Origin of the sequence: Kitasatospora sp. NPDC101155 (assembly GCF_044768305.1) — a bacterium.
In the GTDB taxonomy this organism is placed as follows: domain Bacteria; phylum Actinomycetota; class Actinomycetes; order Streptomycetales; family Streptomycetaceae; genus Kitasatospora.
In genome coordinates, this window is sequence record NZ_JBIWPN010000057.1 from 1 (window position 1) to 41,371 (window position 41,371).

At 73.2% G+C, this 41,371-nt stretch carries 37 protein-coding genes; 14 read left to right on the forward strand and 23 right to left on the reverse strand.

What is annotated here, in order from left to right:
* Positions 1–403: 403 nt before the first annotated feature.
* The gene (locus tag ACIRYZ_RS40405; RefSeq protein ID WP_402953641.1) at positions 404–1,408 is read right to left on the reverse strand and encodes a stage II sporulation protein M; all 1,005 of its coding nucleotides are present in this window, start codon (positions 1,406–1,408) and stop codon (positions 404–406) included.
* 243 nt (positions 1,409–1,651) lie between these two features.
* Between ACIRYZ_RS40405 and ACIRYZ_RS40410 the strand changes: the two genes are divergently transcribed.
* Positions 1,652–2,629: an RDD family protein gene (locus ACIRYZ_RS40410; protein ID WP_402953642.1), complete on the forward strand. Its 978-nt coding sequence runs from the start codon at positions 1,652–1,654 to the stop codon at positions 2,627–2,629.
* Positions 2,630–2,642: 13 nt separating this feature from the next.
* On the opposite strand, the gene ACIRYZ_RS40415 is transcribed toward ACIRYZ_RS40410, so the two are convergent.
* Positions 2,643–3,272 carry a hypothetical protein gene (locus tag ACIRYZ_RS40415; RefSeq protein WP_402953643.1) on the reverse strand — a complete coding sequence of 210 codons (630 nt, stop codon included), beginning with the start codon at positions 3,270–3,272 and terminating at the stop codon, positions 2,643–2,645.
* Between the two features lie 109 nt (positions 3,273–3,381).
* Between ACIRYZ_RS40415 and ACIRYZ_RS40420 the strand changes: the two genes are divergently transcribed.
* Positions 3,382–3,894: a SigE family RNA polymerase sigma factor gene (locus tag ACIRYZ_RS40420; RefSeq protein ID WP_402953644.1), complete on the forward strand. Its 513-nt coding sequence runs from the start codon at positions 3,382–3,384 to the stop codon at positions 3,892–3,894.
* A complete protein-coding gene (locus tag ACIRYZ_RS40425) occupies positions 3,891–4,958 on the forward strand; it encodes a hypothetical protein (protein WP_402953645.1) in 1,068 nt (355 codons plus the stop codon). Before ACIRYZ_RS40420 ends, ACIRYZ_RS40425 begins: the two co-directional genes overlap by 4 nt.
* A 108-nt stretch (positions 4,959–5,066) precedes the next feature.
* Here ACIRYZ_RS40425 and ahcY read toward each other — a convergent pair whose 3' ends face one another.
* From ahcY to ACIRYZ_RS40455, 6 genes are all read right to left on the reverse strand, one after another.
* Entirely contained in the window at positions 5,067–6,515 is a 1,449-nt protein-coding gene (ahcY, locus tag ACIRYZ_RS40430) for an adenosylhomocysteinase (RefSeq protein WP_402953646.1), read from the reverse strand.
* A 336-nt stretch (positions 6,516–6,851) separates the two neighbouring features.
* Positions 6,852–7,829, reverse strand: a complete 978-nt coding sequence (locus ACIRYZ_RS40435; protein WP_402953647.1) for a cation diffusion facilitator family transporter — start codon at positions 7,827–7,829, stop codon at positions 6,852–6,854.
* Positions 7,830–7,853: 24 nt separating this feature from the next.
* Positions 7,854–9,098, reverse strand: coding sequence for an SIS domain-containing protein (locus tag ACIRYZ_RS40440; protein WP_402953648.1), 1,245 nt, complete (start codon positions 9,096–9,098; stop codon positions 7,854–7,856).
* A 56-nt stretch (positions 9,099–9,154) separates the two neighbouring features.
* Positions 9,155–9,337 (reverse strand): Trm112 family protein, encoded by a 183-nt coding sequence (locus tag ACIRYZ_RS40445; RefSeq protein WP_097237660.1) that lies wholly within the window; start codon positions 9,335–9,337, stop codon positions 9,155–9,157.
* Positions 9,338–9,448: 111 nt separating this feature from the next.
* A complete protein-coding gene (locus ACIRYZ_RS40450; protein ID WP_402953649.1) occupies positions 9,449–10,834 on the reverse strand; it encodes a phosphomannomutase/phosphoglucomutase in 1,386 nt (461 codons plus the stop codon).
* Between the two features lie 127 nt (positions 10,835–10,961).
* Positions 10,962–11,405, reverse strand: coding sequence for a DUF3499 domain-containing protein (locus ACIRYZ_RS40455; protein ID WP_393037238.1), 444 nt, complete (start codon positions 11,403–11,405; stop codon positions 10,962–10,964).
* 84 nt (positions 11,406–11,489) lie between these two features.
* Here ACIRYZ_RS40455 and ACIRYZ_RS40460 point away from each other — a divergent pair, with 84 nt between their 5' ends.
* Positions 11,490–11,942, forward strand: coding sequence for a metallopeptidase family protein (locus ACIRYZ_RS40460; protein WP_380613556.1), 453 nt, complete (start codon positions 11,490–11,492; stop codon positions 11,940–11,942).
* A 171-nt stretch (positions 11,943–12,113) separates the two neighbouring features.
* Here ACIRYZ_RS40460 and ACIRYZ_RS40465 read toward each other — a convergent pair whose 3' ends face one another.
* The 3 genes from ACIRYZ_RS40465 to ACIRYZ_RS40475 all read right to left on the reverse strand — a co-directional run bounded on the left by ACIRYZ_RS40465 (position 12,114) and on the right by ACIRYZ_RS40475 (position 18,239).
* Positions 12,114–13,865, reverse strand: coding sequence for a DUF5719 family protein (locus tag ACIRYZ_RS40465; protein ID WP_402953650.1), 1,752 nt, complete (start codon positions 13,863–13,865; stop codon positions 12,114–12,116).
* A 6-nt stretch (positions 13,866–13,871) separates the two neighbouring features.
* The gene (locus ACIRYZ_RS40470; protein ID WP_402953651.1) at positions 13,872–17,717 is read right to left on the reverse strand and encodes a glycosyltransferase family 2 protein; all 3,846 of its coding nucleotides are present in this window, start codon (positions 17,715–17,717) and stop codon (positions 13,872–13,874) included.
* 249 nt (positions 17,718–17,966) lie between these two features.
* Entirely contained in the window at positions 17,967–18,239 is a 273-nt protein-coding gene (locus ACIRYZ_RS40475) for a WhiB family transcriptional regulator (RefSeq protein ID WP_030062195.1), read from the reverse strand.
* Positions 18,240–18,909: 670 nt separating this feature from the next.
* Between ACIRYZ_RS40475 and ACIRYZ_RS40480 the strand changes: the two genes are divergently transcribed.
* The 3 genes from ACIRYZ_RS40480 to ACIRYZ_RS40490 are packed head-to-tail and all read left to right on the forward strand — an operon-like array spanning position 18,910 to position 21,783.
* Complete coding sequence (locus ACIRYZ_RS40480) at positions 18,910–19,488, forward strand: cysteine dioxygenase (RefSeq protein ID WP_402953670.1); 579 nt, start codon at positions 18,910–18,912, stop codon at positions 19,486–19,488.
* Between the two features lie 40 nt (positions 19,489–19,528).
* The gene (gene cofD / locus ACIRYZ_RS40485) at positions 19,529–20,488 is read left to right on the forward strand and encodes a 2-phospho-L-lactate transferase (protein ID WP_402953652.1); all 960 of its coding nucleotides are present in this window, start codon (positions 19,529–19,531) and stop codon (positions 20,486–20,488) included.
* The gene (locus tag ACIRYZ_RS40490) at positions 20,485–21,783 is read left to right on the forward strand and encodes a coenzyme F420-0:L-glutamate ligase (RefSeq protein WP_402953653.1); all 1,299 of its coding nucleotides are present in this window, start codon (positions 20,485–20,487) and stop codon (positions 21,781–21,783) included. The genes cofD and ACIRYZ_RS40490 overlap by 4 nt, the downstream gene beginning before the upstream one ends.
* A 278-nt stretch (positions 21,784–22,061) precedes the next feature.
* On the opposite strand, the gene ACIRYZ_RS40495 is transcribed toward ACIRYZ_RS40490, so the two are convergent.
* On the reverse strand, positions 22,062–22,982 hold the full coding sequence (locus ACIRYZ_RS40495) for a DNA-3-methyladenine glycosylase family protein (RefSeq protein WP_402953654.1): 921 nt from the start codon (positions 22,980–22,982) through the stop codon (positions 22,062–22,064).
* Positions 22,983–23,308: 326 nt separating this feature from the next.
* Here ACIRYZ_RS40495 and ACIRYZ_RS40500 point away from each other — a divergent pair, with 326 nt between their 5' ends.
* The 3 genes from ACIRYZ_RS40500 (at position 23,309) to ACIRYZ_RS40510 (ending at position 27,034) form a co-directional block, all read left to right on the forward strand.
* A complete protein-coding gene (locus ACIRYZ_RS40500; RefSeq protein WP_393037209.1) occupies positions 23,309–24,100 on the forward strand; it encodes a TIGR03089 family protein in 792 nt (263 codons plus the stop codon).
* Positions 24,101–24,238: 138 nt separating this feature from the next.
* Positions 24,239–25,357, forward strand: coding sequence for an LCP family protein (locus ACIRYZ_RS40505; protein ID WP_402953655.1), 1,119 nt, complete (start codon positions 24,239–24,241; stop codon positions 25,355–25,357).
* A 147-nt stretch (positions 25,358–25,504) separates the two neighbouring features.
* Positions 25,505–27,034, forward strand: a complete 1,530-nt coding sequence (locus ACIRYZ_RS40510) for an LCP family protein (RefSeq protein ID WP_402953656.1) — start codon at positions 25,505–25,507, stop codon at positions 27,032–27,034.
* A gap of 108 nt (positions 27,035–27,142) precedes the next feature.
* Here ACIRYZ_RS40510 and ACIRYZ_RS40515 read toward each other — a convergent pair whose 3' ends face one another.
* The 5 genes from ACIRYZ_RS40515 to ssuE form a co-directional block, all read right to left on the reverse strand.
* A complete protein-coding gene (locus ACIRYZ_RS40515) occupies positions 27,143–28,183 on the reverse strand; it encodes a glycosyltransferase family 2 protein (protein WP_402953657.1) in 1,041 nt (346 codons plus the stop codon).
* Positions 28,184–28,344: 161 nt separating this feature from the next.
* Entirely contained in the window at positions 28,345–30,318 is a 1,974-nt protein-coding gene (locus ACIRYZ_RS40520; protein ID WP_402953658.1) for a hypothetical protein, read from the reverse strand.
* Between the two features lie 157 nt (positions 30,319–30,475).
* The gene (locus ACIRYZ_RS40525; RefSeq protein WP_402953659.1) at positions 30,476–33,043 is read right to left on the reverse strand and encodes an ABC transporter permease; all 2,568 of its coding nucleotides are present in this window, start codon (positions 33,041–33,043) and stop codon (positions 30,476–30,478) included.
* A 19-nt stretch (positions 33,044–33,062) separates the two neighbouring features.
* Positions 33,063–33,848 (reverse strand): ABC transporter ATP-binding protein, encoded by a 786-nt coding sequence (locus tag ACIRYZ_RS40530; protein WP_402953660.1) that lies wholly within the window; start codon positions 33,846–33,848, stop codon positions 33,063–33,065.
* Positions 33,849–34,104: 256 nt separating this feature from the next.
* Positions 34,105–34,659: an NADPH-dependent FMN reductase gene (gene ssuE, locus ACIRYZ_RS40535; RefSeq protein WP_402953661.1), complete on the reverse strand. Its 555-nt coding sequence runs from the start codon at positions 34,657–34,659 to the stop codon at positions 34,105–34,107.
* A 368-nt stretch (positions 34,660–35,027) separates the two neighbouring features.
* Between ssuE and ACIRYZ_RS40540 the strand changes: the two genes are divergently transcribed.
* Both ACIRYZ_RS40540 and ACIRYZ_RS40545 read left to right on the forward strand, forming a co-directional pair.
* Positions 35,028–36,296, forward strand: coding sequence for an LCP family protein (locus ACIRYZ_RS40540; RefSeq protein ID WP_402953662.1), 1,269 nt, complete (start codon positions 35,028–35,030; stop codon positions 36,294–36,296).
* Positions 36,297–36,418: 122 nt separating this feature from the next.
* Positions 36,419–36,799, forward strand: a complete 381-nt coding sequence (locus tag ACIRYZ_RS40545; protein ID WP_402953663.1) for a hypothetical protein — start codon at positions 36,419–36,421, stop codon at positions 36,797–36,799.
* Between the two features lie 45 nt (positions 36,800–36,844).
* Here ACIRYZ_RS40545 and ACIRYZ_RS40550 read toward each other — a convergent pair whose 3' ends face one another.
* The 3 genes from ACIRYZ_RS40550 to ACIRYZ_RS40560 form a co-directional block, all read right to left on the reverse strand.
* On the reverse strand, positions 36,845–37,648 hold the full coding sequence (locus tag ACIRYZ_RS40550) for an arylamine N-acetyltransferase (protein ID WP_402953664.1): 804 nt from the start codon (positions 37,646–37,648) through the stop codon (positions 36,845–36,847).
* A 158-nt stretch (positions 37,649–37,806) separates the two neighbouring features.
* Entirely contained in the window at positions 37,807–38,301 is a 495-nt protein-coding gene (locus tag ACIRYZ_RS40555; protein WP_393037182.1) for a peptidylprolyl isomerase, read from the reverse strand.
* A gap of 169 nt (positions 38,302–38,470) precedes the next feature.
* Complete coding sequence (locus tag ACIRYZ_RS40560) at positions 38,471–38,920, reverse strand: MarR family winged helix-turn-helix transcriptional regulator (RefSeq protein ID WP_402953665.1); 450 nt, start codon at positions 38,918–38,920, stop codon at positions 38,471–38,473.
* A gap of 97 nt (positions 38,921–39,017) precedes the next feature.
* Here ACIRYZ_RS40560 and ACIRYZ_RS40565 point away from each other — a divergent pair, with 97 nt between their 5' ends.
* Both ACIRYZ_RS40565 and ACIRYZ_RS40570 read left to right on the forward strand, forming a co-directional pair.
* Positions 39,018–39,533, forward strand: coding sequence for a DUF4440 domain-containing protein (locus ACIRYZ_RS40565; RefSeq protein ID WP_402953666.1), 516 nt, complete (start codon positions 39,018–39,020; stop codon positions 39,531–39,533).
* Between the two features lie 43 nt (positions 39,534–39,576).
* Positions 39,577–39,705 (forward strand): hypothetical protein, encoded by a 129-nt coding sequence (locus ACIRYZ_RS40570; protein WP_402953667.1) that lies wholly within the window; start codon positions 39,577–39,579, stop codon positions 39,703–39,705.
* Between the two features lie 4 nt (positions 39,706–39,709).
* Here ACIRYZ_RS40570 and ACIRYZ_RS40575 read toward each other — a convergent pair whose 3' ends face one another.
* From ACIRYZ_RS40575 to ACIRYZ_RS40585, 3 genes are all read right to left on the reverse strand, one after another.
* Positions 39,710–40,177 carry a GNAT family N-acetyltransferase gene (locus ACIRYZ_RS40575; RefSeq protein WP_402953668.1) on the reverse strand — a complete coding sequence of 156 codons (468 nt, stop codon included), beginning with the start codon at positions 40,175–40,177 and terminating at the stop codon, positions 39,710–39,712.
* A gap of 54 nt (positions 40,178–40,231) precedes the next feature.
* Positions 40,232–41,089, reverse strand: coding sequence for an oxidoreductase (locus ACIRYZ_RS40580; RefSeq protein ID WP_402953669.1), 858 nt, complete (start codon positions 41,087–41,089; stop codon positions 40,232–40,234).
* 190 nt (positions 41,090–41,279) lie between these two features.
* Positions 41,280–41,371 (reverse strand): acyl-CoA dehydrogenase family protein (locus ACIRYZ_RS40585; RefSeq protein ID WP_144385854.1); only part of this gene is annotated, 92 nt, incomplete at its 5' end.

Below are 41,371 nucleotides of genomic sequence, written 5' to 3' on the forward strand. Positions count from 1 at the left end.
GCTGTTGAGTTCTCAAGGAACGGACGCTTCCTTCGGACCGCCTTCCAGCGGGCCCTCCGGGCGCTTCGTTCTTTCGTGTTTCCAGCTTATCAGATCTTCTCGGCCGTTCTTACCGGCTTCGTTTTCTCCGAATTCCCGCTGGCGGGATTTCCTTCAAACTTCGCTCCGAAGCCTATCAAAGCTTTCGGTGTGCTCAGTCCGCTGGATTTGCTTCGTCGGGGGCGCGCATTCCGTGAAACGCGCTCGCCTCGATTTCGGCGGTGTCGTAGACACTAACGCCCGGGCCCGACCGTTGTCCAGTCAGTCCCAACCGTTCAAACCTACTAGCCCACCCTCGCCACGTCAATGGTTTGGTCGGGATGCGAGAAGAGTAGCAGGTCAGCGGCCTGTTGATCACGCCGGCTCAGGCCGCGACGGGCTGCAGGTCCGCCCGATCGGCCGCATGCACGTCACCGGACTCTCCGCCCTCGGCAGCCTTTCGGCCCAACACCAGGGCGTACAGAAGGAAGGCCACCTCGGCCAGCACGCCGATGGAAATGCGCGCCCACGTGGGCAGACCGGACGGGGTCACGAAGGCTTCGAGGACGCCGGAGACCGCCAGTACGGTCGCCAGACCCATCGACATCCCGATGATCGAGCGGCCCTGTTCCGCCAGCGCCACGGTACGGGTGCGCGGGCCGGGGTCGATGACGGTCCAGCCGAGACGCAGGCCGAAGCCGCCGGCCACGAAGACCGCGGTCAGCTCCAGCAGGCCGTGCGGAATGAGCAGGCCGAGGAAGGTGTCGAGCCGGCCGGCGGAGGCCATCAGTCCGACCCCGATGCCGAGGTTGACCACGTTGCTCCACATCACCCACAGGACCGGAATGCCCAGCGCGATTCCGTACAGCAGGCACTGCACGGCGATCCAGGCGTTGTTCGTCCAGACCTGCGCCGCGAAGGAACTGGCCGGCCGGTCCGAGTAGTACGCCTCGTACTGGCCGCCGGGGCGGGTCAGCTCCCGCAGCTCGTCGGGGGCGATGAGGCTGTTGCGGACCTCCGGGTGGGTCGCCATCCACCAGGCGAGCAGTGCGGTGGCGATCATCGACACCACCGCCACCGGCACCCACCAGCGGCGGGCGCGGTACAGCGCGGCCGGGAAGCTCACCGTGTAGTAGCGGGCGACGTCCTGCCAACCGTTGGTCCGGGCGCCGGTCACCGCGCTGCGGGCCCGCGACACCAGACCGGTCAACCGGCTGACCACGGCCGGATCCGGCGCTGCGGCCTGGACCTTGGCCAAGTGGCCGGTGGCGCGCTGGTACAGCCCCACCAGCTCGTCGGCCTCCTCGCCGTTGAGCCGGCGCCGACGGGCGAGGGCGTCCAGCCGGGCCCACTCCCCCTGGTGGGTGGCGACGAAGACGTCCAGGTCCATTCGGCGGCTCCATGGTCTGCGGTGGGCGCGTGGCGCGCGTACGCGGTCGAGCAGGTACGTACGGACACGTGCGGCCCAGCATGCCAGGAGCCGTCGCCGCCACGGCCGTCGGGATCTCACTTCCCGTGCGCCCACCGGGCGCCGTATGTTGGCGGCTGCGGATCGGATTGTGGAGAGCGGGTCGTGGGGGCCGATCCATTCGAACTCCCCTCTTCCCCGCACGAGCGTGAACGGACAGGTGTCTTGAGCGACCTGGTGACGGGTGAGGCGGTCGTCCTCGACCTGCAGACGGCGAAGCTTCCGAGCAGGGCGTTGGCGATCGTGCTCGACCTGCTCGTCGAGTTCGCCGCCCTGTTCATCGTCTCGCTGGTACTGAGCGTCACCCTGATCGACCTCGACGGCGCCGCCGCGGCGGCCTCGTTGCTCGGCCTGATGGTGTTCTTCCTGGTCGGTCTGCCGGTGATGATCGAGACCCTCACCCACGGGCGCTCACTCGGCAAGGCCGCACTCGGCCTGCGGGTGGTACGCACCGACGGCGGCCCGGTCCGGTTCCGGCACTCGCTGGTGCGCGGGCTGGTCGGCTTCATCGAACTGATCGTGACCACCGGCGCCGCGGCAGTGATCACCTCGGCGGTGAACTCGGACGGCAAGCGGCTCGGCGACATCTTCGCCGGGACGGTGGTCGTCCGCGAGCGCACCCCGGGTGCGGGCGGGCCGACCAACCCGCTGCCCCAGGTACACCCGCAGCTGCTCCACGACATGGGCCGCGAGCTGGTCGCGATGGACCTGTCCGCGGTGCCCGAGCCGCTCTGGCTCGCGATCCGCCAACTGCTCGGCCGGATAGGACAGTTGGATCATTCCGTCGCACACCGGATGGCCGTCGGGCTGGCCGGGGACCTGTCCGCCCGGACCGGCCACCCGATACCGCCGGGGCTGCACCCGGCCGCCTACCTGGGCGCGGTGCTCACCGAGCGCCAGCGCCGGGAATGGCTGCGCGCCCAGCAGCAGTTCGCGGCGCAGATGGCCGCGCACATGGCCGCCCCGACGGCACCCGCAGCACCGGCGGCCCCATTCGACGGCCGGCCTCACCGCGTCCTCGGGACGCCCGCGCCCGCGCCGGCCGCCCCCGTCTCGGCCCCCGCCCCGGCAGCACCCGTGCCCCCCACAGCCCTGTCCCTCGACAAGCCCGCCCCCGACACCGGCTTCGCCCCGCCCGCCTGAGCCCGGTCGCCCCCTACTCCCCCACCGGCCAGGCGTTCGGCGGCGACGCCAGTTCCTCCAGCTCGATCCCCTCCGCCGCCAGCACCACGTCCCCCGCCAGGTGCACGACCTGCTGCTCCCCCGTCTCCAGGTCAGCCACCTGGTACCGCTCGACGAGCAGCGGCCCGGAGTCCGTCTCATGGGTGTCGACGCCCTCCAGCAGCCACCCCTGGTCGAAGGTCCGCGGCGCCAGCACCGGCTCGGTGAACGCCACCAGCCGCACCCGCGCGCTCGCCCCCTCCCGCAGCCGCAGCATCCGGGCGGTGGCGACCAGGAAGCCCGGCGAGCGCCCGGTGAAGCCGTGTGCCCGGTCGTGCCCCTCCACCGCCGACGCGCCGCCCGGGTCCGCCGCGTCGGTACGGACCCAGGCCACCCCGTCCACCGCACCGCCGCGCACCTGCCAGCCGCCGGCCCGCAGCTCCATCCGCAGCGGCCGGGCGCGCGAGTCCAGCGTGAGGTCGACGCTGCCGACCACCCGGCCGTCCGGCGCGTAGGTCTTGGAGACGTACCGCCACCCGGCCGCCCCGGGCGCGCAGCTGAAGCGCTCCTCGCCGAGCAGCACGTGGTCATGAGTGTCGTGGAGCGAGTACCGACCGTTGGGCATGCCCGAAAGCCTACGTCCGCGCCCCCGTGCAACATTCTCCGGAGCTCCGCGCATTAGTGGGGTGGACGGCGCAGGAGAGGCGCCGCCGCCACGACGAGAGGGGGTGCGGATGGCGAAGCAGACACGCGACGCGGAGTTCACGGAGTACGTGGCCTCCCGGAGCGGCTGGCTGCGGAAGGTCGCCTATCTGCTGTGCGGGGACTGGCACCGGGCCGACGACCTGGTGCAGGAGACCATCACCAAGCTGTACGTGCACTGGGCGAAGGCGAGCCGCGCGCAGAACGTGGACGGCTACGCCCGCCGGACGCTGGTGAACACCTTCCTCGCCGAGCAGCGCACCTCCTGGTGGCGCCGCACGGTACGGACCGGCACCGACCCGGACATCGCGGCCGCGAGCATCGACCTGGACGTCTCGCTCGACCTGCGAAAGGCCCTGGCGGCGCTCCCGCCGCGCCAGCGCGCGACGGTCGTGCTCCGGTACTACTGCGATCTGTCGATCGATCAGGCGGCCGAGGCACTGAACTGCTCCTCCGGCAACGTGAAGAGCCAGAGCTCCCGCGCCCTGGACACCCTCCGTCGCAGTCTCGTTCCCGTCCCGGCCCTCGCAGAGAGGACGTCATGACCGCCACCGATCACTACGAGCTGACCGCCGCCCTGTCGGCCCTGGCCGACGAGCCGGCGCCGCCCGCGGCCTTCGACATCACCGCGTCCATCGCCCGGGGACGGGCCCGCCGGCACCGCCGGCACCGGGCCACGGCCGGCGCGGTGGCCGTCGTGGCGGCCGCCGCCCTCACGGCCACGATGCTGATGAAGCCCGGCAACACGACACCGGCGGTGCAGACCCTCCCGGCGGTCACCGCGACGGCGACGCCGACCCCGGCTCCGACGTCGACCGCCACCCGAGCCGCCGCGGACCCGCTCAGCACCGAGGTCTCCTACGGCTGGCTGCCCGACTGGGTGGACCAACCGGGCCGGATCGACCGCGAGATCCAGGCCCAGGGCATCTACTCCGCGAACAAGGACACCGGCCGGAACATCCCGCGCCTGGACCTCCAGCTCTACCCAGCCGGAGTCGAGCCGCCGATGGAGAACCAGCTGTTCCCGCGCGGCATGCACCTGGTGCGCGAGGACGCCCCGCCGATCGACGGGCGGACGGCCTACTGGGCGACCCTGTCGGGCGGGAAGCAGACGTGGTCGCTGCGCTGGCTGACCCCCTCGGGCCGCTGGGCGGAACTCATCGCGAGCAACGGCACCCCGGAGCAGACCAGTCGCGACGTGCTGCTCAAGGTGGCCAACGGCGTCAAGTACGGACACCGGGACGTCCCGCTGCCGGTCCAGTTCACCGGCCTGCCCGAGGAGTTCGGAACGCCCGACCTGGTGCAGCTCTCCCGCCCGGACCCGGGCGGCCGGGGAGCCTGGAACCTCTACCTGCACTTCAAGGTCCAGGGGAAGATCGTCACCCTCGAACTGCGGCCGGACACGGACGAACCCGGCTCGATGCCGACCGGGCACCCCACCCCGGCCCCGACCTGCGAGTCCCGGAACGAGGTGTGGATCTGCGCCGACGCCTTCGGAGGCACGCCGCCGGCCCTGGAGCAGATCGGTGGGCTGTCCGGGCTGCTCTCGCGCGCCGAGCCGATCGGCGTGAACGAGCGCGACTGGACCACCGACGTGTTCGTCCGCTGAAACGACCGGACGACCGACCGCGCGCCGGACACGCCGGTGGCCTGTCACCCACAGGGGGTGCCGGCCACCGGCGTTCGCCTGTCACCGCGTCAGCGGCGGCTCACCGCATCAGTAGCGGTACTGCTCCGGCTTGTACGGGCCCTCGACCGGGACGCCGATGTAGTCGGCCTGGTCCTGGGTCAGGGTGGTCAGCTTCACGCCCAGCGCGTCCAGGTGCAGGCGGGCGACCTTCTCGTCCAGGTGCTTCGGCAGCACGTAGACGCCGATCGGGTACTGCTCGGTCTTCGTGAACAGCTCGATCTGGGCGATCGTCTGGTTCGCGAAGGAGTTGGACATCACGAAGGACGGGTGGCCGGTCGCGTTGCCCAGGTTCAGCAGGCGGCCCTCGGAGAGGACGATGATGGTGCGGCCGTCGGCCTTGCGCCACTCGTGGACCTGCGGCTTGACCTCGGTCTTCACGACACCCGGCAGCTGCGCCAGGCCGGCCATGTCGATCTCGTTGTCGAAGTGACCGATGTTGCCGACGATGGCCTGGTGCTTCATCCGCTCCATGTGGGAGGCCAGGATGATGTCCTTGTTGCCGGTGGTGGTGATGAAGATGTCGGCCGTCTCGACGACGTCGTCCAGGGTGGCGACCTGGTAGCCGTCCATCGCCGCCTGGAGCGCGCAGATCGGGTCGATCTCGGTGACGATGACGCGGGCGCCCTGGCCGCGCAGCGACTCGGCACAGCCCTTGCCGACGTCGCCGTAGCCGCAGACGACCGCGACCTTTCCGCCGATCAGGACGTCGGTGGCGCGGTTGATGCCGTCGATGAGCGAGTGGCGGCAGCCGTACTTGTTGTCGAACTTCGACTTGGTGACCGAGTCGTTGACGTTGATCGCCGGGAACAGCAGCTTGCCGTCACGGTGCATCTCGTACAGGCGGTGGACACCGGTGGTGGTCTCCTCGGTCACGCCCTTGATGGTGGAGGCGACCTCGGTCCACTTGTTCGGGGTGTCCTTGAGGGTGCGGTTGAGCAGTTCCAGGATGATCCGGAACTCGTCGTTGTCCGCGGTGGACGGGTCCGGAGCGGTGCCGGCCTTCTCGAACTCGACACCCTTGTGGATCAGCAGGGTGGCGTCGCCGCCGTCGTCCAGGATCATGTTCGGGGTCTGGCCGTCAGGCCAGGTCAGCGCCTGCTCGGTGCACCACCAGTACTCCTCCAGGGTCTCGCCCTTCCAGGCGAAGACCGGCACGCCCTGCGGGTTCTCCGGGGTGCCCTCCGGGCCGACGGCGATGGCGGCGGCCGCGTGGTCCTGGGTGGAGAAGATGTTGCAGGAGCACCAGCGGACCTCGGCGCCGAGCGCCGTCAGGGTCTCGATCAGCACGGCGGTCTGGATGGTCATGTGCAGCGAGCCGGTGATCCGGGCGCCGGCCAGCGGCTGCGACTCGGCGTACTCGGCGCGGATCGCCATCAGGCCGGGCATCTCGTGCTCGGCCAGCTGGATCTCCTTGCGGCCGAACGGCGCCAGGGAAAGGTCGGCGACCTTGAAGTCACCGGTGATGTCGGTCGACATGCGTCTGCTCCTCGCTGATGGGGTGGGGCACGGCCATGGTCCGGATGTGTCGCGCATGGCGGGCCGTACGGACGCACGGCTACGCCGGGGCTGCCGGATCCCGCGGTGGCGGGCCGACTCCCTGCTGCGCAGCACAAACCGTCGGAGGACCTCTCTCCCTCGACCGGCGCACACCCTACGGGCACGGACCGCCGATCGACCGCCATCAGCAGCGACGTTCTGGCTCTGGTGACGAATCTACACCGGCGGCCCCACCGGCCGTCCGTCGATGACCGATTTGGGTCGCGGATCCGACCGCCGCTCGACCCGGACACCAGCCGGGGCCGGGACGGTCCGTCAGTGCGCCGCGCCGGGGCCGGGCCCGCCCGGGGTGGCGGCCGGGTCCTCGCCCGCGGCGGCCTTCTCCGCGCTGTAGACGTCCGGTTCCAGGTAGATCACCCGGGCGATCGGGACGGCGACGCGGACCCGCTCCTCGGCCGCATCGATCGCCTGCGCCACCCGGGCGGCGCTGTCCTGCGCGTTGACGGAGACCTTGGCGGCGATCAGCAACTCCTCCGGGCCGAGGTGCAGGGTACGCATGTGGATCACCCCGGTGACCGCCTCGCCGTCCACCAGCGCGGCGCGGATCCGCCGCACCGACTCCTTGTCGGCGGACTCGCCGAGCAGCAGCGACTTGGTCTCCAGGGCGAGCACCACGGCGATCACCACCAGCAGCGCGCCGATGCACAGGGTGCCGACGCCGTCCCAGACGCCGTTGCCGGTGATCACGGTGAGCGAGACGCCGAACAGCGCGAACACCAGGCCGATCAGCGCGCCGGTGTCCTCCAGCAGCACCACCGGCAGCTCCGGCGCCTTGGCGGTGCGGATGAACTGCACCCAGCCCTGACGGCCCTTGGCCTTGGCGGACTCGCGCATCGCGGTGAGGAAGGACCAGCCCTCCATCGCGATGGCGAAGACCAGCACGCCGACCGCCCAGCCCCAGGAGTCCAGCGCCTCCGGGTGGCTGACCTTGTGCCAGCCCTCGTAGATCGCGAACAGGCCGCCAACGGTGAACAGCACGATGGCCACCAGGAAGCCGTACACGTAACGCTCGCGGCCGTACCCGAACGGGTGCTCCTCGTCCGCCGCCCGGCGCGCCCGCCTGCCGCCGACCAGCAGCAGCACCTGGTTGCCGGAGTCGGCCACCGAGTGCACGCCCTCGGCCAGCATCGAGGAGGAGCCGGTGAAGACGAAGGCGGTGAACTTGGCCACCGCGATCGCCAGGTTCGCTGACAGCGCCGCGACCAGTGCCTTCGTCCCGCCCTCTGCGCTCATGCGCCGAGAGTAGCGGCAGCCGGCTCAGGACTGCGCGGCGGCGAGCCCCAGGTAGACGGCGGCGAAGTCGGTCAGCGCGATCAGGTCGGCCAGCGCGAGCAGCGGGTCCGCCAGGGTGCTCGCGTACTCGGTCAGCCGGACGTCGTGGGCGGCGGCCAACCGGTGCGCGCGGCTGACGCCGAAGCTGCGCGGGCGCACGTCGTCCTCCGGCACCTCGGCCGGGCCCTCCGGCTCCTCCGGCGAACCGGTGCCGGGGACGTGCCGCAGCAGCAGGACCTGCAGGTGCAGCGGGTCGGGCTCCTCGACCCGGTCGCGGAAGAAGTCGTCCGGGTCCGCGCCCGCGCCCAACTGGCCGGTGAACATGCCACGGTGGGCGGTGAGCACCTGCGGCAGCGGCCCGGCCAGCGCCGGACGCCCGGCCCGGTCGGCCAGCTGGGCGGCGAACCGGGCGGCGGCCGCCCCGGCGATCGGGCCCTCGGCCCACAGCAGCGGGACGGTCCCGGCCAGCCGGGCGGCCAGCCCCTTCGCCGGGTTGGTGTACGCGGCGGCGTCCGGGCGGCAGCGCACGGCGGCGGCGTCCAGCAGGTCGGCGACGCTCGACAAGGCGTCGTACGGCAGCTGGGTGAGGCCGAGCTTCTGGGCGAGCGCCAGCATCGGGGTCAGGTGGGACCAGAGCGCGGCCGGGTCCTCGGCCGGGAGGTCCGGCTCGGCGGCCGGCACGGCCGGCAGGCCCTCGTCGGGCAGCACCGAGGCCGTGTACGGCAGCGGCAGCGCGCGCACCTGGAGCGCGGCCTCGGCCAGCGGGCTGCCCGCCGGAGCGGTGACGACGAGGGCGCAGCCGCGCGCGTACGCCTGCTCGGCGAGGCTGATCAGGCCCTGCTCGCCGCCGTCGGCGGAGCTGATCACCAGCAGGTCGAGCGGGCCGGCCCAGCCGGGCAGCTGCCAGCCGAGTCCGGCGGTGAAGGCGGGCGGTGCGCCGGTCCGGTCGGTGCGCGGGGCGGCGGCCTCGGTCGGCGGCAGCGGGGTGACCAGGCTGGCGGACCCGGCCAGCGCGGCCAGGATCTCGCCCGCCGTCAGGGCGCTGCCGTGCCCGGCGACCAGGACGGCGCGCGGGCGGCCGTCCGGGCGCAGCCGGTCGAGGCCGGCCGCGTCGGCCTGCCGCAGCGCGGTGCGGACCCGGGCGCCGGCGCCGGCCAGGGCCAGCAGGGCGCGGTCGCGGTCGGCGCGCTGGAGGGCGGCCGGGTCGTCGAGCAGGGTGTCGTCGAGCATGCGGCAGGCCTCCGGCTGTCTTGTGGGCGGCGGGCGCGGGTGGGGGCTTCCCAGGATCAGGCCGGGCGGCGGGCCTCGTCCACCAGGAGGACCGGAATGCCGTCCCGGACCGGGTACGCGAGGCCGCAGTCCGCGCCGGTGCAGACCAGCTCGGGCTGCTCCTCGGTGCCGCCCTCGGCGAGCGCGGCCCGGCACTGCGGGCAGACCAGGATCTCCAGCAGGAAGGATTCGAGCTTCATGGGGCTCTCCAAAGTTCGGGGGTGGCACGGAGGTGCCCCGGCCGATAGGCAACCCTACCGGCCGGGGCACTGGGGCCTGTTTCCAGGCGCGCTTCGCTCAGCGGCGCTCGGTCAGGCGCGGACGATGGCGAGCACGCCGTCGCGCAGCTCGGCCATCTTCGCCGGGTCCTTGGCCTCGACGTTGAGGCGCAGCAGCGGCTCGGTGTTGGAGGCGCGCAGGTTGAACCACCAGTCCGGGCCGGCCACGGTGAGGCCGTCCAGCTCGTCCACGGTGGTGCCCTCCAGGCCGGCGTAGGCGGCCCGGACGGCGGCCGAGCGGTCGGCCTGGTCGGCGACGGTGCTGTTGATCTCGCCGGAGGCGGCGTAGCGGTCGTACTCGGCGGTCAGCGCGGAGAGCGTGCCCTGCTGCCCGCCGAGCGCGGCCAGCACGTGCAGCGCGGCCAGCATGCCGGTGTCGGCGCGCCAGAAGTCGCGGAAGTAGTAGTGCGCGGAGTGCTCGCCGCCGAAGACGGCGTCGGTGACGGCCATCTCCTGCTTGATGAAGGAGTGGCCGACCCGGGTACGCACCGGGGTGGCGCCGAGCTCGCGGACCACCTCGGGGACGGTCCAGGAGGTGATCAGGTTGTGGATGACGGTCGGCTCGGCCTCGCCGGCGGCCTTGGCGCGGGCGATCTCGCGGACGGCGACCAGGGCGGTGATGGCGGACGGGGAGACCGGCTCGCCGCGCTCGTCGACGACGAAGCAGCGGTCGGCGTCGCCGTCGAAGGCCAGGCCGATGTCGGCGCCGACCTCGCGGACCTTGGCCTGCAGGTCGACCAGGTTCTTCGGGTCGAGCGGGTTGGCCTCGTGATTGGGGAAGGTGCCGTCCAGCTCGAAGTACATCGGGACGAGCTCGATCGGCAGGCCGTCGAAGACGGTCGGCACGGTGTGGCCGCCCATGCCGTTGCCGGCGTCCACCGCGACCTTGAGCGGGCGGATCGCGGTGAGGTCGACCAGGCCCAGCAGGTGGTCGGCGTAACCACGCAGGGTCTCCTGCTCGGAGAGCACGCCGGGCTCGACGTCCTTGGCCGGGACGGTGACGGTGTCGTCCTCGGCGGTCCAGGACTCGACCAGCTCGCGGATCTCGGCCAGGCCGGTGTCCTGGCCGACCGGGGCGGCGCCGGCCCGGCAGAGCTTGATGCCGTTGTACTGGGCCGGGTTGTGGCTGGCGGTGAACATCGCGCCGGGCAGGTCGAGCTTGCCGCTGGCGTAGTAGAGCTGGTCGGTCGAGCAGAGGCCGATCTCGACCACGTCGGCGCCGTAGGCCGCGGCGCCCTCGGCGAAGGCCCGGCTGAGCGACGGGGAGGAGGGGCGCATGTCGTGGCCGACCACGATCGCGGACGCGCCGGTGACCTGCACGAAGGCGGCTCCGAAGGCCCGGGAGAGGCTCTCGTCCCACTGGTCCGGGACGACGCCTCGGACGTCGTACGCCTTCACGAGCTGCTTGAGGTCGCGCACTGCGGCTCCACCCTGGTTCTGTGCTGATCGATACGTCGGGCCACCGGGCCGTCCGGTCGACGGGTCACGGTGACGTCAGACGGGCAGCGTACCCGGGCCGGGCGAACACTCCGTGCCGGGTGATGCGTCAGTTGTCGGGAGAGCGCAGAACCCGGAGGTGGCCGCGGCGACCGCCCTCGGTGGACTCGCCCTCGGTGGCGCGGCCATGACGGGGGGTCGGCGGGCGGGCGGCCTCGCGCACGGCGTTGGCGAGGGCCTCCAGATCGTCGCTGCTGCGGCGCAGCGGCCCGGCCTCGGCGGCGAGCCGGACGACCTCCCAGCCGCGCGGGGCGGTGAGCCGCTCGGCGTGCTCGGCGCACAGGTCGTAGCAGTGCGGCTCGGCGTAGGTGGCGAGCGGGCCCAGTACGGCGGTGGAGTCCGCGTAGACGTACGTCAGCGTCGCGACGGCCGGTCGGCCGCACGCGGTCCGCGAACAACGACGTACAGAGCTCACGAGGGTGGACGGTACCGCACTCCCCGCCGGGGAGCGAAGACCGCCTGCCCGGAGGCGGTGCCGTGTCGCCCGCCGCACGCTCGTCAGTGCGCCGATCCCCCGGGCGTTTCCCCGCCGGAGTGGTCCACTTCCGACCGTCCAAGGACTACTCTCGGCAGTGATATGGACAGCTCCGCACCGCAGTCATCGACAGGGCCCTCGCGCCGCCCCCGGCACCGCGACCGGCACGGCAGAGGGCTGCGCGGCCCCCTGGCGCCGCCCCAGGTGCCGATCTCGCTCACCCGCTCCGAACTCTTCGACGACTACGTGCGCGAGTCGGTGGAGCGGCTGGAGCGGCGTTGGCCGCAGCTGATCGAGGTGGAGTTCGCCGTCCAGGAGGTGCCGCTGCACGAGGCGGGCGGCGCCGACACCGAGGACGGCGTGCCGCTGGGCCGGGTGTCGCCGGGCGAGAAGGGGCGCAAGAGCCAGATCGTGGTGTACCGGCGGCCGGTGGAGATCCGGGCGAAGACCCGGGAGGACCGGGCGGCGCTGGTGCACGAGATCCTGATCGAGCAGGTGGCCGAGCTGCTGGGGCTGTCGCCGGACGCGATCGACCCGCGCTACGACGAGGAGTGACCCCCTCGGGAGCCGAAGGGCGCGCCGGTGTCGAAAGCGACGAGCGACAAGCGAGCGCAGCAAGTGCCGGAACGAAGAGCGTCGACACCGGGTCGAGAGCGCCCGGAGGCGAGCGAGGAGTGACAGCCGGGGGCGGGCACCCGCGAACGGGTGCCCGCCCCTGGCGTGCGGTCAGCGCAGGACGACGGCCGGGTCCTGGGCGGCCTGCGGGACCTTGACGGTGCTGTGGTCGTCGCGCAGTGCCTGGACGGTGAACATCGGCACGTCCTTGGTGGGGATGGCGAGCATCCGGGCGGCCACCACCGGGCCGCCGGACTCGGTCTCCACGGTGAGCGCGAAGACGCCGTTCAGCCCGGCGGGCTCGGGCGCCGGGACGGCCACCGTGCCGCCGGCCGGGATCTGGACCTCCTTGGTCGCCGGGGTGCCGCCGCCGCTGCCGGCCGAGCCGGTGACCTTGACGGTGGCGGCGTCGCCGGTGGAGGTCAGGAACAGCGTGGAGGCCCCGGCGCGGTTGTCGGCGACGGTGGCCCGGGCACCGATCGGGTTGCTGCCGGTGAGCCAGGCTGCGTCGCTCTTGCCGTTGTTGCCCGTACGGTCGACCCGCAGGCCGGCCACGATCGGGGTGGGGTGCTTGTCGTCGCTGGGCGACAGCCGCAGCCCGGCGACCTCGTCGCGGGTGATCTTGCCGAGGTCGACGGCGGCCACCATGCCCGCCTTGACGTGGATCGACTCGTTGCCGGCCGGGGTGAACCAGCCGTTCTTGCCGGAGAGCTGGATCTTCAGGTCGGCGTCGTCCTCCGGCGGCGCCCAGACCACCAGGCGGGCCGCCGAGGTGTCGGCGGGCAGGCCGGGCAGCACCTGGGTGGCGGCGGGGTCGGCCGACGCGGGGATCCAGTCGGCGCCCTTGTTGCCGTCGGCGGCGTGCAGCGCCGCGCCGACCCGCCCGGAGCGGGCCACCACGTGCACGGCGAGGTCGGTGACGGCGCCCTTGCTGATGGTGGACAGCAGCACCGACTGCGAGCTGCCGGGGGCGACGGTGATGCCGTTGGCGGCGTCGTTGTCGATCAGACCCTTGTCGCCGTACAGCTTGATGTCGACCACGGCGGCGGAGGACTCGGTGTTGACCAGGCTGACGTAGTCGACCCGGTCGCCGGCCGTGCTGGCCCCGGCGAACCAGAAGTCGGTGCCGGCCGGGGTGCACGTGAGGCCGGACAGGCCCAGGCCGCGCTGCTCGGTGACCACGGTGGTCTGGGTGACGGTGAAGCCGGGGGCGAGCGCGCCGGTGGCGACGGCCCCGGTGCCGGGCGCGGCGTCGCCGTTGGTGGCCGGGCCGGTGGCCGGGGTGCCGGGCTTGGTGACGGTCAGCTTGGCGTCGGCGGGCGCGGCGTTCTTGTCCGGGGCCGGGGCCGCCGGGGCGCCCGAGCCGCTCGGGGCAGGGGTCGCCGGGGCACCCGCCGTCGGGGTGGCCGAGGGCGCGGTGGTCGGCGGGGTGGCGGGGGCGGCCTGGTCGGAGAGCCAGCCGGCGCCGCCGGTGGCCGAGCCGGTGCCGGGCGGGGTGTAGGCGGAGAGCGTGGTCGAGCCGGTCAGGCCCTGGAGCGGCTGCGGGCAGACCGCCGCGGTCCGCTCGACCTGCGCGGTGGCCGGGGCGACAGCGTCCGCCTTGGCCGGGCCGGCCGGCTGGCGGACCTGGGCGATCCCGAACACCGCCGCGAGCACCACGGCCGCGGCCAGCAGGGACTGGGTGGTCTTCGTCCCCGCGGACCGGCCGGGGGCCTTCGCCTCGGCGCGGGCGGGCTCGGCCGACTCCGCGGGCTCGTAGGCCCCGGCGGGCTCGAAGGCCCCGGCGGGCTCGAAGGCCTCGGCCGGCTCGAAGGCCTCCTCGGCCCGGTCGGCGGACTTCTTCCTGAAAGCGGGCTTCTTCATCGCGGGTCAGCTCCCCGATCCGTGCTGGTGCGGGTACCGGCCGCCTGGGTCGTTCGGGTCGTAGTAGGGCTCGCCCTGCTGCTGGCCCGGCAGCCAGGGCTGCTGGTGCTGCTCGGGCTGCTGCTGGTACGGGTCGTAGCCGTACTGGCCCTGCTGGTACTGCTCGTAGCCCTGCTGCGGGTAGGCCTGCTGCTGCCCGTCGTACCCCTGGGTGTCGTAGCCCTGGCCGCCGTACGGCGCGGCCACCGGCTGCTGGGCCGCGTACTGGTCGTAGCTGTACGGGTCGGCCTGCTGGTAGGTCTGGTACGGGTCGGTGTACGGCTCGGCCTCCTGGACGGCGGCGGCCGCCTGGACCGCCTCGGTCACCGGCTCGCCGGCCGGCTGGGCCGGGACCGCGCCCGGCCGGCCCTCGTACACCCCGGGCTCCTCGGCGCCGGGCTCGGCGCCCTCGCCGCGCTCGGCCATCCGGCGGGCCCGGCGGCTGCCGGGGGCGGGGGCCTGCGCCTGGGCGGCGGCGGCCAGCGCGGCGGCGGCCACCACCTCCTCGGGCAGGTCGTCGTCCTTGTGGCTGCGGCGGCCGGGCAGGGCCAGCACCAGGATGGTGAGGCCGAGCAGCACCTGGGCCCAGATCCAGCCGGTGTGGGCGAGGCTGCCCTCACGGGTGACGGACAGCTTGCCGCCGGCGGCCGGGAGCTTGAAGCCCTGCGCCCAGCCGTCCACCGTGGTGGGCTCCAGGGCGGTGCCGTCCACGGTGGCCTTCCACTCGGGGGCGGCGGCCTCGGCCAGGCGCAGCACCCGGCCGTCCGGGCCGGCCAGGACGGTGGCGCCGAGGTCGCGCACGCCGGCCGGGACGACCACCGGGTCGGCGCCCGGAGCGGTGATCACCGCGCGGACCGCCGGGGCGCCGTTGACCTGCCAGAGCGCGGCGTCGCCGTCCTGGTTGGCCTTGACCAGGCCGGGGGTGGTGTCCAGGACGCCCTTGAAGGCGTCGATCACCGGGCGCTGGACGAGGACGTAGGCGATGCCGTAGCCGGCCAGGGCGTTCGCCTGGTCGGCGCCGGAGCCGGCCAGCAGGCTGCCGACCATCTTGTTGAGTCCGTCCTGGGTGCCGGTGGCCGGGTCGACGGTGGACTCGGCCTGGCCGAGCGTCAGGCCGGCGCCGCGGACCACGGTGTAGCGGACGGCGCCCTTCTCCCCGGTGACGACGAGGGTGCGGGACCGGTCGGTGGTGCCGGCCTCCTCGGCGATGAAGGCGGGCACCTGGCCGGCGTCGCCGCGGTGCAGCGGGCCGCCGGCACCGGTCAGCGCCCACCACAGGCCGGTGCCCAGCGGGGCCAGCACGGCGGCGGCCACCACCAGGGCGGCGACCGGCTGGCGCCAGCCGAAGGCGATCCCGGCGACGCGGGCGTTGGCGCCGTCGGCGCCGATCGCGGCGGCGGCGAGCAGGGCGATCCCGGCGATCAGGGTGGCCGGGCCGGCCCAGGCGGGCACCGCCGGGCCGCCGGAGGCCGGGGTGACGGAGGTGCCGGCCACCGCGACCGCGAAGACCAGGCCGGCGCCGGCCGCGCCCCAGGCGGCGAGCACCGCGCGGCGGCGGTCGGCGCGCAGCAGCGCGGCGAGCGCGGCGAGCACCACACCGGCGGAGAGCCAGACCGGCGGCACCCCGGCGCCGCCCGGGTTGACCAGCAGCAGGCCGGCCGCACTCGCTCCGGTGCCGTGCAGGCCGGGCAGTCCGGCCTCCAGCAGCAGCCACTGCGGGTGCGACAGCACCTTCAGGGACCAGGGGGCCAGCACGGCGACCGGCACCGCGAGGATCACCAGCACGCGCAGGCCGAGCAGCCGCAGCGCCGTACCGCCGGAGCCGAAGGCGCCGCCGCGCAGCACCGCGACGACCAGCGTGGCCAGGCACAGCGGCACCGCGAGCGCCCAGGTCAGCGGGACGAAGGCGGTGGTCAGGGTGAGCAGCAGGACGGTCATCCAGACCGGCCGCCAGCCGGGGCGGGCGCCCTTGGCGGCGCTCTCCGCGCGGATGCCGAGGCCGGCCGCGATCGCGGCGGCGCGGGCCAGCGGGGGCAGCAGCACGGCGAGGACGGCGGTGCCGATCCGGCCCTGGGCGAGCGCGCCGGTCGCGGCGGGCAGCAGCGCGTAGGTGGCGCTGGCCCAGGCGCGGACCAGCTTGGAGGCCAGCAGCGGCCGGGACACCAGGTAGGCGCTGACCGCGGAGAGCGGGACGGTGAGCACGACCAGCACGGTGAGCGCGAGGTCGGCGTGGCCGAACAGCAGCCAGGAGAACACCGCGAGCACGCCGAGGTACGGCGGTGCGGCGGCGGTGGAGCCGGTGCCGATCGGGTGCCAGGCGTCCGCGTACATCGACCAGAGGCCGCCGGCGCCGTCGGAGGCGGGCAGCAGCGCGCCGCCGAACAGCTCGCCGCCGCCGAGCAGGCTGCGGCAGGCGACCAGGGCGAACACCAGCAGGGCGGCGAACAGTACCGGCGCGGGGCGCCGGGCCAGCTTCTTGAGCAGTGCGAACTGCTCGACGACCAGGTCCTCGGACTCCTCGTCGCCGCCGGCCTCGACGCTGCCGTGCCGGCTGCCGGTGTCGTCGCCGCCCCCTATCCCGAGCGAGCCGATGACGCCCTCGACGGCCAGCCGGGCGGTGGCGCCGGGGGCCGGGAAGAGCGTGCGGTCGTCCAGGGCGTCCGCCGCCCTGGTCCGGGAGCGTCGTTTGCGCGCGGCCAGCACCCGCGGGAAGCGGATGAGTTCGTGGCCGAGGCCGGCCAGTTCGTCGACGGCCTGGCGCGGGTCCTTGCCGAGCAGGTTGGTGACGGCCCGCAGCAGGGTGCCGAGCACCAGGCGCAGCAGCACGTACGGGAAGAGCGCGCCCTTGCAGTTGGCGAGCAGGGTGAAGACGGAGCCGGCCTTGTCCACCCGGTGCGGGTGGGAGGAGCCGCAGTCGATGGCGCGGCGCTCACGGCTGGCCGCCTCGGCGTGCCGCAGCACGGCGTCGGGGGCGATCACCACGCGGTAACCGGCGGCGTTGACCCGCCAGCAGAAGTCGGTGTCGTCCCGCATCAGCGGGAGGGCCTTGTCGAAGCCGCCGAGCTCCTCGAAGACGTCCCGGCGCACCAGCATGCCGGCGCTGGAGACGGCGAGCACCGGGCGGACCTGGTCGTGCTGACCCTGGTCCTGCTCGCGGCGGTCGAGGCCGGTCCAGCGGCGGCCGGAGCGGGCGATCGTCACGCCGACCTCAAGGAGCTGGCGGCGGTCGTACCAGCTGCGCAGCTTGGGGCCGACCACGCCGGCGCTGGGGGTGGAGTCGGCGACCTGGAGCAGGCGGCGCAGCGCGTCGGTCTGCGGTTCGCAGTCGTCGTGCAGCAGCCAGAGCCACTCGACCGGCTGGGTCTCGCGCGGGCCGCCGCGGCCGAGGTCGTCCTCCTGGGCGAGCGGGTCGCCGAAGTCGTCCCAGCCGCCGGTGACCGGGTCGTAGCCGGAGGGGTCGAGCCGGTACGGGAGGTCCTCGGGACGCAGCGGCGGGCTGTTGAAGACGGCCTCGGCGACGGCGGTGCCGAAGCCGGCCCGGCGGCCGAGGATCAGCGGGCCGCTCTCGGGCATCCCGTCGGCGAGGCCGAAGTCGTCGAGGGCTTTCGCGAGCAGTTGCGGGGAGTTGTCGGTGGATCCGGTGTCGACCGCGAGGATCCGCTGGACCTGACGGTCCTGGCCGAGCAGGCCGGCCAGGGCCTGCGGCAGCCAGCGGGCGCCGTCGTGCGAGACGATCACCGCGGTGACCAGGTGACGCGGGTAGGCGGGCGGCCTGGAAGCGGTGAAGCCGCTCTGGTGGCTGTAGACGGTCATCGAGTGCGTGGGCCCCAGTTCTCGGTGGACACAGCCGGTGAACGGCAACCGGATGGCGCACCACACTAACGGCTCCGGACGGCCGCCTCGTGCGCGGTGCCGGTGCGGAGGCGGTGGAGGAGGGGTCCGGGAGCACCGGAAGAACTGCCCGGGAACACGAAAGCGCCCCACCGTCGCGGTGAGGCGCTCGTTCAGCTGTGTGGTTGTCCGTCGTTGTCGGAGGGTCAGCGGGGTCGGGGGTCGCCCCGGTCAGACCGCGCTCTTCTTGAGCCGACGGCGCTCGCGCTCGGAGAGGCCGCCCCAGATGCCGAAGCGCTCGTCATTGGCGAGGGCGTACTCCAGGCACTCCGAGCGGACCTCGCAGGCGAGGCAGACCTTCTTGGCCTCGCGGGTCGAGCCGCCCTTCTCGGGGAAGAAGGACTCCGGGTCGGTCTGGGCGCACAACGCGCGCTCCTGCCAACCGAGTTCCTCCTCGTCCTCCGCGATGCCGTCCCCGATCAACAGCTCAAAGAGCTCGCTCATGTGGCGCGCCTCCTCTGCCCCTACTTGGCGTCCCCGTGGTTGCCGTTGCCTCGTGCGGCCGACGACACGAGTGAAATTACAGTTGCGTCACTCTGGCCCAGTCAAGCCGAGCTCTGGTATTGAGGCCGGGATTCACTCCCTGGCACCAAACAGTTACGAATAGTGTACATATCCGGACACATCGGACTTTCGGCACGAAAGCCTCGGATGGCATCGAACCGTCCACAACCACTCGCGGAATGACGCCCGGTCACCGTCACAGGCCGGTCATCGGCCTGCCTTCCCGGCGATCTTCCCATCGAAACATAGAGAGTGATGAATCGCCCCATCAGGGCAAGATCCGGACCTAACCCACTCGAATGCCGCATCCTCCGGTTTGACACCGACCCCGCGCGTGCGGTGTCCTTGCCCCTATGTCAGAGTTCGCCAGCCCCCGGAGCGGTTCCACCCTCCGCCGTGCCGTGAACTCTTGTTGTCGCCTCTGTTCCTGCTGTATCTAGGCGCCCGCGTCCCACCGCGCGCCGCCCCAGGACACACAGAGGCCGCCCGCGATTCCCGTCCCAGGACATCCCGGATCCGGCTGATCCCGACGAACCAGCCGACTCCTCCGAGGACGACTCCTGTGCGCACCATCCGCAAACGGAACCGCGACCGCAACAAGCTCGCCCGCCTGGGCCTCGCCCCCACCCGTCCTTGGACGGACGGGCTCAGCGACGTCTCCATCGCCGGCGACCCGCTCGCCTTCCCCCACCTCGCCCGCACCGACCTGCCCGGGCACCCCGGCACCGTCGCCGAGTACGCCCGGCTGGTGCGCGAGATCGCCGCCGACCGCGCCCGCTGGGAGCCGCTGGTCCGCTACGACGCGCTCACCCGCTGGTACGCCCGGCTGGAGACCGGCCCCGGCTACGAGGTCTGGCTGCTCAGCTGGCTGCCCGGCCAGAGCAGCGGCTTCCACGACCACGGTGAGTCCTCCGGTGTGCTGACCGTCGTCCAGGGCGAGCTGATCGAGCGCTCCCTGACCCACACGGGCGAGGGCTCCCGCACCCTGCGCCCCGGCGGCCAGCGGGTGTTCTCCTCCGGCTACCTGCACGAGGTGGTCAACGGCGCGCTCGAACCCGCCGTCTCCATCCACCTCTACACCCCGGGCCTGACCGAGATGAACCAGTACGGCGCCGCCACCGCCGTCCCCGAGCAGCACCTCCAGCCGCACCCGGAGCCGCACCCGCGGACGCAGGCCGAGAGGCATTGAGCGCGGCTGACGAAGAGTCCGACCGTGGCAGGATGACCCCATGCGCATCGTGGCACTGGCAGGCGGAATCGGCGGGGCGCGCTTCCTGCGCGGACTCCTCGCGGCGGTCGGACCGCAGGACGAGATCACCGTCATCGGCAACACCGGCGACGACATCCACCTCTACGGCCTCAAGGTCTGTCCCGACCTCGACACCGTGATGTACACCCTCGGCGGCGGGATCCATGAGGAACAGGGCTGGGGCCGGACCGACGAGACCTGGTCGATCAAGGCCGAGATGAAGGAGTACGGCGTCGGCCCCGAATGGTTCGGGCTCGGCGACCGGGACTTCGCCACCCACCTCGTCCGCAGCCAGATGCTCACCGCCGGGTACAGCCTCAGCCAGGTCACCGAGGCGCTGTGCGTGCGGTGGAAGCCCGGCGTGCGACTGCTCCCGATGAGCGACGACCGGGTCGAGACCCACGTGCGGATCACCGACGAGCAGGGCACCCGGGCGATCCACTTCCAGGAGTACTGGGTCAAGCTGCACGCCGCCGTCGACGCCGAGGCGATCATCCCGGTCGGCGCGGACACCGCCAAGCCCGCGCCCGGGGTGCTGGAGGCCATCGCCGAGGCCGACGTCATCCTCTTCCCGCCGTCCAACCCGGTCGTCTCGATCGGCACCATCCTGGCCGTCCCCGGCATCCGGGAGGCCGTCGCCGCCGCACCGGCCCCGGTGGTCGGGCTCTCCCCGATCATCGGCGGGGCGCCCGTGCGCGGCATGGCCGACAAGGTGCTCGCCGCCGTCGGCGTCGAGGCCACCGCCGAGGCGGTCGCGCTCAACTACGGCCCGGCGCTGATCGACGGCTGGCTGGTGGACACCGCGGACGAGAACGCCGTCGCCGCCGTCGAGGCCGCCGGGATCGCCTGCTGGGCCGTCCCGCTGCTGATGACCGACGTCGAGGCCACCGCCGAGATGGCCCGGGCGGCGCTCACACTGGCGGAGCAGGTGCGCAAGTGACCGCCTCGCTGGAGGTCCTCGGCGTCGAGGGGATCCCCGAGGTCGACGCGGGCGCCGACCTCGCCGAGCTGATCGCCAAGGCCGGGACGTACCAGGACGGCGACATCCTGCTGGTCACCTCGAAGATCGTCAGCAAGGCCGAGGGCCGACTGCTGCGCGCCACCGACCGCGACGCGGCGATCGACGCCGAGACCGTCCGGGTGGTCGCCCGGCGCGGCCCGGCCCGGATCGTCGAGAACCGCAACGGCTTCGTCATGGCCGCCGCCGGGGTCGACGCCTCCAACACCGCCCCCGGCACCGTCCTGCTGCTCCCCGAGGACCCGGACGCCTCGGCGCGCGCGCTGCGGGCCCGGCTCCAGCGGCTCACCGGCTGCCGGCTCGCCGTCCTCGTCACCGACACCTTCGGACGGCCCTGGCGCAACGGGCTCACCGACGTCGCGATCGGCGCCGCCGGACTGTCCGTCCTGGAGGACCACCGGGGCCGCACCGACAGCCACGGCAACGAGCTGGTCCTCACCGTCACCGCCACCGCCGACGAACTCGCCGCCGCCGCCGACCTGGTGAAGGGCAAGGCCACCGGCGTCCCGGTCGCGGTCGTGCGCGGCCTCGGACACCTCGTCACCGCCGAGGACGGCGCCGGCACCCGGCCGCTGGTGCGGCCCGCCGTCGACGACATGTTCCGGCTCGGCACCTCCGAGGCGCTGCGCCAGGCGGTCACCCTGCGGCGCACCGTCCGCGCCTTCACCGCCGACCCGGTCGACCCGGCCGCCGTCCGCCGCGCCGTCGCCGCCGCCGTCACCGCGCCGGCCCCGCACCACACGACGCCGTGGCGGTTCGTCCTGCTGGAGTCCGCCGAGACCCGGGTTCGGCTGCTGGACGCGATGCTCGCGGCCTGGCAGCGCGACCTGCGCGAACTCGACGGCTGGGATGACGCCAAGATCGCCCGCCGCACCGCCCGCGGCAACGTCCTGCGCGACGCGCCGTACCTGGTGGTGCCCTGCCTGGTGATGGACGGCTCCCACGACTACCCCGACCGGCGCCGGGCCGCGGCGGAGCGGGAGATGTTCACCGTCGCCGCCGGCGCGGCCGTGCAGAACCTGCTGGTCGCGCTCACGGGTGAGGGCTACGGCTCTGCTTGGGTGTCGTCCACCATGTTCTGCCGTGACACCGTCCGGGCGGCGCTGGAACTGCCGGACGGGTGGGACCCGATGGGGGCCGTGGCGGTCGGCCGGCCGGCGGAGGCGCCGCGGGAGCGGGCGGAGCGGGGTGCGGACGCGTTCATCGCGGTGCGGTAGCGGTTTGGGGTGTTTGTGTGGTGGGGGCTTTCGGGAGGGTGGGTGGCCGGGGGCGGCGCCGGGGGTGGCCGCTCCGGGGGCTGGATGATTTTCAGACTGCCCATTCGGCTGGGTGGGGCGTTGGGTGCGGTGGCAGTCTGAAAATCACCCGTCACGCCCCTCTCCGGGCCACCCCTGCGCCGCCCCCTCCCGCAGCGCGTCCCTCTCGCTAGAGGGAGGTACGGGTGGGTGGGGGGGTGCTGCGGGTGGGTTGGTGCGGGTGTGCGGGTGGGTGCGGGTCAGTGGTGGCGGTGGTCGTTGGGGGTGAGCCTCGGGCCGTAGCGGGGGGCGCGGGCGCCGGTGGCCGTCAGGAGGCGGCAGACGCGGTGGCGGTGCGGGCGGTAGGGCTCCAGGAGGGCGAGCATCTGGGCGTCGTCGCTGCGGGGACGTCCGGCCAGGGCCCAGCCGACCAGGTTGGGGAGGTGGAAGTCGCCGACCGAGACCGCGTCCGGGTCGCCGTTGCTGCGCTGGAGGGTCTCGGCGGCCGTCCAGACGCCGATGCCCGGTACGGCCGTCAGTCGGGCGAAGGCCTCCTCGTGGCCCATCGCCGAGGCCTCCTCCAGCCGGGGTGCCAGCCGCACCGCGCGCATCACCGTCGCCGAGCGCTTGGGGTCCACGCCCGCCCGGTGCCACTCCCAGCTCGGGATCATCGCCCACTCGCGGGCCGACGGCGCCACCCGCATGCCCTCGGCCGGGCCGGGCGCCGGGGTGCCGAAGTCCCGCAGCAGGGTGTGCCAGGCGCGGTAGGCCTCGTCGGTGGTGACCTTCTGCTCCAGGATCGCCGGGACGAGGGACTCCAGGACCAGGCCGGTGCGGGTGAGCCGCACCCCCGCCGTACGGCGCTGGGCGTCCCGTAGCGGACCGGTCGGCAGCACCAGCGCCTCCGGGTGGTCCTCCGCCCCGAGCAGCGTGGGCAGCCGGTCCAGCAGCCACTGCGCGCCGGGGCCCCAGGCGGTCGCCTCGACTTCGCCTTCGGCGGGGTGGGGCCGCACCCGGAGGGTGCCGACGCCGGCCGGGGTGCGGGAGGCGCGCCAGACGGCGCCGTCGCCGGCGGTGCGGTAGGAGGGGTCGGCGGGGCCCCGCCGCAGGGGCAGCAGCGTCCGGGCGACGTCGAGCGGGAAGCCCGGCCGCCAGCGCCGTACCGCCTCGCCGCCCGTCACTGCCGTCGCCTCCTGTGCTCCCTGGGGCTATGAACGATACGCGGGGAAGGCGACAGCTCGGGGGCGCGGAGAACGGCCGTACGGGATGGGGACGTTGGCCGGCTACCGCGCCTGCAGCCGGGAGCTGGGCGTAGAGCGCGGCGCCGGGGCATTCGGTGTTGAAGGCGTCGCGGTGGCCGGAGACGGCGGCGAAGTCGACCACCGCGCCCTTGGGGTGCACATGAGGGGGATCGTCGTTGCAAACCGGGCGGCCCGCCACGCCGCCTCGCGCCCGCTCGGCCGCCCCTCCCGGCCTCCCACCCGAAGGCCGTAGGCTGGGGCGCACCATGACTGCGCCATTCGCTGCCGATGCCCGCACCCCCGTCGAGCTGCTGCACGCATACCTGCGCGGCGGCACCCCTTCGGTCGATCCCGCGGCCCCGCTGGTCACCTTCTACGACGACGCCACCGGCGAACGGGTGGAACTCTCCGCCCGGACCTTCGACAACTGGGTCGCCAAGACCGCCAACCTCCTCCAGGACGAGCTGAACGCCGGTCCGGGCGACCGCGCCGCGCTGCTCCTGCCCGCCCACTGGCAGAGCGCCGTCTGGCTGCTGGCCTGTTGGTCGGTCGGGGTGACGGCGGTGCCGGGCGGCGACCCGGCCGCCGCCGACCTGGTGGTGAGCGGCCCGGACGGCCTGGAGGCCGCCCAGGCGTGCGAGGGCGAGCGCGTCGCGCTCGCGCTGCGGCCGCTCGGCGGCCGCTTCCCGCAGCGCCCGGACGGCTTCCTGGACTACGCCGCCGAGGTGCCCGGCCAGGGCGACCGCTTCGCGCCGTACTCCCCCGTGCCCCCGGAGGGGCCGTCGCTGGAGACCTCGGTGGACGGGCTGCCGCTGAAGCTGACCGGCGAGCAGACCGTCGCACTGGCCCGGGAGGGGGCCGTGCGCCTCGGGCTGGAACCCGGCGCGCGCGTCCTGTCCACGTCCTCCTTCGACGACTGGGCGGGCCTGGAGGCCGGCCTGCTGGCCCCGCTGTCGGCCGGCGCCTCGGTGGTGCTGTGCCGCAACTCCGAGGGCCTGAGCGCCGAGCAGTGGGAGAAGCGGGTCGAATCCGAACGGGTGACGCTGCGCCTCGGCTGACCCCCGGCGAGGGCCCGGCGGGTAGGGATCCCTGCCATGGCCGAGGATGACACCGAGCACCCCCCGACCGATGACGTTCCCCCGACGGACACTCCCCCGAACGGACCCGGACGCCCGCGCAGGCGCCGGCGGTGGCTGATGATCACCGCCGGCGTCGTCGCGTTCCTGGCGGTCGTCATCGGAGCGGTGCTCTACATCGCCTACCGCAAGCTGGACGGCAACATCCGGACCGACTCGGCCACCGACAAGCTGCTGGCCGAGCTGGAGGCCGAACGCCCGAGCCGTACGGCCGGGGCCGGCGGTGCCGAGAACATCCTGTTGATCGGCAGCGACGACCGCTCCGGCGCGAACTCCTCCTACGGCGGCGAGGCCGGCACCCAGCGCTCGGACACCACGATCCTGCTGCACCTGGCCGCCGACCGTAAGCGCGCGACGGCGGTCTCCATCCCGCGTGACGTCATGGTCACCGTCCCGGCCTGCGAGAAGCCGGACAGCACCCGGAGCAAGCCGGGGCTGATGCAGTTCAACTGGGCCTTCGAGCTGGGCGGCCCGGCCTGCTCGATCCGTACCGTCGAGCAGCTCAGCGGCATCCGGATGGACCACTACCTGATCCTCGACTTCAACGGCTTCAAGACGATGGTGGACGCGATCGGCGGGGTCGACGTGTGCGTGCCGCAGCCGATCCACGACAAGGACGCCAAGCTGGACCTCGCGGCCGGCCGGCAGGTGCTGCACGGCGAGCAGGCGCTCGGCTACGTCCGGGCCCGGGAGAGCCTGGGCGACGGCAGCGACACCCAGCGGATGGGCCGTCAGCAGCAGTTCCTGGCGTCGCTGATCCGCAAGGTGCAGTCGCAGGGGGTGCTGCTGAACCCGGCGAAGCTGTGGCCGGTGCTGGACGCGGCCACCTCCTCGATCAAGGCGGACGGCGGGCTGTCGTCGCTGGGCGCGCTGTACGACCTCACCCAGGACCTGCGCGGCATCCCCTCGCCGGACGTGGAGTTCCTGACCGCGCCGCGCCGCCCGTACCGCTACGACTCGGACCGGGACGAGTTCGTGCAGCCGCAGACCACCCAGCTGTTCACCGCGCTGCGGGACGACCGGCCGATCGCCGTCCGGCCGCCCGGCCCGGCGCCCACGGCGGGGGCGAGCCCGTCCGCCGGGGCGGGGTCGGACCAGACGACGGCGTCGCCCTCGGCGAGCGCCGCACCCACCTTCGAGGGACGCACGGCCGACGTGGACGCCTGCGCGCAGCACTGACGCCCCACGTCGACTTTGCCGACCCATTGCTCTTTCGTGACGGATGTCATACCAGGAACGATTCCCCGTTCGGCTCGTCTAGTGTGTCCGGATCAGCCCGCTACCCGAGTGGGCCGCCCCCGTGACCGGCCGGACGAAGGGAGCCGCGTGCAGCAGGACATACCGGAAACCGGCCAGGGCAACGGGGAGAACCGCCGGACGGCCAGGCGCCGGGCGGCGGCCGCCGCCAAGCGGAACCGGCGCCGACGAATACTCAAGTGGACGGCCGGCACCGGCGCGCTGGTGATGGTCGCGGGCTGCGGCGGGGCGTACTACCTGTACCAGCACTTCAACAACAACCTGACCTCGGTCAAGGTCCAGCTGGGCGAGGAGGCCGAGCGGCCCCAGGCCGCCGGGGACGCGCTGAACATCCTGGTGATCGGCACGGACAGCCGGCAGGGCCTCGGGCGCGAGTACGGCGACGAGGGCAGCACCGGGCACGCCGACACGACGCTGCTGTTCCACATCGCCAAGGACCGCACCAACGCGACCGTGATCAGCATCCCGCGCGACCTGATGGTGCCGATCCCGGAGTGCCGGACCGACCAGGGGAAGAAGATCCCCGGCTCGGCGCGGGAGATGTTCAACACCAGTCTGGGCCAGGACGGGCGCGACGCGGGCTGCACCTGGAAGACCGTCGAGAAGATGACCGGGATCCGGGTCGACCACTTCGTGCAGGTCAACTTCGAGGCGGTGAAGACCCTGTCCACCGCCGTCGGCGGGGTGGAGGTCTGCGCGGCCAAGGACATCGACGACAAGGACTCGCACCTGAAGATGTCCAAGGGCCGCCACACGGTCCAGGGCGAGGAGGCACTGGCCTTCGTCCGCACCCGGCACGCGGTCGGCTTCGGCGGCGACCTCACCCGGATCCCGCTCCAGCAGCAGTTCATCAGCTCGATGATCCGCAAGATCAAGAGCGACGACACCCTGACCAGCCCCACCAAGCTCTACAAGCTCGCGGACGCCGCCACCAAGGCGCTCACCGTGGACTCCGGCATCGGCAGCGTCGACAAGCTCAAGGACCTGGCGCAGGACATCAGCAAGGTGGACACCAAGAACATCACCTTCACCACCGTGCCGGTCCTGGACGACCCCAAGGACGACGACCGGCTGATCCTCAAGCAGCCCGACGCCGGGCAGGTGTTCTCGATGATCGCGGGCGACCGCTCACTGACCGGGACGGCCACCCCGCCGGCCACCGACACCCCGGCCCCGGCCGCCCCCTCCTCCGCCATCCCCTCCTCCGCTGCCCCGGCCACCACCGCTCCGGCGGTGGACGCCAAGGACGTCCGGGTGACGGTGCGCAACGGCAGCGGGACACGCGGGCAGTCCGGTCCGACGGTGGAGAAGCTGAAGGCCAAGGGCTTCGCCGAGGCCGCCGTCGCCTCCGACGCGGCGGTCACGGCGACCACCACGGTGTCGTACCCGGCCGGTCAGGAGGCCGAGGCCGCCGCGCTGGCCGCCGCCCTCGGGCTGCCCGCGGACGCCGCACGGCAGGACCCGAAGGCGGACCCGAAGGGCGCACTGGTGCTGGTGCTCGGCAAGGACGTCCTCGCGGTCCCCACCCAGGCACCGACGGAGGCGCCGAAGGACCTCCAGCGGGTGCAGGCGGACGACACCGACGTCTGCGCCAAGTAGTCGGCAGGGGGCGCGGGTTCCTTCGCCATCGGCGAGGACGGCGGCCGGGCTCGCACCCGACCCGCCCTCAACCGCCCCCGGCGGTACCGGCGGTGGCGGTCACCACCCTCAACCCGCCCGGGAGAGCACGTCCTTCGGGGACGGGCCGATGCTCCTTATCACCCGGCGGGCCAGTGAGCGGGGCGAGGTGATGAAGCCGAAGCCCCAGCTGAGGTGCATGGTCGCGAGCGCCACCGGCAGCAGCGCCTTGGCCTTGAGGGACAGGCCGCGGCCCTCGACCACCGCGCCGCCCAGGATGCCCAGCAGGTAGGCGCCGGGCACCGCGAGGAAGGCCGGGTGGACGGCTGCTCCGAGCACCAGCCCGAGCACGACCGCGAGCAGCGCGGACGGCGGGGCGAGGTAGCGCAGGTTGACCGAGCCGCGGTGGTAGCGGGTGACCACCCGGCGCCAGCGGCCGTAGTCCTTGTACTGCTTGGCCAGCGCCCGGACCGACGGCCGGGGTCGGTAGGTCACCTTGAGCTGCGGGGTGAACCAGACCAGCCCGCCGTCCTGGCGGATCCGGTAGTTCAGCTCCCAGTCCTGGGCGCGGATGAACTCCTCGTTGTAGCCGCCGAGCTTCTCCAGCACCTCCCGCCGGAACACCCCGAGGTAGACGGTGTCCGCCGGGCCGGCCAGGCCGCCGGTGTGGAAGGCCGCGTTGCCGACACCGATCTTGGAGGTCATCGCGGCCGCGACCGCGTGCTCCCACTCGGTCTCGCCCTCGGCGTGCATGATGCCGCCGACGTTGGCCGCGTCCATCTCGCCGAGCAGCCGGACCGCCGTGGTGATGTAGCCCGGGGTGAGCAGGCCGTGACCGTCCACGCGCACCACTATCGGGTGCTGCGAGCCCCGGATGGCGGCGTTCAGCCCCGCGGGGGTCCGGCCGGTGGGGTTCTCCACCGTGCGCACCCGCGGATCCTCGGCCACGAGCGCGGCCGCGATCTCGGCGGTACGGTCGGTGGAGGGGCCGAGGGCGATCACCACTTCCATCGGCCCGGGGTACTCCTGGTCCAGGATGCGCCGGACCGCCGTGCGCAGGTGTCGTTCCTCGTTGAGCACCGGCATGATCACGGAAACAGCCGGCAGCTCCTCAGCAGCCTTGGTGTTCATCGGGGCCAACCGTACCGGTGCCGACGTGCATCCGTCTTGTCCCGGTCTGGGCGGCCTCGGGCACCCCGAAGGGCGGTACCGGCGCTGTGATCACGCCCACCGTACCGCCCCGTTCCGCCCAGCCCGAATCGGAGTGGGAACGGTGCAGGTTCGGGGCAGGTTCAGAGCCAGTGGTGAACGACGGTGAACAGCGCGAAGCCGGCCACCGAAAGGATGTTCACCAGGCGCTGCGGACGGCCCAGCCGGTCCGGCAGCACCTGCTTGGGGCGCAGCTCGGGGCGGTGGGCGGCGATGGCGACCTCCCGGGCCAGCTCCACCGGGTCGTACCGCTCGCCGAGGTGGCGGGCCAGCCGGGACGTCGGCCAGCCGGCCACGGAGAGGTCCTCGCCACCGCGCAGCCGGATGATCAGCCGCCGGCGGTGCACGGCGGCGGCGGTGATCTGCTGCCACCGGAAGTGACGGACACGCAGCGCGGTGGCCACCCGCAGACCGTCCCGGTCGGCCACGATCTGCCAGGACAGCGCGTGGCCGCAGGCGAGGATCGCCGAGGAGCCGAACCAGAGCGGGCGCAGCAGCCCCTGCCACCAGCCCCCGCCGCTCAGGTACACCACGGCGGCGCCGAGCAGCAGCGCCATCGCGGGCCCGGGCAGCACGCGCAGCGGCAGAGGTATCTCCCAGCGGCGGGCGGCCACCGGTCGGGCGTCCGGACCGGCCGGGGGAGCCGCGGCCACCGCCCGGGCGGTGAGCTTGGCGACGGCGAGCTCCTCCTCCCGTCGGCCCTCGGCCTTCCGGTTCAGCCGCGGGGTCCGGGCGACGGAGGCGACCACGGCGGCCACCCAGCGCGGGTCGCCATCCCGCAGTCCGGGGCGGACCAGGAGCTGCCGGTCGGGCCCGTCCGGGCCGCGGTAGAGCACGGCGGGGACGCTGCGGCGGGCCCGGACCAGCCGGGCGGCGGCCTCCGCGGAGGTCGGTCGGCCGTAGCGCCCCGCCCCGCCGGACAGCGGGTCGGGGTAGTCCTCGTCGAGCTTGGTCTCCGGAAAATCGGGCACCCAGGCCGGGCCGTCGCCGGCCGGGCCGCCGTGGCGGGCCCAGCGGTAGCGGTCGCGCTCGACCAGGCGCCAGAGCGCGCGCCCACCTGGCGGGCCGTCCAGCGGCAGCACCAGCAGGTCGCCACGGGCGTCGGCGCGGACCCGGACGGCCAGCGCGGGCGCGGAGCCCTCGAAGGCGGGCCGGGCGCGGCGGGCGTTCGCAGTGGCGGCCGAACCGAGCAGCAGGAGGCCGAGCAGGGCGCTCAGGCCGCCGAAGGCCACCTGGCCGGAGAGGTCGTAGTCGTCGCCGGCGGCGCGCACGGAGTCGCCGTTCACCAGCAGCGTGACGGGCTCACCGGGCTGCGGCTGCCGCTGCCACCGGACGTCCAGGGCGGCGGTGCGCTCCGGGCCGCCGCCGGGCGGCTGGAAGCGGACGGTCAGCACGCCGTCCCCGTCGGTCGACCCGGCGGTGCCGAACACCCCGGTGGCCTGCCTGTCGGCGGCCCGCTGCCCGGCCTGCGCCCAGAGGCCGTACAGCGGGAGCGCCAGGGCGACCAGGAGCAGCAGGCCGCCGAGGACACGGCGGCCCGGGCCCTCGGGCTCGGGGTGGACGGGCGAGGGCGCCTCGGCGGCCGTCCACGGGAAGGGGACGGGCGGGGCCGCCAGTTCGTCCAGTTGCTGCCGGGCGCGGCGACGGCCGAGTTCGGCGCCGATCAGCACGACGGCGAGCAGCAGGTTCATCAGGACGGCCGACCAGCGGCCGAGCGGGGAGACCAGGCCGCCCGGGGCGTACCAGAGCACCGCCAGGGCGACCGGGGGGACCAGTGCCCGGAAGCGGGGCTTGGCGATCAGCAGGACGATCTCGGCCAGCACCGTCCACCACGCCAGCGAGGACCCCCAGCCGTCCCGGCAGACGCCCTGGGCGTTGCAGGGACCGGGTTCGGTCGTCGGTTCCACGACCGTGGCCAGGAAGAAGAAGGCGGCCGGGGCCAGCGCGAGCCAGCGGGTGTCCAGCCGCCAGGCGGTCCGGGCGGCGCGCCAGCGGGCGGCCGCGGCCGCGGTGAGGGGCGCGGCGCTGGGCAGGGGTGGGGCGTCCGAGGGCAGCATCCGGCGATGATCTCAGCATCGGATGATCAGGCCGGCAGTCCGGTGGCCGTCCGTGCCGCAGGGGCCGGGCGCTGTGCGCGCCCGGCCCCTGCCCCCCGTTCCCCCCGTTCCCCCCGTTCCCCCGTGGGGGTTCGCCCCGACGTCCCCCGTCGCCGGGTCAGTCCGTCGCGATGGCCGCGAGGACGTTCATGCGTCCGGCCCGGAAGGCCGGGACGAGTGCGGCGACCAGGCCGATCACCACCGAGGAGACCAGCGTCACCGCGATCACGGTGGTCGGGACGGAGAGCGTCCCGAGCCCCTGGTCCCGCAGCACCCGCTGAGCGGTGATGCCCCAGGCCAGGCCCAGCCCGGTGCCGAGGACGGCACCGAACACCGCGATCACCACGGACTCCAGCCGGATCATCCGGCGCAGCTGGCGGCGGGAGAGCCCGATCGCCCGCAGCAGGCCGATCTCGCGGGTCCGCTCGACCACCGACAGCGCCAGGGTGTTGACCACGCCGAGCACGGCGACGGTGATCGACAGGCCGACCAGTCCGTAGATCAGGTAGAGCAGGGTGTTGACCTGGGACTGCACCAGCTCCTTGTAGCCGGCCTGGTCCTTGACGGTCAGCTGCGGGTACTGCTTGAGCGCGTCCTCCAGGGCGGTGAGCGTCTTGGCGACGTCGGTGCCGGAGGAGGCCTTGGCGAAGAAGGTCCAGACCGGCGGCTGCTCGGCGGCCGGGACGACCTCGGTCATGGTGTCGAGGCCGACGAAGGTGCCGTCGCCCAGCAGCCCGCCCTTCTCGAAGACCACGCCCACCGGCAGGGTCTGGGTGCGGCCCTTGCCGTAGTCGACGGTCAGCCGGTCGCCGACCTTCAGGTTGTGGTCCTTGGCGAAGGTCTCGCCGATCCCCAGCGAGCCGTGCCCGACCGAGTCCACCGCGCCGGCGGTGACCGTGGGGTGGAAGTCGGCGCCGAAGAAGCTGGTCGGCACGGCGGTCAGGTTCGTCCTGGCGCTCTGCCCGCCGGGCAGCTGGACCTTCGTGTGGTTGAAGGCCTCCTGGGTGGTGATGTGATCGATGCCCGGGGTCCGCTTCACCGCGTCCATCATGTCGGTGGTGACCGGGGTGCGGCCGCCCGAGATGATGTAGTCCACGCCCACCGACTTGTCGATCTGCGCGCTGGCCGAGGTGACGGCCGAGGAGCTGAACACCGACGAGCCGATCACCAGCGCCAGCCCGATCATCAGCGCGGCGGCGGTGGCGCCGGTGCGGCGCGGGTTGCGCATCGCGTTGCGCTGGGCGAGCTTGCCGGAGGGCCCGAACAGGGCCGGGAGCAGGGCCCCGAGCGCCTTGATGACGACGGTGGCCAGCAGCGGGCCGAGCACCACGAAGCCGATCAGGGTGAGCAGCAGGCCCAGGCCCAGGTACTGGCCGCCGGTGGACGCCTTCTGCGCCGAGCCCGCGAGCACCAGCAGCGCGGCACCGCCCCCGGTCAGCACCAGGCCGGTGATCGTCCGGACGATGTTGGAGCGGGCCTCGGCCGGGGTGCCGTGGTCGCGCAGGGCGGCCATCGGCGCGATCTTGCTGGCCCGGCGGGCCGGGATCCAGGCCGCGATGACGGTGATCAGGATGCCCACCGCGTAGCCGGCCACGAACACGTCGGGCCCGATCTCCAGGTCGCTCGCGTTGAGGTCCATGCCGATCGCGTTCATCAGCTTGATCAGGCCGACCGCGACGCCCAGGCCGACCGCCACCCCTAGGGTCGAGCCGAGCACGCCCAGGATCAGCGCCTCGACCAGCACCGAGCCGTTCACCTGTCGGCGGCTGCCGCCGATGGCGCGCAGCAGGCCGATCTCGCGGGTGCGCTGGGCGACCAGCATCGAGAAGGTGTTGATGATCAGGAAGCCGCCGACGATCAGCGAGATGCCGGCGAAGCCGAGCATCGCGTACTTCATGAAGTTGAGGCCGCTGCCGATCGACTTGGTGTTCTCGTCCTTCTGCTCGGCCGCGGTCTTGACCTGGTAGCCGGCGCCGACCTTGGCCAGGGCGTCGGCCTTGAGCTGGTCGTCGCTGCGGCTGCCGTCGCCGAAGGCCTCGACGGAGGTGTAGGCCTGCTCGCCGAGCAGCACCTGCTGGGCGGTCGGGGTGTCCAGGAAGGCCAGCGCCGCGCCCGGGTTGGTGGTGGTGAAGGTGGCGATGCCGACGATCGTGTACGGGTGCTGCCCCCCGGCGTTGTCGACCCGCAGCTTGTCGCCGAGGCCGAGTTCGGCCTTCTTGGCGGTGTCCGCGTCCAGGACCAGCTCGCCGGAGTTCTGCGGGACGTGGCCGGAGGTGATCTTCACCGGGTTGCGCGGGGTGTCGGTCCAGTTGCCGAGCAGGGTGGGCGCGCCGCTGGTCGGGCCGACCAGCTTGTTGGTGGCCGGGTTGACCAGGATGGCGTTGCCGACCATGACCTGGCCGACGGCCGTCTTCACCCCGGGCACCGCGGCGACCTGCTGGGCGAGCGAGACCGGGACGGTCGACGGCTTGTCGCCGGCCTGCTGGTCGTCGTCGGCCGGCTTGGGCGGCTGGACCGAGATGTCCGAGGCGGTCGCGGCGAACAGCTTGGAGAAGGTGCTGGTGGCGGTGTTGGAGAACACCAGGGTGCCGGACACGAAGGCGACCGACAGCACGACGGCGATGAGCGAGAGCGCCATCCGGCCCTTGTGGGCGAAGAAGCTCCGCAGTGAGGTCTTGAGCAGCATGGTGAGGTCGTCCCGCCGCTCAGCTGGTGCGCTTGCCGTCGAAACGGCGCATGCGTTCGAGGACGGAGTCGGCGGTCGGCGCGTGCATCTCGTCGACGATCACGCCGTCGGCGAGGAAGAGCACGCGGTCCGCGTAGCCGGCGGCGACCGGATCGTGGGTGACCATGACCATGGTCTGGCCCAGCTCGTCCACCGAGCGGCGCAGGAAGGTCAGCACCTCGGCGCCGGCCCGGGAGTCCAGGTTCCCGGTGGGCTCGTCGCCGAAGATGATCTCGGGGCGGGCGGCCAGGGCCCGGGCCACCGCGACGCGCTGCTGCTGGCCGCCGGAGAGCTGGGTGGGGCGGTGCTTGAGCCGGCCGGCCAGGCCGACGGTCTCCACCACCTGGTCCAGCCAGGCCTGGTCGGGCCTGCGGCCGGCGATGTCCATCGGGAGCGTGATGTTCTCCAGCGCGTTCAGGGTCGGCAGCAGGTTGAACGCCTGGAAGATGAAGCCGATCTTGTCGCGGCGCAGCCTGGTCAGCTGCTTGTCCTTGAGGCCGGTGATCTCCGTGTCGCCGATCCAGATCCGACCGTCGCTGACCGTGTCCAGGCCGGCCAGGCAGTGCATCAGCGTCGACTTGCCGGAGCCGGAGGGGCCCATGATCGCGGTGAAGCGGCCGCGCTGGATGTCCACGTCGACCGCGTCCAGGGCGGTCACCTTGGTCTCGCCCGAGCCGTACGCCTTGGTGACCTGACGGGCCGACGCGGCGACGGCGGACGGTCCGCCGGGAAGCTGGGGGTCGTACACGGCTGCTGCCGTCGTCACTGGAGTCTCCTAAGAAGTGGGCCCACCCGTTGGCCCCCACCCTGCCGACGCGGTCGGCCGCGGACCCGACGGAGTCGGGCCGCGTTCGGGCGGGTGGGGACGTGAGATCCACGTTAGGAGTCGGTTGCGGGCCGCTCGTCCTCCGCCGGAATGAAGCGGTGCAACCAAGGTTCTACGGGGTGCGGCACCCCCTCCCCCTAGGGGGCGCCGCGGAGCGTCTCGGGGTCGCCCCGTACGGGGTCGCACCGGCCGCTGCTCAGCCGGTCAGCGCGGGTGCGGCCAGCCGCTCCAGGGCGTCGGCGAAGCCCGCCACGACGGGGGCCAGCAGGCCGTCGGTCTCGCGCTCGACCAGGGTGGTGCCGTCCTCCCCGGCGGTGATGTGGCGGTCGAGCACGAACCAGCCCTGGGTGATGTGGCCGGCGCCCATCGAGCTGAGCACCGGGCGCAGCGCGTAGTCGACCGCGAGGACGTGCGCGGGCGAGCCGCCGGTGGCCAGCGGCAGGACGGCCTTGCCGGCCAGCGCGTACTGCGGGAGCACGTCCAGCAGGGCCTTCAGCAGGCCCGAGTAGGCGGCCTTGTAGACGGGGGTGCCGATGACCACGCCGTCGGCGCGGGCGAACAGCTCGGTGACGGCGACGATCTCGGGGTAGTCGAAGTCGCCCGACAGCAGCGCGTGCGCGGGCAGGCTGCGGGCCTCGAAGGGGATGACGTGGTGGCCGCGGTCGGCGAGGCGGGCGTCGACGTGGCGCAGCAGGCGGGTGGTGCGGGAGGTGGCGGACGGGGAGCCGGAAACGGACAGGACGGTGGCCATGGTTCACCTCTGGCTGGAAGCGGGCGGCTCTTCGAAACGGCGCCGCAGCGGGCGGGGCGCTGCGGTTCGGTGCTCGGAAGGGGGCGTCTCGACGGGCGCGAGGCGCGAGTGTCAGCCGCGACAGAGCGAACAGGCCACCCCACGCCGCAGGTCGACGTGCCGCCGACGCGTGAGTGCCCAACGCTGATCCATGCCTGAAATGCAAACACGCTGTGTTCGAGGCGGTCAAGAATCGTTTCGGCAGCCGGAACGCGGGTGACGGGACGTTTCGGCGGAACGATCCGGTACGTGCATCAAAACTGCTACAAGAGGCCTGGTGGGGCCCCCGGGGGGAGTCAGGCCGAGCGGGGTCGGGCATCCTCGACGGCATGAACACGTGGCAGGAGGGCCGCCCGGGCGGCGGCGGGAACCCGTACGGAGGCAACGGCGGAGGCGGGGCGGCGGCCGAGCCGCCACTGCCGACCTCGCTGAACCCGCGCGGGCCGGGGGCGCCCGCGCCGCGGCAGCCCGAGCCGTCCCGGTACGGCGGCGTCCCGCCGCAGGGCGTGCCCGGTGGCCCCGGCGGTCCGGGCGGTCCCGGCCGGCCGGGCGGTCCGGGTGGTCCCGGCGGCCCGGCCGGTGCGCGGCCGGCCGGCGCCCAGGCCAAGCGCTGGCCGCGGCGGCGCATAGTCAAGTGGTCGGTCTTCGGCCTGCTGATCGCGGTGATGGTGACCGCCGTCTCCACCTACTTCTGGGCGGACTCCAAGCTCAACCACGAGAACGTGCTGGCCGGCTACCCGGGCCGCCCGGCGGCGGGCAAGGGCACCAACTGGCTGATCGTCGGCTCGGACAGCCGCGAGGGCCTCTCCGAGGCCCAGCAGGACGAGATGCACACCGGCCACGACGTCGAGGGCAAGCGCAGCGACTCGATGATGATCCTGCACATCGGGGACCACGGGAACACCCTGATGAGCATCCCGCGCGACTCCTGGGTACCGATCCCGGAGTTCAAGGCGAGCAACGGGAAGACCGTCAAGGCCACCACCTCGAAGATCAACTCGGCCTTCGCCAACGGCAACGGCCGGCTCCTGGTGCAGACCGTCGAGCTGAACACCGGCATCCACATCGACCACTACGCCGAGATCGGGTTCGCCGGGTTCGCCGGCATCGTCGACTCGATCGGCGGCGTCGAGATGCGCATCGACCAGGACATCAAGGACCGGGACTCCGGCCTCGACCTCAAGGCCGGCGACCAGACGCTCAACGGCGTCCAGGCCCTCGCCTTCGTCCGCCAGCGCCACCAGATGGCCGACCAGGACCTCGGCCGGATGCGCAACCAGCAGAAGTTCCTCGGCGCCCTCGCCCACCAGGCCGCCTCCCCCGGCACCGTGCTCAACCCGTTCACCTTCTACCCGCTGGTCGACTCGGCGCTCGGCACCCTGATCGTCGACGACGACTGCGGGCTGACCGACCTGGGCTCGCTCTTCCTCGCCATGAAGGACGTCAACGGCGGCAACGGCAAGACCATGACCGTCCCGATCGGCAACGCGGACTACCACACCAAGACGGGCGAGTCCGCGGTGCAGTGGGACGCCGGCAAGTCCAAGCAGGTCTTCGACGCCTTCAAGAACGACACCACGGTGCCGGACTTCAAGTAACCGGCGACTCCGGGCGACCGTCCCGCCACAATGGGTGAATTTCCCTCGTCACCGCACTCGTCTACCGTCGACGCCACCGCCTCCTGGGCCGCCTGGTCCAGGAGGCGCTCGCGCTCTACGGCATGGAGGTGCCGGCCGCCTGCGAGATCGGGCCCGGACTCACCGTGTTCCACCGCGGCTTCGGCACCGTGCTGCACCCGTGCACCACGCTCGGCGCGAACGTGACGCTCTACAACGGCGTGACCGTCGGCCGGGCCGACCCGTGGGTGCCGCAGGAGCGCAGCGCGATGCGGCGGGTGATGGTCGAGGACGGCGCGGTGCTGTGCGCGGGCGCCAAGGTGGTGTGCAAGGACGGCGTGCTGACCGTGGGCGCGGGCACCGTCGTCGGCGCCAACGCGGTGCTCACCCGCTCGACCGGGCCGGGCGAGATCTGGGCCGGGGCGCCCGCCCGCAAGGTGGGCGTGCGGGAAGGGACTTGGGCGCCCGGCCCCTCCCCCGCCTGACGGCACTCCGCGGTTCCCGGCCGACGGCACAGCGCCGCCCCGGCGTCAGGCCGACGGAGGGGTCGGCAGCCGGTCGAGCGCGATCCCGAAGTGCTCCCGGTACGCGGACAGCGCCCCGGCGTCGGTGAGTTGCTCCTCGGCGCGGCCGCCGTCGGGGGCGGTCCGGATCAGCCGGGTGCCGCTGAGGGTGGTGCGGCCGCCGTCCGGGGCGAGCAGCGAGCAGGTGGTCGACCGGGTGAAGTGGGACTGCGGCGAGGTGGTCTGCCACCAGCAGGTCGGCCCGAAGTCGGCCAGGTGGTACGGGCGCGGGTCGAGCCGGTACTGCGGCACGCCGTCCAGTCGTACGTCCAGCTCGCCGTGGTCGCCGTACGGACCGATCACGACCGTGCCGTGCGGGTCGGGCTGGGCGCCGCGCTCGTCCAGGCGCAGCGGGAGCAGGCTGAACCGCCCGAACCCCACGTCGACCAGCCAGGGTTCGTCCAGGTCGACCCGCAGCGCCAGGTGGTCGAACGGCGGCCCGGGCCGCTCCCCGTCCAGGACCCGGGCGGCCAGCAGGCTCACCCGGTACCCCAGTGCGCGCAGCAACTCGGCGAAGGCGCCGTTGAGTTCGTAGCAGAAGCCGCCGCGCCGCCGGTCCACCAGCTTCGCCACCAGGGCGGCCGTCTCCAGCACCACGGGCTCGCCGAGGTGGATGCTCAGGTTCTCGAACGGGACCGCCCACAGGTGGGCCCGCTGCAGCAGCGCCAGGCCCTCCGCCGAGGGCGGCCCGGGCTCCGTCACGCCGATCCGCTCCAGGTACGCCGCCCGTACGTCCGGTGCCAGTCCCTCGTACGCCTTCTCGTGATCCACCCGCCCATTCCACCCGGGCGGCAACCGATCGACCATCGGTCCTTCGTCCTAGGCCATTCCACGGTCGGCGGGCGCGCCACCGCCCCGGAGCGGAAGGTCGGCAGGTCCGACTCCCCGCTCCGGGGCGGTGGGTTGTCACCGGTCCCGGAGGACGGTGATCAGGCGATCTCGCCGGACTTGGCGATGGTGATCTTGGCCGAGGTGCGGCCGCTCTGCGAGCCGAGGCCCTCGATCTTCTTCACCAGGTCCATGCCCTCGACGACCTCGCCGAAGACGACGTGCTTGCCGTCCAGCCAGTCGGTGACGATGGTGGTGATGAAGAACTGCGAACCGTTGGTGTTGCGACCGGCGTTGGCCATCGAGAGCAGACCCGGGCGGTCGTGCTTCAGCTCGAAGTTCTCGTCCGCGAACTTCTCGCCGTAGATGCTCTTGCCACCGGTGCCGTTGTGGTTGGTGAAGTCACCGCCCTGCAGCATGAAGGCGGGGATCACGCGGTGGAAGCCGGAGCCCTCGTAGCCGAAACCGTTCTGGCCGGTGGCCAGCTCGCGGAAGTTGCGGGCGGTCTTCGGGACGACGTCGTCGAAGAGCTTGAAGACGATGCGGCCGGCCGGCTCGTCGTTGATGCTGATGTCGAAGAAAACGTTGGAACCCATGCAGGGATCATGGCACGAGCGGCCCACCGTCGCTCGCCACCCCCGGAGCCCACGAGGTCGGATCGGCGTGTTATCCGGCGGGCGTCGGGCGGAAGCCACCATCGACGTCCGGTTCGAACCTTGAGTGACTCGACGGGCGCTTCGGGAAGTCGGCGGCGGCGTAGCGGGCTCAGGCCTTCAGCTTGCGCCAGACCGTCTCCAGGGCGGCGATGTCCGCCTCGTCCAGCCGCTCGGTGAAGACCGGCGCGAGGACGGCCCGCCGGGTGGCGTCGGCCTCGGCGAAGACGGCGCGGCCCTGCTCGGTCAGCTCGATCCGCACCGAGCGCGCGTCCGAGGCGGAGGGCGCGCGGGACACCAGCCCACGCCCCGCCAGGGCGTCCACGACCCGGGAGACCTGGCTGCGGCTGAGCATGGTCTTCGCGCCGAGGTCGGAGGCGGCCACCGGCTCCCGCTGGCCGTTCAGCCAGAGCATCACCTCGAACCAGGACAGCGGCAGCCCGTGCACCCGGGCGAGCTCCCGGTCGATCCGGGCGGCGAGGGTGGTTCCCGCCCAGACCAGGCCGTAGAAGGCGTGGTCCTGCTCCGAAAGCGGGCCCAGGGTGAGATCAGCGCGGTCCATGGCGCTCATCGTATCGAGGTTGCGTGCGTGCGCACACAGTTCTAGTGTGTGCGTGCGCACGCAACACGCGTTCCCGCCATGCCGAGAGGGCCGAAACATGTCCGAGCACACCACCACCGCCGAGCAGGCCGACCTCGACCGGCTGCGCGCCACGCTGACCGCCGCGGCCGGCGAGAACCGGGCCCGCGCCTTCCTCTACCGCTGGCTGGAGCTGCTGGAGCGGACCACCGGCGACGCCGAGCCGCTGCGCGAACTGCTCGCCGACGACCTGACGATGACCCTCCCCGACGGGCGGGCGCTGCACAACTACGAGGAGGTCGCCGCCTGGTACGCGGGCACCCGCGAGGCGGTCCGGCTCAGCCTGCACCACGTCCGCGAGCTGGCCGTCACCCCGGGGCCCGGCCGGACGTACGACCTGGCCGTCGACTTCGACTGGCAGGGCATCGCCAAGGACGGCCGCCCGATGACGGCCCGGACCCGGCACCAGTGGACCCTGACCGACACCGGCGAACCCCACCTGCGGCTCTCCCGCTTCGCGGTCACCGCCGTCGAACCCTTCACCCCGGTCCCGGCCGCGCAGGCGCTCGCGCACTACACGGCCGCCCGCTCCTAGGGAGGAGTTCGGCGACCCGCTGGAACGGATCTGGGCGGCCTGCGTGCTGCCGTACGTCGGCGTCACCGACGTCCGGCGGACGGTGTTCCGCACCGTCACCGACTCCCCCGCCGACGGGCGGGCCGAGTGGCTGCGGCAGGCCCGGCAGCAGCCCACCGCACTGCTCGACTGAGGCCTCACAGCTCGACCTCCGCCACCTCCTGTTCGCCGCTCAGCTCGCCGGTCGGGCGGAAGCCCAGCCGGGCGTAGAACCCGGCCGGGCCGTCCGGGCCCGGGTGGTAGGTGACCGTCGCGCGGGTGCCGCCGCGGCGGCGGATCTCCGCGCAGACCTGCTCGACGGCGAACCGGCCGTAGCCGCCGCGCTGCCGCCCGGCATCGACCAGCAGGCGCCAGAGGCCGGAGCGGGGGCGGTCGCCGGGCCGCTCCGGGTCAAAGCGGACGTCGAAGAAGGCCATCACGAAGCCGACCGGCCGACCGCCGTCCAGGATCATCCGGGGCCAGGCCGTCTCCCCGTACACGTACGCCTCGGCCAGCGACTCCGCCACCGGTGTGACCAGACCCTCCTGGTCCGGGCGCACCCGCAGGGCGAGGGCGGCGTCGATGTTGTCGGAGGTGAGCACCGCGAGGCTGAGCGTGGAGGACATGGCGGGCAGCCTAGGGATCCAGGCCGCCCGCCGTCGCGGGGAATTCCCGCGGTGTTACGCCCCCGCCGGGAAGTCGGTGGCGCGGCCGACCGCCGCCCAGGCCTCGGCCTCGCCGCGCGCGCCGTCCAGGTTGCCGAGGATCGCGTCCACGGCGTCGGTGCCGAGCGCGAGCCGCAGCGGGGTCCGCTCGGCGTCCAGCGCGGTCAGGATCGCCTCGGCGGCCTTCACCGGGTTGCCCGCCTGCTTGCCGTCGGAGTCCGGCAGGCCGGTGCGGACCGGGCCGACCACCGGCTCGTAGGCGTCGATCGGGGCGGAGTGGGCGAGCGCGCCGCCGCCCGCGAAGCCGGTCCGGAACGCCCCCGGCTCGACGATCAGCACCTTGATCCCGAAGCCGGCCACCTCCTGGGCCAGCGCCTCGGACAGCCCCTCCAGGGCGAACTTGGTGGCCGAGTAGGCGCCGACGCCGGGGAAGGAGAACCGGCCGCCCATGCTGCTCATCTGCACCACGGCGCCCGAGCCCTGGGCCCGCATGTGCGGCAGCACGGCCCGGGTGAGCGCGGCCGGGCCGAAGAAGTGCAGGTCCATGAGGTCCCGCAGCTCGCTGTCGGTGGTCTCCTCGACGGCGCCGATCACGCCGCGCCCGGCGTTGTTCACCAGGACGTCGATCCGGCCGAGCCGGGACACGGCCTCCTCGACGACGGCGGCGATCTGCTCCTGGTCGGTGACGTCCAGCCGGACCGGGACGACCCGGCCGGGGTGGGCGGCCTCCAGCTCGGCCAGCGCCTCGGGGCGCCGGGCGGCGGCGACCACGGTGTCGCCGGCGGCGATGGCGGCCTCGGCGATGGCCTGGCCGAAGCCGGAGTTGGCACCGGTGATCAGCCAGACCTTGCCGGCGTTCTCGTGGGCGGTCATCTGTATTCCTCCGTACTCGGGTGCACTACAGGAAAGTTGACGATCATTTATACGACACCGCCGTGCTAGTCGCCCGCTCGCCTCCGGGGCGCTCTGACCCGGTGCCGACGGTCGGGCCCGTCCGGAAACGCCGGAGCCCCCGGCCGATCGGAATCGGCCGGGGGCTCCGAGGAGTTCGAGGTCGGGCCCGTTACGGGAGGTTGCGGGCCATCACGATGCGCTGGACCTGGTTGGTGCCCTCGTAGATCTGGGTGATCTTCGCGTCACGCATCATCCGCTCCA

What these genes read in the sequence shown, in the direction of transcription:
- ACIRYZ_RS40475 (WP_030062195.1), bottom strand. Translation starts at nt 18,239, where the DNA reads ATGAGCGAGCTCTTTGAGCTGTTGATCGGGGACGGCATCGCGGAGGAC.
- ACIRYZ_RS40580 (WP_402953669.1), bottom strand. Translation starts at nt 41,089, where the DNA reads ATGACCGCCCACGAGAACGCCGGCAAGGTCTGGCTGATCACCGGTGCC.
- ACIRYZ_RS40560 (WP_402953665.1), bottom strand. Translation starts at nt 38,920, where the DNA reads ATGGACCGCGCTGATCTCACCCTGGGCCCGCTTTCGGAGCAGGACCAC.
- ACIRYZ_RS40500 (WP_393037209.1), top strand. Translation starts at nt 23,309, where the DNA reads ATGACTGCGCCATTCGCTGCCGATGCCCGCACCCCCGTCGAGCTGCTG.
- ACIRYZ_RS40435 (WP_402953647.1), bottom strand. Translation starts at nt 7,829, where the DNA reads ATGAGCGCAGAGGGCGGGACGAAGGCACTGGTCGCGGCGCTGTCAGCG.
- ACIRYZ_RS40575 (WP_402953668.1), bottom strand. Translation starts at nt 40,177, where the DNA reads ATGTCCTCCACGCTCAGCCTCGCGGTGCTCACCTCCGACAACATCGAC.
- ACIRYZ_RS40565 (WP_402953666.1), top strand. Translation starts at nt 39,018, where the DNA reads ATGTCCGAGCACACCACCACCGCCGAGCAGGCCGACCTCGACCGGCTG.
- ahcY (WP_402953646.1), bottom strand. Translation starts at nt 6,515, where the DNA reads ATGTCGACCGACATCACCGGTGACTTCAAGGTCGCCGACCTTTCCCTG.
- ACIRYZ_RS40445 (WP_097237660.1), bottom strand. Translation starts at nt 9,337, where the DNA reads ATGAAGCTCGAATCCTTCCTGCTGGAGATCCTGGTCTGCCCGCAGTGC.
- ACIRYZ_RS40520 (WP_402953658.1), bottom strand. Translation starts at nt 30,318, where the DNA reads ATGCTGCCCTCGGACGCCCCACCCCTGCCCAGCGCCGCGCCCCTCACC.
- ssuE (WP_402953661.1), bottom strand. Translation starts at nt 34,659, where the DNA reads ATGGCCACCGTCCTGTCCGTTTCCGGCTCCCCGTCCGCCACCTCCCGC.
- ACIRYZ_RS40405 (WP_402953641.1), bottom strand. Translation starts at nt 1,408, where the DNA reads ATGGACCTGGACGTCTTCGTCGCCACCCACCAGGGGGAGTGGGCCCGG.
- ACIRYZ_RS40545 (WP_402953663.1), top strand. Translation starts at nt 36,419, where the DNA reads ATGGAGGTGCCGGCCGCCTGCGAGATCGGGCCCGGACTCACCGTGTTC.
- ACIRYZ_RS40425 (WP_402953645.1), top strand. Translation starts at nt 3,891, where the DNA reads ATGACCGCCACCGATCACTACGAGCTGACCGCCGCCCTGTCGGCCCTG.
- ACIRYZ_RS40525 (WP_402953659.1), bottom strand. Translation starts at nt 33,043, where the DNA reads ATGCTGCTCAAGACCTCACTGCGGAGCTTCTTCGCCCACAAGGGCCGG.
- ACIRYZ_RS40420 (WP_402953644.1), top strand. Translation starts at nt 3,382, where the DNA reads ATGGCGAAGCAGACACGCGACGCGGAGTTCACGGAGTACGTGGCCTCC.
- ACIRYZ_RS40470 (WP_402953651.1), bottom strand. Translation starts at nt 17,717, where the DNA reads ATGACCGTCTACAGCCACCAGAGCGGCTTCACCGCTTCCAGGCCGCCC.
- ACIRYZ_RS40465 (WP_402953650.1), bottom strand. Translation starts at nt 13,865, where the DNA reads ATGAAGAAGCCCGCTTTCAGGAAGAAGTCCGCCGACCGGGCCGAGGAG.
- ACIRYZ_RS40540 (WP_402953662.1), top strand. Translation starts at nt 35,028, where the DNA reads ATGAACACGTGGCAGGAGGGCCGCCCGGGCGGCGGCGGGAACCCGTAC.
- ACIRYZ_RS40505 (WP_402953655.1), top strand. Translation starts at nt 24,239, where the DNA reads ATGATCACCGCCGGCGTCGTCGCGTTCCTGGCGGTCGTCATCGGAGCG.
- ACIRYZ_RS40460 (WP_380613556.1), top strand. Translation starts at nt 11,490, where the DNA reads ATGGACAGCTCCGCACCGCAGTCATCGACAGGGCCCTCGCGCCGCCCC.
- ACIRYZ_RS40415 (WP_402953643.1), bottom strand. Translation starts at nt 3,272, where the DNA reads ATGCCCAACGGTCGGTACTCGCTCCACGACACTCATGACCACGTGCTG.
- ACIRYZ_RS40555 (WP_393037182.1), bottom strand. Translation starts at nt 38,301, where the DNA reads ATGGGTTCCAACGTTTTCTTCGACATCAGCATCAACGACGAGCCGGCC.
- ACIRYZ_RS40515 (WP_402953657.1), bottom strand. Translation starts at nt 28,183, where the DNA reads ATGAACACCAAGGCTGCTGAGGAGCTGCCGGCTGTTTCCGTGATCATG.
- ACIRYZ_RS40440 (WP_402953648.1), bottom strand. Translation starts at nt 9,098, where the DNA reads ATGCTCGACGACACCCTGCTCGACGACCCGGCCGCCCTCCAGCGCGCC.
- cofD (WP_402953652.1), top strand. Translation starts at nt 19,529, where the DNA reads ATGCGCATCGTGGCACTGGCAGGCGGAATCGGCGGGGCGCGCTTCCTG.